This window comes from Rhodophyticola sp. SM2404 (genome assembly GCF_053570515.1).
In genome coordinates this window covers 508,982-564,395 of the sequence record NZ_JBSEDL010000001.1, presented here as the reverse complement: position 1 = coordinate 564,395, position 55,414 = coordinate 508,982, and the positions used below count along the sequence as shown (strand labels likewise).

The following is a 55,414-nucleotide window of genomic DNA, read 5'->3' as shown; positions in this document are numbered from 1 at the left end:
CACAATCTTGCCGTTTCTGCCGCCTTTTTCTTCTTCGTTGATAAATACATGCGGAGAACCGCAATGGGATTTGAGCAACGCAAACAAGAACGACAAGCTTTGGTGCAGCATCTTCTGGCAGAAGACTGGGATGTGTTTGGCACGCTCAAGTTTGTGAACGGCAGGACTATTGGCCGGCAATCCGCTCATAAGCTTCTGCGCAGCTATTGGAATAAGATGGACCGCGTAATGTTTGGCAAAGCTGCTGAGCGTCAGAACATGCGCGTCCCACGTTGGTGCTTTGCCCACGAAGGCGCTGACAGTGAGAACTTTCATGTTCACTTCGTTATCAACGCTACACTGCAAAACACAGAACACATGTGCTGTTTGCTCAACGCAGTCTGGGCGCAGCATCATGCTCAAACAGCGGCTCTGGTAAAGAACTGGATCATGCCAGTGCAAGACCGCACAGCTGTGGCCAACTATGTGACCCACGAGTATTGGCGCATGGGCAGCGACACCATTTTAGATGAATTGTGTTGGGACCAAACTTTGCCCAATACCATTGCACGGTTTACACATGAGCAGCAGGCACAACGAATTACACGGGCAGCCAGCCCAATCTGGCTTAGGCAGGCACGACAGGCATTACACACACAAAAGGCACGATATGAGGCAAGCGGTGATTTGCAGATCGTGGAGCGCGGCTAAGCCCCTTCGCACAGCAAACACTTGAGCAGTTTGAACATGACAGATGCCAAAGACGCAGGTCTTGGCACATCCTTGTTCACGAGCAGTTGTTCAAACAAACATCGTAAGACAAAGATGACAAGATAAAGATGTTCAAACACAGAACATCAACAAAAGCTCAAACGAAGATGATTAAACAAAGAGAGATAACAAACAAACACAGCGTCAGCGGAGCAAACCGTTAGACGCTTTTTTTATGGGCGTAGCTTTCGGTGTGTGTACGCTGCTTTCTATATGCCAATCATTGAGCACGAACACATGGGACCAATGCTGTACATATGAGGAAATAACCTCAATATCAAATATTTTCATATAAAATCAGTAACTTGACTGTCTTTTCGGTCGTCCAGTATCACATTTGAACATACGCTTTAGCTGTAACCAAACAGGTAGGAGCGTACATGACACATCTCGCAAAGCTTACATTCAAAACAGTTGATCGCAGCACCAAGCGCGATCCCATTATAGCGCGACGTGACAAACTCATAGCAGGGCTTAAAGAACAAAAGCTGGTTCACGCGGCAGCGCTCAAGAAAGAAGACCACCGCGTTGAACGACACAAGTGGATCAAAGATGAGTTTGGAGAAGCACAGCTGATCAAAACGCATCGCCGTGTACGTCCGTGGTTCTTTGAACAAGACGGTGGGTGGTATGTGCAGTGCAGATACGGGGCACGTGTGATCGCAGTGGATGGCACCAACAACGCAGTGTTTGTGAAGTCATTGGATGAGGTGGCAGCTGCGCTGGATGCTTTGCTCAATGCAGCAGCTGCAGGGGAGCTGGATGCGGCCATTACCCGAGTGGCAGAGCGCCAACCACGCCTCAAACCCGGTGCAGCCAAGGCAAGTGCCAATGGGTGAGGCTATGACAAATCCTCACGCTGCCAAAATAGCAGCACTTAATGATCGGGCGCGTCAGCGTCTCGATCCGTGTCGTTGGGTGATCACTCAGGGCGTGTTGGCCTGTGATCCACTCACAGTTGCACAGCTGTTGATCGCCGTTGAGGACTTCGATGCCTTTACACCAAACAACGACCCGCATGGCGAGCGTGACTTTGGGGTCATCAAGCTGAACGGCAACACGTTCTTTTGGAAGTTTGATTGTTATGACGTGGATCTGCTGATGCATTCACCTGACCCAAGCGATCCCACTGTGACCACGCGTGTGCTCACCGTCATGCTGGCGGACGAGTATTGAGCTGAATCAAAGCTGGCACAGCCATCATCGCCATGCCACTTATTCTGGATGATAGAGTTTCGGCAACTGCCTAATGATAATGCTGTGATGAAGCATTCGCCTTTGCTGCGAGCGGCACTGCTGACCCTGCAATACGCACAGGATCACGGCTCAATCCCCCTTACGCCCAGCAAAGCATTCAAGCGGATCTTCGTGCATTGGGCAGCAGAGCATTTTGATTGGCCCAATATGGGCTATGACGAGTTGTTCAGCGTGAACAAGGTGCTGAATGAATATGACTTTGCTCCGCTTGAGCTGCTTCATTTCCTGTTGATTGAGCTAAAACTCGGGCGGCACTACAAAGGGCAGTTCAAAATCACCAAGCAGGGCGCAGCGCTGTTGGCAAATCCAGCACAGCTACTGAACACCTTGGTGCCTTTTTACATCCTCAACATAGATCACAGTGGTTACAGTCGCAGTGGTGAGCAAGCTTTAGGTACATGGGATGTGTGGTTGAACGTGCTCAATGTCGAAGCAGAGAACGCAGCAACAGAACTTGAGCTGTACGAAGTGTTTTACGGTCCACTTAGTGATGAACCCATGGCATGGCGGGCAACGTCTGCGTTTTACAGCTGTGTGTTGCGCCCTCTGTGCTGGGCTGGGCTATTGCTTGAACACAAGGATCAAGGCTCTAAGAGGTCTGAAGCTGTGTACCTCAAGACGCTGTTGTGGGCGGCGTGGTTACAGTTGGACACAGACGACATCGTAAAGCCCGCCCAACGGCATTGATCGGTCACTGCAATAATCTTCGTGGTAGGCCCGGCAGGACTTGAACCCGCAACCAAAGCGTTATGAGCGCTCTGCTCTAACCAGTTGAGCTACAGGCCCACGCATGCCTTAAATAAAACGCCTAGGCCGCAGTGTCGACCGCGTTTGCGTGCTGCGCGTTATGGACCCAGTTTTCTACAGCGGCGGCTGCGCCATGGCCTAATCCTGCCACGCCAAGAAAGTTGATTTCAAATAGAACATTCTCAGTGACATCCGACCAATGTCCACCAGAAGCAAAAACCAAGCTGCGCAACTCACGCACAGGATCGTCTGCGTTCAAAACACGCGCAATGATACTTTGGAATTCGTTGTGATCAGACATGTGACTTACTCCTTTCTTTAGGCAGCACTAATTTAGAAACGCAGCGACGTTGTGCAAGTGCCAATGGGCTTCATCATCTACTATGGAAATAAATTGTTTATGACAGGCTGCTGGTCATAAAAAAGGCCAAGCATCCTGTTGGATAGCCCAGCCTAAAGCACTTGATAATATGGACAAGAAAGTTGGGGTAACTCATGAATGAGGTCTCAATAGTATACCTTTTGTATGCTTTGCAACCCGATACTGAATTGTGGTAAGAAGTTCAACACTACCAAGAAACCAACACATGGAGACGAAACCTGATATGAGTTCACTTCTTAAGAATATCGCAAAAATGCAGATCATGCTTGCCGATATGGAGGCTGAGTTTGGTATCAGAGATATTGGAGCTATCGAAAAGTCTGTTCTGAGTTCTGTCGCTGATTTAGCCGGTGACACACCTCTGGTGAGCACAAAGGACATTTTGCAGCATCCTTTGAACAACGTTTACTCGCGCCCATCACTGTTTCGAGCGCTGAAAAATCTTGAGAATTTGGGTAAAATTGCTAAAGGTGGCGAGAAGCGCGGCTTATATACTCTCGTAAGCTAAAGCGCATAAACGCACACCAGGACTCACCACACTTGAAAGAGCATATCCAGAACTTCGTGATCGTGAGTGTTGCCTACATCACTGCGTATTCACTTGTGATCGGCTTCGTTGCTCCTCTCCAGCAGATGCTTTTGAGTAATGTCATATTAGAGGTCAGTTTATTGTTCTTGCCTCATGGTATTAGGGTACTGTCTTTTTGGTTTTTTGGGTGGAGAGCAGCTATCTATTTGTTACCCGCAGCATATTTGATGATGGTGGTGAGTGAGCAGGCTGGTATTAGTCTAGACCTGTGGTCTCCGTTGGGTAACATCTTGGCATGCTTGTTAGGCTTTTTAATTGCGAAAGCAGTATTTCCTGATCTTGCCTCGAAACGCGGGATGCCGAATTGGAAATACTTTGGAATAATTGCTTTGTTTGGTTCGTTTTTTAATAGTGTCGGGATGACTGCGCTGCATGCGCACGAGTTAAACCTCTTAATTGCTTCTGGATACGTGATTGGTGACATGGCTGGCTTCTTCGTCTGCTTCTTAATCCTAATGTATGCATTCCGATTTGCCAGACTGCTGACCACAGTGAACGACGCCTAGGCTTTTGTAAGGCTCAAGTTGCTAATGATCTTTGCGATCCATCCCAGCACAAACACAGCAAATCTGCCCTACAAAAAGCCAGCATCGAGGGTCGTGAGACAGCAATACTCAGGTCAAACACGCTGTTTGAACTGACAGTGTTAACACGGCGTTTATTTGCAAATACCCAAACACTCCTGTTGCAAACAGCGTGTTTGACAAAAAACTCAAACATGGCGTTTCCAAACAGCGTGTTTGGATTATTATTCAATAAAATCAATGGTCTAATTTTTCTACTAAGTGTGCCTGCGAGCCAAGCCGAGCTGTAATCCGTCTATGCACATGATAAGATACGCGACTAGATCGGCCTAAACTACCATACGCATTGATGATTGCAGTACACGTCGCAGCCAAGACATCCCGCAATCACGGATCATCCCAACACAAACACAGCAAATCTGCCCTACAAAAAGTCAGCACAGTTCTCTGCGCCAGCAGCACAAATGCAACTCAAACACTGTGTTCGCGATCACAGTTCAAACACAGTGTTTCGATTTACTGCGTCAAACATACATGTTGCAAACACTGTGTTTGCCATTTTTGCCAAACATACTAAATCCAAACACAGTGTTTGCCTTATTACGCATTAATATCAATGCCTTAAATTTTACCGACGCAAGGCTTTTGGGAACTCTCCGCGCCCTACGTTGTCAATATACTGCTCTGCAGTGCGCAAATATCGGTTAGTTTGGTTCGCAATGCCTGTGCGAGCCCGCTTGTTATGAGCGTCCGTTTTGATTGCGGCGCGTGTGCGAGTTTCTCCATATTTGGGTGGGGCCAGAATGTTCGCCCTAAACCCAGCGAGCACGCCTAGATCATAGGCAGATGTGTCAGGGTGTGCGCAGCGTAAATCCCAAATAGTCAAAACCTTGTGCAGCGTGTGCGCAGAAACATTTGTGTAAATTGGATATTTTGCAGTTGAGGTTTGCTTGGGTGGAGCTGCGGGCATGATAGCATGTGCGTGCATGTGTAAGGCTTTAATTTCTTCCCGGATGTGGCTTAGCGGTCTATGAAGATCAATTTGATACAATAAGGTGGGGTTCAAACGGTGCGCCCCAGCCTGTTCAATCAGTGACGTCTTTTCTGCAAACAACCCTTGATGGCAACTCCACCAGGTCAAAAAATCACTTTCAAATACGTCCCCAAAGTCTTTGTAGAGCCGCGCAAGCATGCCGTTGCCTGAATTTGAACATGTCTGCTGATAGTCAGGATTGCGCTTTAAAAATGCCCACCACCAATAATAAATGGACGCTTTGTAGGGCTCAGCATCTCGATATGGCAAATTGCGCCCTCCTCGAAACCTTCGCCGCGAAACCATGTGGATAACAGGTGGCGCTGTCTTAAAGCTCAGTATGTGCCGCGTTGCGTTGGCCTTGTTTGTGACCATGACTCCATCTCCCTCCGGTGGAACATGGAGTCAAAATTAGCCAAATCTTTTTACTATAAAAGTCTCAATCTGATGTTTTTAATATCGGAACATTGTGCAGCACAGCCACTGGCTGCTCAATTTCCTCAAAACCCAGATGCAAACACATGAGCCCATACGGGCACAATTATTGATGAAGGGGACTACTATGTCTGTTCAAAACGATCTGAAAACTAATATCCACAAGCGCCTTGATGCCATGCATGCGGCACGGGCGACATGGGAAGAAGGCACATTGCGTGCAGCCAATGAAGAGCTCTATGCCATTCTTGAAGGTGTCTATGCGCTTTACGCTGAGCTGAAAGCAGAAGTTGGCAAACGCCGCGCCTTTACAGCACTGCTCACAGATTTGGATATCAAAACCCAAGCTAATACCAGCCTTGCATTAAAAGTAGTGCGCTACGTCTTTGCAGGGCAAGGTCGCCGTGAAGTTGCCTATTCAAGTGTCATATCAATCGCTCATGATATGAAGGGGCCAGATCAAAGCTTCACCAGCTATGTGCAGGAATGTGGTGGCATTGAAGAAGTACGCCGCGTGCCCAAATCCACAAAATCAACAACCATGTCCAAAGAGGATTTCAAGAAGCTGGCGCTTGAGGGTCTGCAGGAAGTGCAAGTGGGCGTGAGCACGTTTGACCTGCCAACGTTCATCCAGCCCAATACCGATTACGAAGAAGACTATGCAGTTGCGCTGGTGCGCTGCAATGACAACGGCACAGGCACGATTGTTTACGGGTGCAACGAAGCGGGCATCATTGACGCTGTGCTTGTGTCATCGGGCAAAGACTTGGATGAACGCGCTCAAGAAAGCCTCGCCAAGCTTGACGCAGGTGATCTCGCAACCAAGCGTGCACGTGATGTGCGTGAGTTTGCGTCCAAAATGATCCGCGTTGGATCAGGTGCACAAGTCAGCGTGTCTGGCGGTGGCGTGCGCACAAACGGCGCAGCAACCCATACCTATGGATAAATCTAACGGTGAGTGGGGCAGTCATATTTTGCCCCACTCCATCTACATGCATCCAAAGGAGCTGAGCATGTCATTTGATCTTAAACACCTACCGCGCAGCTTTGACGATTTGGTCATTGCGGACCCGCTCAATGCCAGTGTTATTCGCTCATATTGTGAGCTGCCACCCGCCAAGCCTTTGTTGCTCGCAGGCCCACCAGGTGCAGGCAAGACAGAAGCGGCACGTGTGATCGCTCACAGTCACTTTGAGCATCACAATATTCAGCACATACAATGGGAATATAATGCTGCCAGCCTTGGTAAAGACTATGAAGCCAAGATCATGTCTGAGGTAAACTATCAGATGTTTGGCAATCCGGACAAAGCTATGATCGTCATCAACGAGATCGATGAGATGGACCTACGCACAGTGCAGCCCAAGTTCCGCGAGTTTATGGACAGCAAACGTCATCTCATCCGCTTTGTGGCCACCACGAACCACAAGAGCCGCATCATGGGGGCCGTGCTCAGCAGGTTCCGCGTGATTGACCTAGACCCGCCCAGAAATCTTGATTGGGTCGATCGTGCCAAGGCTATCTTGGAAGCCGAGGGGCTAACCCCGGCAAGAGTTGACGTAGAGCAAATGCTGCAGAGCTTTCAAGGCAGCGCACGTGATCTGATCGATCTCGTTGAAGAGACGGTTATCGCCAGCAAGGCGCTAGCGCCATGACCAATGCTTTAGACACATACAACAAATGCATTGCAGCGCTTCATCTAACCTGTCAGATCGCCAACGAATACGATGTGCGGCTGTGGCATATTGTTGAAGAGGAAGTGCCAGCTTCACATGCTGATCTTGATAGTCGCGATTACGCCTGTGAGCTGGACAGCGCTGTTTCAAAGATACCTTTTGACAGCAAAATCATTTTAAGACCCCACAGCCTCATGCAAAAGATCGATGAAGAGGTTTATCTTGTAAAGCTGCAGTCGACGTTTCGCTTCGCTGATAATGTTCATGACTACTTTACCCTCAACGGCCGTTCAGACCTATTTGACGGTGCATTAGACGAACTGACAGCGACGTATACAGCGCCAGCTGTTGTCTTGGGCGCGTTGGACCATGCCCTCTATGTTTCGAACAAAGCTGAACTCAAAGACTTCGAATTAGCTGGCTTTTATGAAAGCCACCTTCGCGACCTTGCAGAAGGGCGCTTTGCTGAGTTCGCGGCGCTACTGCTTTGGCTTGAGCATTTTTGGACACGGCTGAGTGCGTTAAAGGCAGAACCTCAGTTTGCACATTTAGTAAAACAGCTGCAGGTGATCTTGCCCGCCATCGATCAAGTGCACTTATACGACTTCGCCAAATACAAAATACTGCTCAAGATGGCAGGCGATTTTGCTCCCTTGGTCAATCATCTGCAATTGGCAAAGCAGCAAGTCGCTATGAGCACGCCCTGAAGGCTTTAACTGCGCAGTTTTGCTTGAGCTGAACCGCACTGCTTAAAACCTCATAGAATGTGTATTGTATGAGGTTTTTGCTTAACTTATTGAATTCATTGACGGACCATTCACGGCCATTTCCGGTCGCCCAACCAATACCTCAGACTTTATACTCAAAGCACACAAAAGCTTAGGTTTTGAGGGGATCAGCACATGCGTCAAGCACAGACATTGAACGAGGCGCAGCTGCGCAGGGTTATACAGTACTGTCGCAGTCGTCGACATCCAACACGTGATGAAACGATTATACTGGTCAGCTTCTACGCAGGGCTGAGGGCCAAGGAGATTGCAGCGCTCACAGTCGGCAATGTGTTTGATGAGGCAGGCAACGTGCGTGAGCAGTTCATCCTCAGCGCAGCACAAAGCAAAGGCGGGCATACACGCACGGTGTATTTGAACCAGCGCTTGCGGAAGGCACTTGGAGACTATGGCGCGATTAAATACTTGGGCGATCCTCAGCGCCCGCTGTTTGAGAGCCAAAAGGGTGGGCACTTCTCAGCCAACACCATGTGTCAGCTGTTCTTGGACATTTACAAAGCTGTGGGTCTCAAGGATGCTTCAAGCCATTCGGGAAGACGCACTTACATCACGAGGTTGGCCAACAAAGGCGTGGGGGTGCGCTTGTTAGCAGAGCTGGCGGGGCATAGTCACATAAGCACTACCCAGAGATATATCGATGTGAATTCTGAGCAGCTTAGCGAGGCTGTGGAGCTGCTGTAGGCGCTTTCGGCCCTTAGCGGACGTTCGGTCCAAACCCGTCCAATGGCTTCTTTATCTCATAACCTATCTAAGGCGTGAAAACCGGCAAGTCCGACGGGGCGCGCATGCGCCCCGCCCTTTGGCATAGCAGGAAAATGCCGTTATTGCCCCGAGAGGGCCGCGTAGACCGCGCTCTCGAAATCCATATACCCTGGAAAGGAGACCCCATCTGCGAACGGCAGGATCTGCGTTGCCCAGTAGCCGCCGATCCCATTCTTTCGATCTATCCAATAGTAGCTGTTCGCCAGCCCGGCCCAGCCGATGGCGCCGGCCGGGCGCCCGGTGGACGCGTCTTCGGTGTTGACCATGAAGGTGTAGGACCAGTCCTTGGGTATGCCCGGAAAGAATTCTGCATCATTCGAAAGCGAGGGAATGACGCCGGGCAGCATGGTGACTTTCTGCGGTGGGACAAGTGCGCCCTGCACGGCCCATTCGACGGTTTCGGGTTTCAGGACCCGCCCGTTCGGACCGGCACCGTCGTTCAACCACATGCGGATAAACTTCATGTATTCCGGCACAGTCGCGTAGAGCCCGTGGCCGCCCATGTGGACCTCAGGGTCATCAGGTAGTGCGAAGTCGTCCATCGGGGTCAGCCCGCCATCCTCGCCCCGCGCGTGGATGGTCGCGGTCCGCTCCTTCATGTCGGGCGTCCGGGTAAAGGCGATATCCTGCATGCCGAGCTGGTCGAAGATCCTCTCTTTCATAACCTCGCCCAGGCGTTTGCCGCGGATGCCTTCGACGACCTGTCCGACCCAGTCGATGTTCGTGCCGTATTCCCACTTCGTGCCCGGATCGAATAGCAGCGGGGTTTCGATGCAGGCGCGGCTGCCGGTGACGACAGAGGGCTGGCCCTGCTCTTCGGCGAGGCGCTTATAGGTCTCGTTAAAGAAATCATAGCCAAAACCGGCCGTGTGCAGCATCAGTTGGCGGGTCGTGACATCACTTTTGGGGGCGCGCAGTCTGGGGGTGCCGTCCGCGTCGAACCCGTCGATCACCTTCAACTCACCGATGGCCGGGGCGTAGTTTTTCGCAGGCGCATCGAGGTCCAACAAACCCTCCTCGACACATTGCAGGGCTGTGGTGCCAGCGATTGCCTTGGTGGTCGAGAAGATGGCGAAGACCGTGTCCTCCGTCATTGCGTCGCCGTCCAGCCGCCGCTCTCCGGCCGCGCCGGCGTAGATATCGCCATTGCGGTCCGTTGCCATCGCGACAACCCCGGGCACACGCGACGGACCGGTGCCCAGTCCGTTCAGAACGGCGTCACACCGGATTTTCAGATCGTTTGGGTTGATGTCCTTCATTGGTTCCTCCCTTGAAGATGTGAAGAGAAGAATGCGGAACACTGATCGGCCGCGCTGTTCGCAACCGGTATGTTCTGTCCGATTTCGGAAACGAAGTCAGTGCGGGCGGACGCGTCGTGCGACCCGACCACGCGTCTGCGACGGCGTTTCTCCGAACCTTTCTCGATACCGGCCGGCCAGAGCGCCGAAGTTCGAAAAGCCCCAGTCTGCGGCGATCACGGTGACGGTCACATTGGCTGGCAAAGTTTCAAGATCCCGGCGAAAGCCGTCAAGCCGCCGCGCCACGAGGAATGCCCGAGGCGAAATACCTCGAAACTTCTGAAATCCGCCGGACAGTGTCCTTGCAGAAACGCCGACACGCTTGGCCACATCGCCGATTGAAGGTGCTTCGCGCGCTTCGGCTTCCATGATCTCCTCGGCCGCGCGAACGTAACCGGGGGCTGCACAGCGGGCCCCGGTCTCAAGGCTCAACCCAGCGGCCGATGCCCACTGTCGCAGAAGTTCGACGCAAAGCATCTCTTCGATATGCCGCACCAAGACTGCGTCGGATGAGACTTCGCCCGCGCGCGTTAAGGCACGGGTGGCATAATCGAGAAGCGCGGGCCAGGCTGAGTTGGGGCCGCCGATCTTGACACGGCTCGTCCACAGGCGGTCATCCGGCACGAAACCGAACCACCTCTCGGCCGTATCAACCATCGCCTGATGCGGGATCGTGAGGTTCAGCTGCATATGGTCGGGATCACCCTCAAGCCAATATTCGGCTCGGGAGCAATCTACGACAAAGCTTTCCCCGGCAGCGGTTGCAATAGAGCCACCATCGGTTTGATGATCCAATGCCCCGCGCAGGGTGTTAAGAACAAGGATGTTTCCGGCATCAGGATCGAAGCGGTCAAGGTGAATGCCGGTGCCGTAGGCAAACCGGGTCATGGTCACACAGCCCGCCTTCGCCGAAATCATGGTCGCATCCGGCAGGGACAAGCGATCCAAAGGCCGCACCCGATATCGCATATAGACCGACCGGCAGAAGTCCTCCACTTCGTCCCAATCAGCTGAATGGGTTTTCTGCCGGTGCCTGATCGGCGCCCCTAACGAATCCAGTACAAGTGCATGTTCCAGCAAAACCCCGCTCCTCCTCGTGATTCCATTGTCAATGTAACACGATATTGGCGAGGTAGACATCCGGCATTGGTCGTAAAGAAATGAACGTGTTGGTGGGGACGCGCCGACACGGTCGCGATCTGGCGTAGGTTCTGATCGAGCGCGTTGTCCCCCCGGCGTGTGAGGCTCTACAATGCCGACATTGGTTCAAGCCGCAGCGAATGACCGCTCCCCGCCCTTTACGTTGATCCTTATCAGTCATCCTCACTCTGGCGATCTTCAAAATCATCCCTGCTCAACTCATACCTCTTGCCCGTGAGCATGTCCTTCTTCAAGCGAGGCGTAAGATGACTGTAATGCCGCTCAATCATGCCAATGCTGGTGCCCATCTGAACAGAGAGTGCATGTATATCCATCCCATCGTTAAGCAGGGCAAAGGTCGCATAGGTGTGGCGTAGGCTGTAGAGGGTGCGGTTCTGCCCTGTGCGCGGACATGTGATCAGCCCTGTGTCTGTAAGGAACTTGCGGAACGTCTGGTGGATGTTCTTGCTGACAGTGCCATCGGGCAGTCTAAACACAGGCAGATCAACACGCTGCTTGAGCAGGTCTTCAAACGGGATGTGGCGTATGTCCTCTGACCGCTCGTGTATGCGCTTTAGGTAATTGATGGTACCACTGCGACAGATAATATCCCTGCGCCCAGTTTTGCCTGAGACGCTCATCTCCAAATACTGCAGATCCTTTTCTTCAAACAGCGTCACATGCTTCCACTTGAGGTTTAGCGCCTCCGTGCCGTGCCGCATGCCCGTATTGGCCATGATCAACACATAGTCCCGCATAAGGTGCCGCATGTCTGTGGGCTTGCCTGCTTTGCCTACATTGATCCAACTGGGCAGCTTGCGGATAAGTGTAGCGTACTCCTCACGGGTAAAGTCAGGACGGCGTTCGCTCTTCTCACCACGGTTTACCAGCAGTGGCACATTCTTGTGTGCTATAAAGCCCCGTGCCACTGCTTCTTCAAATACACGGTTCATTGCTGAGTTATGCGTGTTCAGCGTTGAAGCCTTTGGCTCACGACCCATCTTGGCCCGCCGCCACTCGTAGAACTGCTGCACCTTCTCATAATCGATGGTGGTCACATACTGTGCCCCAAAGAACGGGATCAGATAACGCTCAATGCACACGATGTAATCAGCAAACACTTTACGCCCTAAACCAGCATCCAGCTGCTTGCGCATATCCGCAATGGCCAGCTTAGCAACATCAGAGAACTTCTTGGTTACAATAGGGAGGTCGTTCTTGTGGCGGAACTTATATTCCAAATAAGTGTTGCGGGCATACTCCTTGGCCTCAGCCAGATCGCGCTTGCCGGTGCTGATGCGGATAGTGTGCCCATCGATCACAAAGGCTGCCTGCCAGCGCTTGCTGCGCTCACGTCGATACACCCGCACCTCGCCGTCCAGTATCAGATGTGTATCGTCACGCAGCTGCCGCATGTCCTGCTCCTCAACCCAACACTATGGCAGAGCGCACCAACAAGTCTACGAAAGTGTGTGTTTGGGGGTGTGAGAAAGCTTCGATCGTGCAATTTAGTCTCGGATTAAAACTTGCATCTTCAAGATATCGTTATTTCATTGTGCTTTGAAATAATAAAATGAACCAACAGGAAACCACGATGACGTTAACTCGCCGCTATCCGAGATTTGAAATCACTATAAATACTGATCACGGTAGCTTTACCCACATAAGCTCAGCCCCAAAGCAAGCTGATGCTGTTGAGCGTGTGGTGCGATCTTTCAGTAAGAAAAACCCTGTCGTCTCAAAAATTAAGCCTCTTGGTATAATACGCCAAAAGGCAAAATGATTCCTATGTTACTGGGGGATGCACAAGCTGTGTCCCTAACCATGTTGTCCCAAAACTCCACCAACACAGTGTTAGCAACACAGCCACACCCAACACAGTGTTCAACACAACGAATCCGCAGTCAAAATAGTCAGCAACACGGCAAAAAGTGTGTTTAAGGTGTGTTTTTGAATTACACAACTTTAGCGCGCATTGCGCTCAGATAAGACATTGATATTGTTGGTAAAAGTGGTGCCCAGGGGCGGAATCGAACCACCGACACGAGGATTTTCAATCCACTGCTCTACCCCTGAGCTACCCGGGCACGGGATACGGTGGCGAGATGCCCCGTTGGGTGTCGGCGTTCTAGGGCGTCTCGGCGGGGCTGTCCATAGCCATTCCGCGAAAAAATGCACTGCTTTGGAACAGCCGCTTAATGTGGTCGTAAACTATCTTCGCGCAGGGCGCGCTCGGCGGCATCAATGGCCTCTTCCACATCCTCGGGATCGCTTGAGGGCACGGCATAGGTGCCGTTCAGCCAACGCCCCAAATCAACATCCGCGCAGCGTTTGGAACAGAAGGGGCGGTATTTTGCATCGGTGTCTTTTTGGCAGATCGGACACGTCATCGGGGCCAAAGCTCCTTTAGCGGCCAGCGGTCACGTTTGCGCTGCAACTCGAACATCCCCAGCGGCGTCCAGCCAGCCAGAACCGTATCGGTCGCATCCGCCCGGAAGGCGCGCTTGAGGGCGTCTTCGAACTGGCGGCGGTCCTTCTTGGGCATTGGGGCCACATCCAGCGTAACCTGCCCCGCAAGCCCCCTGAGCCGCAATTGGCGAGGCAGGTCGCGGGCGAGGGCCAGATTGGCCTTGAGCCCCGCCGCAAGCGAGCTGTCGGGGCCTGTATTCACATCCACGGCCACCAAGGCCGATGTCGGCTCGATCATGGCGAAGGCGCCCGCGCTTAAGGGCATGGGCGGCGCCAGCACTGCGTCAATCGCCTCCAGCACACCAAGCTCCTCGAAGCTGCCGATCCGCTCGATCACCTCATCAGGATCAGGGGCGGACCAATCGCGCCACGCGGTTTCATGCGCATCAAGTGGTGCAAGCAGCAATTCTGGCGCGCCATCGGCATCGCCGAGAACCGCCTCAGCCAAACCGCGCATCGCGGCAATATCTTCAGCCAAGCTCTCTTCATCGACCTCTTCCGCTGCGGTGCGCAGGATCAGGCCAAAGCCCTCTGGGGCATCATGCATTCCTTCATGGGCAATCTCGAGCAAACGCTCACGTTCCGCCTCGTCGCGGATCGAGCGCGCAATATTGATGCCCGGCGCATCGGGGGTCACAATCGCATAGCGGCTTTTGAACAAAAGCCGCGTTGTAACCGGCGTAGCCTTGCCGCCCTCGCCCAGACCTGCGACTTGCACCAGCAACACATCGCCCGGCGCCAAGCCCTTGCCTTGCCGCAAAAAGCCTGTCTGCCCGTCCGGCAAACGCAGGATCATCCCGCCCTGCCCTTTCAGCGGACGCTCACATACCGCACGGAAAATAGCCCCGACAGCAGGCGGTGCATCCTCGGGCGGGTCGATGGCGATTTCCTCCAGCCGACCATCAACCATAAGAGCAGCAGCCTTGCGGCCCTCGATCTCATCAAGAACGACGATACGTCCCTTCATGATTGCCTCCAAACTGGCCAACCCGCTGTTGTCAGCAATTGCGCTGTCTCAACCAAAGGAAGCCCCATGATCGCGGCATGACTGCCTGATATCCATGGAATGAACGCACCAGCAGGGCCTTGGATGGAATAGCCACCCGCCTTGCCCTGCCAATCATTGGTGGCGAGATAGCCGTTCAATTCCTCATCGCTGAGGTTTTTCATCTGCACGCGGCTTTCAACGCAGCGTTCCCAAATCTGGTCACCCTTGCGCAGGACAATGGCCGTATAGACCCGATGCCGCCGCCCCGAGAGCGCCAGCAAAAACGAGGCCGCCTCGCCTGCATCTGCGGGCTTTCCCAGAATGCGCCGCCCCAAAGCCACCGTTGTATCTGCCGAGAGGATGATATCGCCGGCCTGAGCGGGCACGGCATGGGCTTTTTCGCGCGCCATGCGTTCCACATAAGGACGGGGTAATTCGCCCTTGCGCGGGTCTTCATCGATATCGGGGGGAAGAATGGCGTCTGGTATAACGCCAAGAACCGCCAGAAGCTCCTTCCGGCGGGGGCTGCCTGATCCAAGGATAAGGCGCATGTTTATTTGAAGCGGTAGTTGATGCGGCCCTTGGTCAAATCATAGGGCGTCATTTCAACTTGAACTTTATCTCCGGCCAGAACGCGGATGCGGTTCTTGCGCATCTTTCCTGCCGTATGTGCGATGATCTCATGGCCATTTTCAAGCTCGACCCGAAACGTCGCATTCGGCAGAAGTTCTTTCACGACACCGGGGAATTCGAGCATCTCTTCCTTGGCCATGGTCTCTCCTTGCACTAATCGCCGCCAATCTGCGGCATGGACGGCTATGTGCGCCCAAAGGTGTCGGTTTTCAAGGCAAATCTGCGCGAGATGTGATTTCCGCTGCGCGATTGGCACTTTCAGGCCAATGCGCATGGTTCAAAACACTGCCTTCGCATCGTACTTTGGCAATCGCATCGCGCTCGATATCGGCAAAAACCCATCCCGCTTGGTTCATCGCGCCTTCGGCAATGATGCCTGTTGCGGGAAACCCCAGATCGGGCGGGCCGTAAATGGCTGCAGCCCCGATATTCTCATCGACCGCGGGGCACCACGCCGCATCCCCAACCGTGGGGGCGTGCGCGACCACGCATTGCCCTTCCAGCGCGCGCGCCATCGCCCCGATCCGCACGCGGGAGTAACCCGCAAGGCTATCGGTGCAGGACGGCACCAGCAGAATCTCGGCCCCCGCCTCAATCAAGGCACGCCCCAGCAGCGGGAACTCGGCGTCATAGCAGATCAGCACCCCAATCCGCCCAAGAGACGTATCAAAGACCTGCAAAGGACCCCCTTGAACAACATCCCAAATCTCACGCTCGAAACGGGTCATGACTTGTTTGTCCTGATGCCCGATCAAGCCCTGCGGCCCAAAGAGAGAGGCGCGGTTTACTGGCCGCACAGCCTCGCCTTTGGCGGGGCCAGAGGGGGCCAGAATATGCACGCCGTATTGAACCGCCAAAGCCGCCATCGCCTCATTGGCCTGTTCGGTCCAAGTGATGGCAGCGCGCAGGCTTGCCTCCAGATCGGCTGCCGCCGCCATGCCCTCAAGGGCTGCCAATTCCATGCGGCCATATTCGGGAAAGACCAGCAAGTCAGCCCCAGCCGTTGCAGCCTCGGCGACCCAATCGTGCAGCTTCTGGGCATGGTCCTGCCAAGTCTCCAGCACAGATAAGGGGTAAGCGGCGGCGGCAATGCGCATCACAACTCCTTCAACCAGAATTGGAGCGGCTTTTCACTCGCCCCAGCCTCACCAATATCGCGCCATGAGAAGCGCGCGATTGCACCATCCAGCTTGGCATATCCGCGCTTTTGCCAAAACCCGTCCAGCGGCGCATAATTTGCAGGGCGTGCAGGATGGCTCTCCGGCCGCATGACTGCGCAAAAGGCACTGTGGTGAAACCCTTCTGCGCGGGCAAAGGCCTCGCGGCGGTCAAAAAACACATGCCCCGCCCCACGCCCGCGATAGGCGGGCAGCAAGACCGATTCCGCACAATAAAATACCTGATCCAGCGCCAGACCCGAGCCTTCAAAGGCCGATTGAAAATCATCTGCATGTTGGCCAAGCGGAAGGCCGGTTGAGGCCCCGACCATCTGGGCGCCGTCGAAGGCCCCCACCACAATCGCGCCTTGGCTGGCATAGCCCGCCAGATAGCCGCGCTCATATTCAAGATCACCCTCATAGAGATAAGGCCATTCCCGAAACACTTTGATGCGCAGCCCTGCCAGCCCTTCCACGACAGTGGCGAAGCTCTCGCCCGTGAAACTCTGGTAGCGCAGCGTCATGGCGCCGAGACCTGCCTGATCCAATCTTGCAGATTATAATAGGTCACCACACGGCTGATTTTCCCGTCCGCAATCGTGAAGAAGGTGCCCGCAGGCAGGCAATAGCTTTGCCCCTTTGCCTCGGGCAGCCCGTCATCGCTTTGCAGATAGGTGCCATTCACCGTGAATTCAGCGGCAGCACGGCGGCCATCTTGCGAGACCATCACGACGATATCGCTCAGATGCTCCTGATAGCAGCGGCTCATATGCGCGCAAAATTCGGTAAAAGCAGGCTTGCCGATGCGGATGCCACCCTCATTCACATGATGGGCGATGTCATCGCTCAGACAGGCCAGCATCCCATCCACATCCCCGTCATTAAAGGCCGCGTAATACCGAGTGACCACATCAAGGCTCATCTGCTTATCCCTCGCTGCTGGTTGGCTGGGGCGGGCCAAAGCGGGCCTTGATCCTGTCCATGATCTGGTCGCGGGCTTGGCGATAGGAGGCCAGTTTCTCTTCCCGCGTCTCGCCCAGACCTGTGGGGTCAAGGATCGGCCAATATTCCACATCCAGATGGTAATGCCGCGTCAGATCAAGCGCGCGGCGCTGGCTGGCGGGCGAAAGTGCTACGATCAAATCAAACCCCGAGAGGTCATCGCCCCATTGCTCCATCTCGTCAAAGCTGCGTACACGGTGCCGCTCCAACTCAACGCCCATCTCCGCCGAGACCGCCACGGCAAAGCCGTCAATCTCCAACTCATGCTTCACCCCTGCCGATTGGACATAGCATTGGTGACCATAGAACTTCTTCATCAACCCTTCCGCCATGGGCGATCGTGTTGCGTTGTGATCGCAACAAAAAAGCACCGACTGGGGTAAATTCTGTTCCAATATCTATCCGCCGAAATGTAGGACGCAGATCAAAGTGAACAGGCGTCTTGCGGTATCCGTATCAATATCGGCCTTGCCTTCGAGACGTTCCTGAACAACCCGCGCGCCTTCATTATGGATGCCCCGCCGCGCCATATCGATGGCCTCGATCTGCGATGCGGGAAGCTTTTTGACCGCCGAGAAATAGCTCTCGCAAATCTGCCAGTAGTCCTTGACCACCTGCCGGAACGGGCTGAGCGAGAGGTGGAATTCAGCTGCATCTACGCCTGCTTCGGTATCCACATCAAAGACCAGCCGTTTCTCCCTGATCGACAGGCTCAACCGATAGGGCCCTTCGGCGATGGCTTTGTCATCCTTGGCGGGCAGCTCGAAATGGTTCTCCTCCAACAGATCGAAAATCGCGACCTTGCGCTCCTGCTCGATCTCGGGGGTTGGCGCTGCCAGACCTGTGGTGTCGATTTCGATATGGCAAATATGCATGCTCATTCCTTGCCGCTCTCGTTCAGGCGGTCAAGCCGCGCCCTGACTGACAGGCCATGCGCCTCAAGGCTTTCCGAGATCGCCAGCGTTTCAGCCGCAGCACCGATGGCGCGCAGCGAGGCGGGCGTCATTTGCGCCAAAGTCGTGCGCTTCATGAAATCAAGCACCGACAACCCCGATGAGAACCGCGCCGAGCGTGCTGTGGGCAGCACATGGTTCGGCCCGCCGATATAATCGCCAATCGCCTCGGGCGTCCAAGCACCAAGGAAGATCGCGCCTGCATGGGTGATCTTGCTGCTCAGCGCTTCGGGGTCGGCCACGCAAAGCTCAAGATGCTCGGGCGCCGCTTGGTTCGACAACTCCGCCGCCTCATCGAGATCGCGCACCGTGACAACCGCGCCGAAATCGCGCCAGCTCGGGCCTGCGATATGGCGGCGTTCCAAGGTCTCGAGCCGCTTTTCAACAGCAGCGGCCACCTCGCGGCCAAGCTCCGCATCATCGGTGATCAGAATGGATTGCGCGCTTTCGTCATGTTCGGCTTGGCTCAGCAAATCAAGGGCGATCCAATCGGGGTCATTATCCCGATCCGAAATCACCAGAATTTCCGAAGGGCCGGCAATCATATCAATGCCAACCTTGCCAAAGACGCGGCGCTTGGCGGCGGCAACAAAAGCGTTTCCGGGACCTGTGATTTTATCGACAGGGGCGATCGTCTCGGTGCCATATGCCATCGCGGCAATCGCCTGCGCGCCACCGATCCTATAGATCGTCTCGACCCCTGATAATTTGGCCGCCAACAACACCAGCGGGTTCGCTTTGCCATCAGGTGTCGGCGCACAGATCGCAAGGCGTTCCACGCCTGCGACAACCGCAGGGATCGCATTCATCAGCACCGAGGAGGGATAAGAGGCCAAACCGCCTGGCACATAAAGCCCCGCCGCCGAAACAGGCGTCCAGCGCCACCCGAGAGTGGCGCCATCAGGGTCGGTCCAACGCGCATCTTGAGGCAATTGGCGAATGTGATAGGCGCGGATACGCTCGGCGGCCAGTTCAAGGGCGGCACGCTCATGCGCGGGCACTTGCGAAACGGCGGCCTCGATCTCCTCAGGGGTGAAGGCCAGCGTCTCGGGCGTAAGGGCCAAACGGTCATGTTTCTCGGTCAGATCAATCACGGCCTGATCGCCCCGTGCACGCACATCGGCAATGATTCCAGCAACGACATCATCCACATCGGGGCTGTCTTCGCGTTTCATCTCAAGCAGGGCTTTAAAGCGCGCGGTGAAATCGCGATCTGTACTGTCGAGGAATTGGGGCATATCCGTCTCCGTTAATCGGAACAGGACTTAGCGCGCGCACCGCTTGGCCTCAAGCGCGATTGCGCATTGCAATCACGCAGGATGCTCGGGCGTTTTGCGCGAGGGTGCGAGATAAGGGCGCGTGACATCCTTGAGGGTGACGCCGATGGCTTCGACATCTAGGGCCAAGGCCCCCTCGCCCGCCAGAACAAGCGTAAGACGGCCCGTGCCATCCTCGCCCGCGATCCATTCCATTGCCAGCAGCGACAGCACCAGATCGCTTTGCGTGCGATCAAAACCTTGACTGGCCACTTTCATCACATCTTCGATCACCAGAACCGATTGAACCCGCTCGGGCGGATCACGGCGCTGGCCGTCTTCCCAGCGGAAACGGTTTAGCAGGATCGCGAATTGGCGGCGCTTGGCGTCATGTTTGAGTTCGGTGATCGGAAAAACCGCATCCTGCACCAAGGCCGACATCACCTCGAGATCGCCCGCATCCATCGCACGCAAGGCCAGCGGGCGCTCTGCGCCATCCTCAAAGCGGGCGTCTTCAACCATCGGATTTAACCCGCTCAATCTGCGCCCCGCAGGCCGAAAGCTTTTCCTCAACCCGCTCATAGCCCCGATCAAGGTGATAGACACGATTGACCACCGTTTCACCTTCGGCAGCAAGCCCCGCGAGGATCAGGCTGACCGAGGCGCGCAAATCCGTGGCCATCACAGGCGCGCCTTTGAGGCGGTCCACACCCGTTACCGTCGCCGTGCCGCCATGGACATCAATCTGCGCGCCCATGCGGATCAATTCGGGCGCATGCATGAAGCGGTTCTCGAAGATGGTTTCTTCCAACACGCTGGTGCCGCTGGCCGTGCAAAGCAGCGCCATCATCTGCGCCTGCAAATCGGTAGGGAAGCCGGGGAAAGGCTCGGTGCGCACATCAACCGCGCGGATGCGCCCGTTCTTGCGCGCAACCGTGAGGCCTTTTTCGGTTTCCTCAACAGAAATACCAGCCGCGTCCAGCTTTTCGCAGAAGGCTTGCAGAAGGCTGATCTTGCCGCCCAACAACTCCACCTCACCACCCGTAAAGGCGGGGGCCAGCATATAGGTGCCAAGCTCGATACGATCAGTGACGACGGGATGCGTGGCACCCCCAAGGCGGTCAACACCCTGAATGGTGATGGTGCTTGTGCCTTCACCCTCGATTTGCGCGCCCATGCGGCGCAGACATTCGGCCAGATCGACGATCTCGGGCTCGCGGGCTGCGTTTTTCAAAACGGTTGTGCCTTTGGCCAAGGTTGCAGCCATCAGCGCATTTTCAGTGGCCCCGACCGAGACAAAGGGAAACTCATAGACAGCGCCTTTCAGCCCGCCTGCCGCCTTGGCATGCACATAGCCATCGCGCAGATCCAGCTCGGCCCCCATTGCTTCAAGCGCCTTGAGATGCAGATCAACTGGGCGCGCGCCAATCGCGCAGCCCCCGGGCAGCGATACAACCGCCTGCCCTTCGCGCGCCAGCATCGGCCCCAATACAAGGATCGATGCGCGCATTTTGCGCACGATGTCATAATCGGCATGAAGATTGTTCAAACCATGCGAAGACATGGTCAGCACTTTGCCGTCATTGAGCGCCGTCACTTCCGCGCCGAGCGATTGCAACAAGGCCGTCATGGTGCGGATATCGGACAGGCGCGGCGCATTGGTCAGCGTCAGCGGCTCCTCCGACAAAAGGGTCGCGGGCATCAGCGTGAGACATGCGTTCTTGGCCCCCGCAATCGGGATCTGTCCACGCAGCTCGCCGCCGCCTTTTACGATGATACTATCCACTGGCTCTGCCCTCTTTCTCGGCTTGGGCGCTAGCCCTCTGCCTCATTTGTTTTTTGGTCCCCGTCACTGCGTTTGCGGGCCTGCGCTTTGCGGCGCGATAGATTGGCCTTCAGCGCGGCTTTCAACCGATCCTCGCGGGTATTGCCACCCTTTGCAGGTCGTGCCTTCGCATTTGGTTTGTCAGGGTTCACTGTCATAGCCATTCTCTTAACCCGAAGGAGAAAAACCGTCCAGCACAACACAAGCGTGCAAAGACCCCGAGAGGGTGGTTTTTCGCAACATGGGGGCGATTAGCGGGACGCTGTCAAAAAACACCCAAATTACGCTTGCGTCAGTTGGCGATTGCGTCTAGTTCACCGCCGATAACCGAGCGCCGCAGTAGCTCAGTGGTAGAGCGCGTCATTGGTAATGACGAGGTCGGGAGTTCAATCCTCCCCTGCGGCACCAGTTCCCCCCTTCCAGACTTAGAGACACCCGTGACAGCGCCCCATTGGCTTTGCTTTGGCTTGTGCAATCAGCCCTCGGCATTGCTTCATATCAAGGGACCTAAAAGAAACGGGCCCGTGAAATCTTCACGAGCCCGAGTTGTTCATGTCAGTTGCGATAGACCTCAGCGCTGGCGCTTGGGCGTTGCATCCCCGCCTGTGCGGCGCTTGGGGCCGCCTGCGGGCTTGCCCGAGCGTGGCTTGGCACCGGGTGGCACAAAGCGCTTGGAGCTGTCACGCGCATCGCCTGAGGGCGCGGCGGCAGGTTTTCCAGCGGGCTTGCCCGAAGGTTTGCCGGCGGGTTTGCCACCAGATTTCCCAAAGGGCTTACCCTCAGGCTTTCCGCCTTTGCCAGCAGGTTTGCCAAAGGATTTGCCCGCAGGCTTATCACCGAATTTCGAGGCAGGCCGCCCCTTGGACGCGCCATCCTTGCCCTTGGGCTTCCAGCCCTTGGTCGAAACCGCACCATCGCGGGTCGGATCAATCGGGGCGGGCTTTTCGCGCGGTTTGCGCGGGGCCTTGTCATAGGCGGGCTTGCCGCCACCGCGCGGGCCATCTTCGCGTGGTCTGCGGGGGCCATCCTCGCGCGGCTTGCGCGGGCCACGATCCTCACGGCTACCGCGCTCAGACCTGTCAGGGCGTGGCCCCGATTTTGGCAGGTTCGGCGGGCTGTCCAATTGGCGCAGCTTGATGCCGTCTTCCAAAGCGCCCTCGGCACCGATGGCTTTCATCATGCCATCCGCGCTGCCTTTGGAAATCTCAACAAAGGTCTCGGAATCTTGGACACGGATCGCGCCAATCGCGGTTTTGTCGATATTGCCCGCACGGCAGAGCAGCGGCAAAAGCCAGCGCGCCTCGGCACGGTCATTGCGCCCGACCGAGAGAGAGAACCAAGTGCTGGGACCAAAGGCCTTATGCTCGCGCGCAGGCGGTGGTGTATCGGCATCCAGAAGCTCTTCTGGCGCGGAACGGCGCGATTGATAGAGCCGCAGATAGGCGGCCGCAATCACCTCGGGCGACTGCTTTTCCAGCAATTGCGCGGCAAATACCGCTTCAGCCTCGGTGACGGGTTCTTCCCAGACGGGATCATTGATCAAACGCTCTTCATCAAGCTTGCGAATGTCATCGGCCGAAGGCGGTGTGGTCCATTCTGCATTGATCTTGGCCCATTTGAGCAAACGCTCGGCCTTTTTGACCACCTTGGGCGGCACAATCAGCGCAGATATGCCCTTGCGCCCTGCCCGCCCCGTACGGCCCGAGCGGTGCAGCAGGCTTTCGGTATTGGTGGGCAGATCGGCATGGATCACGAGGGTGAGGTTCGGAAGGTCAATGCCGCGCGCCGCGACATCGGTGGCCACACAAACCCGCGCACGACCATCGCGCATGGCTTGCAGCGCATTGGTCCGCTCACCTTGGCTCAACTCACCCGACAGGCTGACCACCGAGAAACCGCGATTGGTCAGGCGGGCCATCAAATGGTTCACTGCCGCGCGCGTATTGGCAAAGACCAGCGCGCTCTCGGCATCATGATAGCGCAGCAGATTGAAAATCGCGTTCTCGCTATCTTGCTGCGCGACCCGCACGGCTTGGTATTCGATATCGCTATGCTGCTTGGCGCCACCGATTGTGTTGATCCGCTCGGCATTATTCTGGAATTGCTGCGCCATCTTGGCGATGGTTGGCGGCACTGTGGCCGAGAACAGCAATGTGCGGCGGTCTTCAGGGGCTTCGCCCAACATAAACTCAAGGTCTTCGCGAAAGCCTAGATCAAGCATTTCATCCGCTTCATCCAGCACGATCGCGCGCAGACCTGTCATATCAAGTGAACCGCGCGTGATATGATCACGCAAACGACCAGGGGTGCCGACAACGATATGCGCACCGCGATCCAGCGTGCGCCGTTCGTCGCGCATATCCATGCCGCCTACGCAGCTTGCAATCCGCGCGCCCGTCTTGCCGTAAAGCCAGCGCAGCTCCTGCATGACCTGAAAGGCCAATTCACGGGTGGGAGCAACGACCAGCGCCAAAGGTGTACCAGCAGGGCCAAAAGCCGCTTCATCGCCCAGAAGCGTCGGCGCAATCGCAAGGCCGAAGCCAACCGTTTTACCAGAACCAGTTTGCGCCGAGACCAGAAGGTCCTTTGAGGCAAGCGCAGGGTCAGACACGGCCTCCTGAACGGGGGTCAGTGTGTCATAGCCACGCTCAGCGAGCGCCTCAGTCAGAGAAGAATTCATTATGGGAGTGATCCGTAGGGTTGCAGCGGAGATCCGCCAGATACGCCATTACCGCGTCAAAGGCGCTGCATAGCGGGGAATAGAGGCAAAGTATATGACGAATTGCGCATAGCGGCTGCCGCCTTGCGTCATGCAAGATAAAGGCCGGCACCCCGTGACAGGGCACCGGCCTATTCATGGCATCGCATCAATGGCTTGGCAGGTGGCCGAGCCGTGGGTTAGCCGATGATGGCGTTTAAAGCCGCTGAGGGCCGCATAACAGCCGCGGTTTTGGCCGCATCGCTGTGGTAATAGCCACCCAGATCAGCCGCAGATCCATTGCCAGCCGACAGTTCAGCCAGAATGGTGGCCTCCTGATCGGCCAAGGCTTTGGCCATTGGCGCGAAATGGGCGGCCAACTCGGCATCCTCGGTTTGCGCGGCCAAGGCTTCGGCCCAATAGCGCGCGAACCAGTAGTGGCTATGGCGGTTGTCAGGCTGGCCGACTTTACGGCCCGGACCACGGTCATTGTCCAGAACGCCTTGGGTGGCTGCATCAACCGCATCGCCCAAGATACCCGCTTTGGCATTGCCCTTGGCATCGGCCAAGAACTTGAAGCTTTCGCCAAGCGCGCAGAACTCGCCCAAGCTGTCCCAACGCAGGTGGTTGGCTTCCATCAATTGCTGAACATGCTTGGGGGCAGAACCACCCGCGCCTGTCTCAAACAAGCCGCCGCCCTGCATCAGTTTCACGATCGACAACATCTTGGCCGAGGTCGCCAATTCGAGGATCGGGAAGAGGTCGGTCAGGTAATCGCGCAACACATTGCCCGTCACCGCGATCGAGGTTTTGCCCGCACGGATCGTTTCAAGCGAGGCCCGCGTGGCCGCGCGAGGCGCAAGGATCTGGAACTTGTCGGCCACGCCCTTGGCCTCAAGGATCGGCTTCACATAAGCGATCAATTCGGCATCATGGGCGCGCGAAGCGTCCAGCCAGAAGATTGCTTCACAATTTTCTGCCTTCTGACGGTCAATTGCCAAAGCGACCCAATCCTCGATCGGGGCTTTGCGCGTGCTGGCGGAACGCCAGATATCGCCCGCCTCAACGGCATGTTCATGCAGGACCGACCCGTCTTCGAGGATCATTTTGACGACACCATCCGAGACAATCTCGAATGTGGTGGGGTGGCTGCCGTATTCTTCGGCCTTTTGCGCCATCAGACCGATATTCTGCACCGTGCCAGAGGTGGCGGGGTCCAGCTTGCCTGTCTCTTTGAAATACTTGATCGTCTCGTCATAGACGGGCGCATAGGAGTTATCGGGGATCACGCAATTGGCGTCATGCTCGGCCCCGTCAGGGCCCCAGCCTTTGCCGCCGGCACGGATCAAGGCAGGCATGGAGGCGTCGATGATCACATCAGAGGGCACATGCAGGTTGGTGATGCCACGGTCGCTATCAACCATGTAAAGCGGTGGACGCTCGGCCATGCAGGTCTCGATGGCCGACATGATCGCGGGGCTGTCTTTGACGCGGGCCAGCAGATCACCAAGGCCCGAATTCGGGTTCACGCCAAGGGCTGCCATCTCATCGGCATAGGTTTCAAAGACAGGTGCCAGATAGGCTTTCACGGCATGGCCAAAGATGATCGGGTCCGAGACCTTCATCATCGTGGCTTTCATATGCAGCGAGAACAGCGTGCCTTCGGCTTTGGTCGCCTCGATCTCTTGGGCAAGGAAAGCGTCAAGCGCCTTACCCGACATGAAGGTTGCATCCACCACGGTGCCAGCAGGATAGCTGATGCCGTCCTTCAGAACCGTCTCGGTGCCGTCCTTGGCGATATGCACGATTTTGGCAACAGAGGCCGCAGGCAAGGTCGCAGAGACCTCGTTCGAGAAGAAATCACCACCCGACATGGAGGCAACGCGGGTTTTGCTATCGGCAACCCATTCGCCCATGCGATGTGGGTTGGCCTGTGCAAATGCTTTTACCGCTTTGGCGGCGCGGCGGTCGGAATTGCCTTCACGCAGAACAGGGTTCACGGCCGAGCCCTTGATCGCATCATATTTCGCGCGCGCTGCTTTCTCGGCATCGCTCGACGGGGTCTCGGGATAATCGGGGATCGCATAGCCTTGGCCCTGAAGCTCTTGAACCGCAGCGACAAGCTGCGGCACCGAGGCCGAGATATTGGGCAGCTTGATCACATTGGCCTCAGGTGTTTTGACCAGATCACCCAACTCGGCCAGATCATCGGATTGGCGCTGCTCAGGCGTCAGGCTATCGGCAAAGGCTGCAAGGATACGGCCCGCAAGCGAGATGTCCTTGGTGCCGATGCTAACGCCTGCCGCTTTGGCAAAGCTTTGAATGATCGGCAAAAGGGAAGCAGAGGCCAGTTCGGGGGCCTCGTCTACTTTTGTGTAGATGATGTCGGGAATGTTCTTGGAGTTCATGATATCCACGCCTTGGTCAATTTCTGCATGCCATAGTACACAATGGAAAAGATTGCCACGCTTTTCCGAATTTTAAAGGTGCGACGAAGCGCCAGCACCCATAGCCGAGAAGCCTGCCCGCCTTTTACACAAAGCCGCCGTCAAAGGAACTCCCCCCTAGATGAAACTCCGATGACGTTTAGGCCTCCAGCGCGCTGTCAGCTTCCCAAAGCTCAATCGGGTTTCCCTCGGGGTCGTGAAGACGCGAGAAGCGCCCGACACCTTGCATGGCTTGCACGTCACTACAGGCGATACCTTCGGCGCTCAGCTCTGCAATCGCCGCGTCCAGATCGGCGACGCGAAAATTCAGCATGAAGCTGCGATCTTGCGGGAAGTAATCCGTATCCCCCGCAAAGGGGGAAAAGACGGTAAACCCTTCCTGCGTTCTCCAAGGGGTTTGCGTGGCATCCGAGGGGACAGGATCAATCCCCAAATGCTGGTGATACCATTGGGCGAGACCGCTCGGGTCTTTCGACCTGAAAAACACCCCGCCAATTCCAAGAACTTTGACCATAGCGATCCCCAATGCAGATTGAGTCGTTCAAGCATGATCAGTTGAAGGCAGAAGCCCCAGCCTGTCAAATTAACGCATGATTATGTGGTCAGTTCCCGCTCAAAGCGGATCAATTGGAAGGAGCGCAGCCATCAGCCAGAGAGCATAACCTGTTAATCGCCACGTGCCTCAAGAATGATCGCATCCAACAGGGCTTCCACCTCTTGCATGGGACCATCGGGATAGGTGCGGTGGCCGAGGCGGACCTCACCGTCAACCGTGGTGACGAAAATGCCATAAGGGCAATGGGCGATATTTAAGGGATCGGCTTCCATCACGCGGCGAGAGATTGCGGCCGAGCAGAACAGGAAGATATCCGCCTGATCAAAAATCATAACATCGCTATCCATATCCGCTGCCGTGCGGTTGAGCATGTCACCCACATGGCTGGTGTAATCAATCACCAAACCACGGTCGATAATCGCGCTTTCAACGGCGAAGGTCGCATCATCAAAGCTTCCCTCAAACGGGTAAGTGACAGCATCTTGGGCGATGGCGGGGGCCGCGCATACCATTGTGCAAAGAAGAGCGAGTACCGTTTTCATAGCGTTATCCTTAATTGGGAAAGAGGCGGCGGCATGATAACCGCCGCCTCCTGTCCGATTAGCCGAACATGTCCTCCGTGATCGCGTCGTACCAGCCGAGGCTCTCACGATAGGTTTCTTCACGAACCTCAGCGGTCTCGTCCACTTGGCTGACAAAGCCGCCCGTGCTGACGATGCCCTCATCCGAGGCTTCATAAGTGGCACCGACTTTGATGCCATCATTGGTTTCGATCAGCGACCAGCATGTGTTCGAGAACCGTGCTGGGAAGGCTGTGCTGCCTGTCAGGGCCGCGACAATCGCATTGGCCGCAACCTTGGCTTGGCTATTGGCCGAGAAGCCCGATTTTGGCATCGCGCCCTGTGCTGCCGCATCACCCAGAACATGGATATTCTCATCCATGGTGCTGGACAGGTCATAGGCCGAAACAGGGGCCCAGTTGCCATCGGTGATGCCTGCTGCAAAGGCGATATTGCCCGCACGCTGCGCAGGAATAACGTTACACACGTCAACCGTTTCAACCTGACCATCGATATCAACAGTCATCGCATTCGGGTCGACCGACACATTGCCAGCACCGAAATCAGGGCCGATCCGCTCGATCATGCCCGAATAGTGACGCTCCCAACCATCCTCGAAAAGACCCTGCTTGGAGAAGCCTTCCTTTGGATCAACGATTAGGATTTTCGCGGTCGGGTTCACCTCTTTGAGCGTATGCGCAACCATCGATACCCGCTCATAGGGGCCAGGAGGGCAGCGATAAGGGTTGGGTGGTGCGATCATCGCAAAGGTGCCACCTTCGCGCATATTCATGACCTGCGCCTTGAGCAATTCAGTCTGGCTGCCGCCCTTATAGGCATGCGGCATGACGTTTTGCGACGCCGTGGACCAGCCAGGAACGCTGTCTTCGATGAAGTCGATACCAGGGCTGAGGACGAGACGGTCATAAGGCACCGCGCCACCACCTGCGAGCGATACGGTCTTGGCATCGCGGTCCACGGCCGTCGCCCAGTCATGGACAACATTGATCCCGTAATCCGAGGCCAGTTTGCCATAGGTATGGCCAAGGCTGTCGAATTCACGGAAACCGCCGAGATACAGGTTCGAGAAGAAGCAGGTGTAATAGGCCCGCGACGGCTCGATCAGGGTGACATTGATGGCGCCATTGCTGGCCTGTGCGATATAGCGCGCTGCGGTTGCACCGCCCGCACCGCCGCCAACAACCACGACATTCGCACTTGCTTGGGCACGCACCACCATCGGTGCGGCAAGCGTGGCAGAAACCGCCGCAGCGCTTCCTAGAAATACACGTCTGTTAATACTCATAATTTCCTCCCATTTTGCATCGGTTTCCCGAGCCGTGTTTCGGGACCTATCTCCTCCGATCGGACCCATCTAAATTCCGGTGGCGCTGTTATTCAACACCTTCGAAATAAACTGCGAGCGCTGCGATCTCCTCATCGCCTAGACGCGCAGCAATTGTATTCATCACCCCATGCTCACGACTGCCATTACGGTAGGCAACAATGCCGTGAATAAAGGAAGATGGCGCAAGACCTGCGATCGAGGGGATATCATCGCCCCCTGACGCGCGGTGGCAGGCTGTGCATTCTGATGACAGATATTGGCCATAGGCAGGATCACCCGCAATCTCGAGGATCGCTGCAATCTCGGGGTCAACCTCGCCCTCGCTTGCCTCGGCAATCGCGCCCTCAAACTGGCCGCCTGCCGCACTCATATAGGCAATCAGATCAAGCCGTTCCTGAGCATCGCGCACACCCCGAAAGGCCATGCGGGTTCCCGGGAAGTAATCACGCGGGCTTTCAAGGAAACGCTCCAGTACCGCCTCATCCCAGACCGCGCCTTCCGCACCTGCTTCTTCCAAGACGGATGAATAGCGATAATCGGGCAAAGCCCCGACAGGCCGCCCGATCAATTCATTCAGATGTGGGCCGACGCGGCTGACCGCGCCATCCCCAATCATGTGACAGGCTGCACAAGGACGAAACAGTGTTTCGCCTTGTGCAGCATCGCCCTGTGACAACGCGGGGGAGGATGCGAGTGTCACAGCGGCGAAGCTATGTACAACAATGCTTCGCCACATCATTTGTTATTCGCCCCCCTCGGACCGCAGATAAGCAATCAAGCCAGGGATATCGGCTTCATCCCGCACACCACGGAAGGCCATCCGGTTGCCCGAAATATAGCCGCGTGGGTCCAGCAGGAAGGCAGTCAGGGTTTCGTCTGTCCAGACGGTGCCGCCTTCGCCCGCTTCAACCAATGCTGGCGAATAACGGAAACCTTCGCGGGTGCCTGCCTGAGCGTTATAGATGCCGTTCAGCGCGGGGCCTGCCGCATTGCGCGCGCCGTCACCAACTTGGTGGCAGGAGCGGCACTGACGGAACGTGCTTTCGCCCGCCTCGATCAGGGCTGGGTCAAGAGCGGCCTCAACCACTTCTTCTACAACAGCTTCTTCAACCACTTCCTCGACGGCGGCCTCTTCGACAACAGCCGCTTCTTCGACAACGGCCTCATCCGTTCCCTCATCAGGGGTCACATCGAGAACAGCGGCGCGCATCGTGATCTCGATGCTCTCGGCGCAGTTTTCCATGCAAGGCTCTTGCGTGAAGATGGGGAATTCTACCTCGATGCGGTCATCCATGAAGAAATTCTCTTCATTCTCCAGACGGACATCAAGGAAGTTGTCACTCGACAGGGTGAAATCATCATCCACCAGATTATTTACATACATTAGATATGCAACGATGGCGTAGACATCATCATCCGACAGGCTCTGTGCCGCGCCATATGGCATTGCGCGGTGGACATAATCCCACACGGTCGACAGATAGGGCCAATAGGAGCCGATGGTTTTCACAGGATCTTCGCCGTCCAGCGTGCCGAACCCACCTGCCAGAACAGGCCAGCGGCCAACGGCTTCACCAAAGTCACCATGGCAGGCCGAGCATTGTGCGATCCACAGCTCTTCGCCCGTCCAGACATCGCCCGAGCCCGCAGGCAGGCCCATGCCATCAGGGCGAATATCGATATCCCATGCGGCGACTTCTTCGGGCGCTGCCGCCCGACCAAGACCATAACCACCATCCCGCGAGGGGGCTGCGGCTTCCTGAGCGAATGCAAGGCTTGCGCTACCCGCCAAAAGGATTGCGGAAAGAGTAAGTACTTTTTTCATCTTATCCGATCTCCACGTTTTCGGCTGCACCACTTTCGTCCACGGCCCAAGTCTGGATGCCGTTATTGTGGTAAATCGAGTTCTCGCCACGGATTTCGCGCAGCGCGTCCTTGGTTGGCTGGACATAGCCAGTTGAATCATGCGCCCGTGATTGCAGCAGCATCGGCGAGCCGTCCCAATCGAATTCAAAGTAGAAACGGTGCATCGATTTGTCGAAAGATGGGCCAGACATGCGGGCCTGATGCCAGTTGATGCCACCATCAATTGTGACATCCACCCGTGGGATCGTGCCGCGGCCAGACCATGCCACACCCGTCAAAACGGTCGGACCAGGACCGTGGGTGATAGGAGCTTGCGGGCTCGGATTGGTGATAACCGATTTGGCGTCCATCTCCCATGTGAAGCGGCGGGCTTCGCCATGCTCCAGCAGGTCGGTATACTTCGAGGTCTCCTCGCGGTGATGCCAAGGCGCATCGCCCACTTCGAGACGGCGGAGCCATTTGACCCACATATTGCCTTCCCAACCCGGAACCACGAGGCGCACGGGATACCCCTGCTCGGGGCGCAAACGCTCGCCGTTCATGGCAAAGGCGACAAGGCAGTCATCCATCGCTTTTTCCATCGGGATGGAGCGTGACATGCCCGAGGCATCCGCACCTTCGGCCAGAAGCCATGTGCCTTCGGTCCTGACGCCCGCCTCTTCCAGAAGCAGACGCAGAGGAACGCCCGTATACATGACATTATGGATCATCCCATGCGTGAACTGGCAGCCATTGAGCTGAGAGCCGCGCCATTCCATGCCCGAATTGGCCGCACATTCGAGGAAATAGGTCCGGTTCTCACGCGGGAAGCGCAGGATATCTTCAAGGGTGAAGACCATCTGGTTATCGACCAGACCGTTGATCATCAGCCGGAAATTCGCAGGTGCGATATCGGCAACACCGCCATGATGGCGCTCGAAGCACAGCCCGTTTGGCGTGATGATGCCGTCCATCTCGTGCAAAGGCGTGAAATTGACCGACGAGACGCTATCTGCGGTCAGCCAAGGCACATTGCGGCGCACCACATGGGCCTCATGGCGCGATGGCATGCCGTAAGGCGCTGCATCAACACCGTCGCCCAGATATTGCGACCAAGGCTGTTCACCCAGATCGGTGATCAGCGGATCAGCCGCTTGTGCATGTGCCAACTGCCCAGTGGCGGCTGCGCCGCCTGCAACGGCTGCCCCTTGCAGGAACCGACGACGTGTCGGGGTGAATTTCGGATCATCTACCATGTTCAATCCTTCTCTTTCAGTGGTGGGCCGGATCAGCCAGCAACCACATCAACGCTGTTATTAGGTTCTACATTTACGGTGCCTTGCGCACGGATATGGTTCTCGACCACATCCCAGATCGCAGGCCCTTCGGTGCCTTCATTGACGCTGGCCCAACCGGCCACGACATAGCTTTGCGCGGGGTCAATCCGCTCGCCTGTCTCAAGCAGGGTCATCTCGGAGATACGCTCGCCCGCGGGTGCGTTCACATCTACGCGGTAGCCCATGCCACCAACGCGGACCATGTCTCCGCCCTGTTGGTAATAGGGGTCGGGGTTGAAGATGTTATCGGCCACATCTTCCATGACCACCTTGAGGAACTCGCCCGTCATCTCGGTACGATAGGCCTCAGGATAGCTCATGGAGGTGGCGTTGAAGATATCTTCACGCGTGATCGCCTGCCCCGGAATGACAGATGCGCCCCAACGGAAGCCAGGGCTAAGTGCGATTTGCGCGTCCCGCTCCGAGATCAGAGCGTTACAGATCACATCATCCCAAGTGCCGTTGAAATTGCCACGACGATACAGCAGCGATCCTGCCTCACCGATCACTTCGGACATCTCGTCGATGAAGGGGGCGCGGGTCTCATCCACCAGAGCGGTCATTTCCGCATCAGGCGTAATCACATCCGAGAAGATCGGGATCAGACGGTGATTGATGCCCTGCATACGGCCATCGCGCACATCCAGATCAACGCGGCTCACGAATTTACCATGGCTCCCCGATGCGATCAGGAAGGTATTGCCGACCTGTACAGGCTCGGGCAGCGCATCATGGGTGTGGCCCGTCAGGATCACATCAATGCCTTCGATATCGCGGGCAAACTGGCGGTCGGTGTCAAAGCCGTTATGAGACAGCAGCACCACAACCTGCGCGCCCGCGGCACGCACTTCTTGTACAACTTCTGCAATGCGCTCGCGGCGCAGACCAAAGCTGTATTCAGGGAACATCCAGCCCGGATTGGCGATTGGCATATAGGGGAAAGCCTGCCCGATCACGGCAATCGAGGTGCCGCCACGTTCAAACATTTTATAATCGTCGAAAACAGGTTCATCCCATTCAGCATCAAAGATATTCGCGCCAAGGAAGGCAGGGTTGAGCGAGGTCTCGATAATCTCGTTCACGCGGGCCGAGCCAAGGGTGAATTCCCAATGCGAGGTCATCGCCTCAACGCCGAGCGCGTTGAACAGATCAACCATATCCTGACCATCGGTGCGCAAAGCAGGAAGCGAGCCCTGCCAAGTATCGCCACCATCCAGAATGATCGCCTCAGGGCGATCTGCGCGGATCGCTTTGACCACGGTCGAGATACGATCAAGCCCGCCCATCTTGCCATAGCTCTGCGCGAGGGAGGAGAAATCGGAATAGGTCAGCGCGTAATCCATGGCCGAGCCCTGCTCGATCCCATAGGCGCTGCGGAAATCCGCGCCTGTCAAATGTGGCACCAGCCCCTCTTGCGCGCCAACACCAAGGTTGAACTCGGGCTCGCGGAAATAGAGCGGCTGCGTTTGCGCGTGGATGTCGGTGATATGGACCAAGGTGACATTGCCCGTGCCGCTCCCGCCAATCAGATCATCTTGGGTCAGCCGCTGCTGCGCGGAGAGCTTGGCCCAGTTGCCAAAGCCGGAAGCGCCATAAAGCGCGGTTGTGGCAAGAGCTGCCTGAAGAAAGTGACGGCGCGCGATCATGTGAGATCCTTACATTCTATTTTTTGCATATGTTAATGCAGAAACCCGCCCCGGCTGAACCGGAGCGGGCAAATTGATTAGTTGCGGACCGAAGGGCCTTCGACGGTCAGACCATTGCCGCGCGAGGCGACATAGAGTTCCAAAGCGGTGAACTCGGGGCTGCCAATGGCAAAGGTTTCGGCACGTGTGTCACGTACACACCCACGGAAGCGGTTCTGAACGCCGTTCAAGCGTGCATTCTTGAGACGGTATGTCGGGAAACCGTTGATCTGGCCTTGGCTCAGATGGTCTGCACGAATGTAGTTGCCATAGTTTTCTTCATGGCAATTCGCACAGCTCAGCTCAAGCTGACCAAAACGGGTGTAATAGATATCACGACCCAATTCCCAAGTTTCCTGAGCAGGACCGTCAATCGCAACATTGACGACATTGCCACGGGCAACAGAGGCCAGAAGCGCTGTGACATTCAGCATTTCACCGCTATTGATGCCCCAAGGCTCTTCCATGCCCATCTGCTCGGTTTGGCATTCGATGACCTGCATTTCGACAGTCTGGACTGTGCCATGCTCCTCATCCCACTGGGGATAGGTGGCGCGCACATTGGACAGCGACTCAGCGTTCTCGTGGCAGGATGCGCAGCTTTCGCCATTTGCACCCATTTCCGTGTCGAACAATTGCTGTCCCTGCTCGGCAAAGAGCATACCAGGGTTCTCGAAGTCATCGGTCTGCATGGCCTGCGTGCCATCCGAGCGGAAAATCCAACCCGAATAGACCGTGTTCAAGGCACCATCGAGATGCGCGGGCGCATCAGCGCGCACGATCATCTCCATATCGCCATTGATCACAAGTTCCGCGTCTTCATCAGCCCAAAGAGCTGCCGCAGAAACGCTGAGTGCCATTGCAGCCATGCCGCCAACTGTAAGTAGCTTAAAGTTCATGATCTTTCGCCTCCTCCCTTGCGATGACCAAAGTCATCAAGCCACAGTGATGTCGGCTGAGTCCTCATAGACCGAACCGTCGTCGTCATACCAAGTGAACGCAAAAGTGCCGGATTCAGGTACGACTGCTTCAAACTGGAAATACGGGTTTGTGGAGATCGAAGGCTCCATGGTCACGTCGACCACCGATTCACCGTTAAAGGTGCAGGTAAAGCGGTTGATGATCGAACGCGGGATCGTGTTGCCATCGCCGTCGCGACGTACGCCACTTTCCATCGGGTGAGAGATCAGCGTGCGGATCGAAACGGCGTCCCCGGCCGATGCTTCACGAGGAACGCGTACGCGTGGTGTTACATTATCTGCCATTTTTCTGGTCCTTCCCTATCAGCCGCCGCAGCCGCCGATGGTGACTTTCACGTTCGCAACAGCGCGACGGAAGCTACCATCCGCCATACGTGCGATCGCAACGACATCCTGCTCGCCGGCAAGACGGATCCGTGTGGATGCGGCTTGGTTCGCGGAGAGCGGGCCGAAATTGAATGTTGCAACATTCGGGTTCGGGTTCCCTGTTGCGAGGACAAAGATTGCCTCGGCGCCAGGTGCACTGACCTCGATCGGCACTGTATTGCCGTTTTCGGCAATCTCAGGTGCGATCAGGGTGATGCCCTCATCCGAAAGATCGGCTCCGCTTGTGAAGCCTGCGATGGCTTCATCTACAAGGTTGGCCGAGGCGATGCCGGGGAACAGAGCCGCAGCCGCTGCTGCCGAAAGGCCCAACCCAACAAATTGCCTACGATTAACTGACATGTGTATTTTCTCCTTTTCGCTGGTGCCGGATTAGTCGGTCAGCGTTTGTAGATAGGCGACAACGTCTTCCACATCCTGCGCTGTCAGCAGTGGGCTCAACTCACCCTCTGCAGCGCGCCCAGTGAAAGCGTTACCTGGCCGTGTAAATCCGGTTGTTCTGTAGAATGCGGGCATGACCGACTCTGGGAAAACACCTTTGGCGTTCACGACAATGCCGCGAAGGCCAGCCGCGTCCCAACGCGATCCGACACCGTCAAGCATTGGGCCGACTTCACCATGGAAATCGTATTCATCAAGTGCAGAGACCTGATGGCACGCAATGCAATTACCCAAACCGCGGCTTGTCATGACCTCTTCCCCACGCACGGGATCACCCGCAACGCCTGTCAAAGACTCCATCACTTCACCGTATTCAGTCACCACGACGTCCGAGGGTGCGATCCCTTCGGCGGTCACGGCGGTTGCGGCCACTCCGAAGAGTGCCGCCAAGACTAGTTGGCGCTTCAATGCAATTCCTCCCTAAGGTGAACTGTCCACCTCTGTATACAGCGTAACCAGCCTCGATACGTCATTGCAACAACATATTTGTATTTTTGAATACAAATATATGCAGTTCAGCGGAACGTATTAATTTCCTTGAGAAATTTGATCACTCAAAAGCCGTGCGTGATAGGCTTGGAAGGGCTCACCGCTGTCATAACCTTCCTCCAGAACCCAATTGAGCATGTTGAAAGTGGTCCATCTTCCAAAGGCTCCAGGCACCATAGCGACAGCGGCTTGCGGCACCGTCAGCCCCTCTTCTACCTGCTCGGGCAAAAAGAAGGTTGTCGGTGTAAACATGGTGCTCCAGCGCCGTACAATCTCGGATTCGGACATGGTTTCGCCGTCGAGGTCGGTCACTTCCGTTTGGCCATACATATTGATTCTCACCACGAAGAAGGCCTCACTCAGAAGCTCCTCGATTTCGGGAATCACATAGACCTCCTCATGCATCTGGGTGCAGTAGATGCAGCCGCGCTGTTCGATCATCACAACAAAGCGCTGACCATTCGCGGTGGCTTCCTCGAGATCTTCGCGCAGATCACGGAAGGTCTCGTTTATCCATGGCGCGACATGTAATCCGTCATCTCCCAATTCCACGGCAGGCAAGGAACTGGGTAGCAAAGCCACCAATGCCGCGGCGCATAAATTCCTGATCATCTGTGTTTCCTCCCCCTTTGGTACCCGTCAGCCGATCTGACGGAAAATCTCGAAATTCTCGATCATCCACTGGCCGATATAATTGAGCGCATTTGTGGCAATCAGAATGCCAAAGACGATCAACATCACACCCATGATCTTCTCGACCGCACCCAAATACGGACGAAACCGCGCCATGAGGCGCATGAAGGGCCCCACAAAAGCGGCGGCAAGAATAAAGGGCAATGTCATGCCCATGCCATAGCCTGTCAAAAGGATCGCGCCCTGCCCTGCCGTATCCGTGCCCGCCGCCGTGAACAGGATCGCGGCCAATACGGGGCCAACGCAGGGCGTCCAGCCAAAGGCAAAGGCAAGCCCGATCACATAGGCCCCGCCAAGCGACATATTCGAAACATCGCCTGGCTCGGCACGGAACTGGCGATAAAGAATCCCAATCCGCAGCACGCCCAGAAAATGCAGGCCCATTGCGATAATCAGGGCCGCAGCAACCCAACGCAAAACATCGAACCACTCGCGCAGCATCTGACCAAAGACCGAAGCCGACGCGCCCAAAGCCACGAATACCGTCAGGATGCCCGCCGCGAAGAGTGTGGCCGCCAAAATCGCCCGCAGACGCACAGCGCGCGTCACCCCTTCGCCGCCCGTCACCTGATTTACACTTACACCAGCAAGGTAACTCAGGTAGAAAGGCACCATAGGAAGGATGCAGGGCGACAAAAATGACAGGAGCCCCGCAACAAAAGCACCGCCAAATGTAACGTCAAACATGAAGAGCCCAATGCTAAAATATTCACATATTCATATTGGATGGATATTTTTCACCAAGTCAATCGCGGCGCGCATGCTTGCAGGAGCAATCATGGTTTTGACGATTGGAACGCAGGCCTCCGCCTCGGAGCTTGAACTGGTGATGGTCGAAGAACAGGGCTGTGTGTGGTGCGCACGCTGGATGGAAGAAGTTGGGCCCGAATACCCTTTGACCCCTGAAGGGCTCACTGCACCGCTTAGACGCATAGATATTAGGCAAGCCGTGCCGGATGATCTGAGTTTTGCCACGCGAGCCGTTTACACGCCCACATTCATATTGGTATCAGATGGGCAAGAAATCGGCCGGATCGAAGGATATCCGGGCGAAGATTTTTTTTGGGGCCTTCTGGGACGGCTCATCGAGCAAGCGGATGTAGAATGAGCGTTAGGGCACAGATATTGCCCGAACCCGCCCATGACAGAGCCGCCAATGGGAAGAATTTATGATGCGAAATAGCGATCTTGCGCCAACCATATTGCCTGATCCCGATCAGCAGATGGACGCGGACACATGGGAGCGCTTGCGCTGCAATGCACAAACCGCCTCGGACTTTCTCAAAGCGATCAGCCATGAAGGCCGCCTGATGATCCTATGCTCGCTGGCCAATGGCGAGAAATCGGTCACCGAAATCGAAGAAATGCTGAGCCAACGCCAAGCTGCCGTCTCCCAGCAGCTGTCACGTTTGCGGCTGGAAGGTCTCGTGACCGCTCGCCGCGAGGGCAAACAGATTTTTTACAGTTTGACAGATGACCGCGCACGCAAGATCATCGAACAGGTCTACGACCTATTTTGTAAATAGCATCAAGCGCCCCGTCAGACAGGGCGCTGCTTTAAATACCCAGAGCGTGAAGGGAGAGAGCATGCTCGAATGGATCGGCGAACCGGCGGCGATCATTCTTATCGGTTTGGTCGGAGGAGTTGTGCTTGGCCTTGCTGCAAGGGTCAAAGGCTTCTGCACGCTCGGCATGATCGAGGATGTGCATTACGGCCATACCAGCGCGCGGCTTTGGCTATGGGTTGGCGCATTGGGTGTGGCAATTCTTTCAAACTTTGCACTCTCAGCGGCAGGTGTCTTGAACCTTGCAGCAGTCATCTATCTACAGAATTCATTCTCGATCGCAGGTGCGATTTTGGGGGGGTTGCTCTTTGGCTACGGGATGGCCCAAACGGGCAATTGCGGCTTCACGGCCCTTGCCCGCGTGGGCGGAGGAGACCTGCGCGCCTTCATGATTGCGATGGTGATGGGCGTGACCGCCATGATCGCGCTGTCAGGCATGCTGGCTATGTGGCGGCTGAATGTTTTTCCTGTCACGCCACAAACTCAAGGCGCAAGCGGCCTTGCTCATGTATTGGGTGACGCACTCAACCTCTCGCCAAACGCCATCGGAATGGCCATCGGCGCAATCATGATCATCGCGGCAATAGCATTTGCCCCGCGCAAAGGGGCGACTTCTCGGATCATCTGGAGCCTTGCAATCGGCGGCACCATTTCCTTCGGCTTTTTGGGAACCCACTGGGTCTCCATTAATGGCTGGGAGGCTTGGCCCGTTGTCTCCCATACCTTCACAGCGCCCATTGGCGAGACGATCCATTACGCGATGTTCTCGACAGGTCTGGCCCCGAAATTCGGCATGGGGTCGGTGCTGGGGGTTGTGCTTGGTGGCTTTATTGGCAGCTTGATCAAAGGCGGGTTCAGGTGGGAAGCCTGCGAAGACCCGCGCGAATTGCGCCGCCAGATTGTGGGCGCAGCGGTGATGGGACTTGGCGCTGTTCTGGCGGCAGGGTGTAGCATCGGTCAGGGCTTGTCGGCCTTCTCGGTGCTTTCGGCAACCGCCCCCCTCGTGGCCGCCTCTATCTGGATCGGGGCGTGGTTCGGTTTGCGGCAATTGCTGCTCGGGCTTGCACCTGAGGTTTAGGCCGCCGCGCGCAACCAGCCATTGCACAGCACCACGCGATCCAGCTCGGAAAACCGCGCCGCGCGGTCCAACTCGGCCTCAAGCCGCGCCAAGCGCGCCTTTCCCATCGTGATCCCCACCTCGGGCCAGAACCCCGTGACGTTCAAAACCCCCTCGGTCCGATCCGCTTTCATATCAATCCGCCCGATCATGCGGTCCCCCTCCATGACGGGGAAGACATAATAGCCGTATTTGCGCTGCGCTTCAGGCACGAAAATCTCGATCCGGTAGTGAAAGCCGAACAGGCGCTCGGCGCGTTTTCTGTCACGTAAGGCGGGATCAAAGGGGCTGAGGATGCGCAACCGCTTCGGGATGGGCGCGAGGGCGTCAACGCTTGCCAAAACCTCGGGCCATAGAACGACACGGCGCAATTTGCCGTCACAGCCTTGGATATTGGCCTCGGCCAATCGGCGTGAGGCAAGCGCCTGCGCAACCCAAGTCTTCGCCTCGGCGGGGGTGATCAGCGCAAAAAACGCCGCCAGTTCCCCTGATGTCGCGAACCCCAACCGATCAAGGGCAGCGGCACAGGCCCAATCAATGATGGTATCGGTCTCAAAGCGCGCGTTCAGATGTTCAGGCGGGATCACACGCTCGGACAGATCATAAAACTTGCGAAACCCGTCACGCCGTGTGATCGCCAAATCGCCTGAGCGCCAGAGATATTCCAACGCCGCCTTGCCAGGGTGCCAATCCCACCAGCCTGTTGATTTCTCGACCCGCTTCTCGCTCATTTCAGATGAGCAGACCGCCCCATGCTCGCGGATATGGCGCAGCACGCCATCAATCTCCGAATGGAACTCGCCGCCATGCCATGTCTTCCAGCGGCTATGCAGTTTTGCACGATCCCGTTCGAATTTCAGCCGCCAATAGGGAAAGAAGGACACGGGGATAACCGAGGCGTCATGCGTCCAATGCTCGAACACGCCGCGCGCACGGTCATTCAGCCAGCGCAACGAGGCGGGTTTGTAGCTTTGCCTGCGTGACCACAGAATATGGTCATGCGCACGTGCAAAGGTATTGACGCTATCGACCTGAACAAAGCCCAAATTTTCTATAAGATCACTCAGCGCCTGCCCCTTGGCAGGGCCAGATGGCAGCGTGCCCAATCCGTGATGCTGTAGAAACAGCGCGCGCGCGGCACCAATCTCGATCAAGGGGACCGCGCGTAAAGACATGCTCAGGCGATGCTCATGCCGCGTTGCGCCATTGCCACGGCCGCGTGAACTCACCCAAGACATGGGCCAGCTTCTCTTCATCCACCTCGCCCGAGCGCTCAAGACAGGCGACCAAACCCAGTTTCTTGTCTTCCAGCACCTCGGTCACTTCTGCCGCGATCCCTGCATCCTGAAGGGCGGCATTATAGATACGCGTGATGGCACGGCGGCGCAGGTCAGGCTTGAACACTTTGCCCACGGCGGTCTTGGGCAATTCATCCATGATCTCGAGATATTTCGGAATTGCGGCGCGCTCAGCCACTTTGGCCGCGGCATAATCCATCAATTCAGCCTCGGTCACCTCGGCTTCTGCGACCAGTTCAACATAGACGCAGGGCAATTCGCCTGCAAAAGCATCGGGCTGGCCAATGGCACCTGCAAAGGCCACCGCCTCATGGCCCGCCAACGCTTCTTCGATCTCAGCTGGGTCGATATTATGGCCGCCGCGAATGATCAGATCCTTGGCGCGGCCCGTGATCCAGAGGTAACCATCGGGATCAATCCGCCCCAGATCGCCCGTGCGCAGATAGGTATCATTGTAGAAGAGATCGCGGTTTTTGTCGGCTTCGGTATAGGTATTGCCCGCAAGAACACCTGGGTTAGAGACACAAATTTCGCCCACCACATCGGCCGCACATTCAACGGGGCCATCTGCGGTTCCTGTGATGATTTTCACATCGCAATGCGGGAAGGGAAATCCGACCGAGCCGATCTTTTTCTCGCCAAGCAACGGGTTGCAGGAGACAAGGCAGGTCGCCTCCGTCAGGCCATAACCTTCAACCAGCGTCACGCCTGTGGCTTTCTCAAAACGCTTGAACAACTCCACCGGCAAGGGCGATGAACCCGAAAAGGCCGTTTTCACCGACGAAATATCAGCATCGACAGGCCGCTGCATCATGGCGGAAATTGCGGTTGGAACCGTGATGATAAAGGTGATCTGCCAGCGTTCGATCAGCTTCCAGAAATTGTCGAACACGCCATCACCGCGATAGCCTTGCGGCGTGGGGAAAACCACATGCGCCCCCGATGACAGCATCGCCATCAAGATCACATGGCAGGCAAAAACATGGAATAAGGGCAAAGGACAGATGACGTTGTCTTCCTCGGAAAACAGCAATGTATGCCCCAGCCATCCATTATAGATCATGCCGCTATAGGTATGCTGCGCGACTTTCGGCATGCCCGTTGTGCCGCCCGTGTGGAAATAGGCCGCGACACGGTCACTGGCGCTATCGTCGAACTCCAGACGGGTTGCATCATGCTTGGCCAACTCCTCGTTGAAGGAGGCCACCCGCGCTTCATGCGCCACGGGGTTCTTGGGCCGGATCAAGGGAACGATCAGCTTTTTGGCCCCTGTCAAATACCGGTGCAGATCAACCTCAAGTACGGTTTGGACATCAGGTGCAAGCCGAACGGCTTCCGAAACTTTCTGGGCCACATCGGTTTTCGGGAAGGCCCTTAGCGTGACCACAACCTTGGCCTTGGTTTCCCGCAAGATCGCGGCGATTTGTTCGGGGTCCAGCAGCGGGTTGATCGGCGCCACAATGCCCGCGACCATGCCGCCCAAAAGGGTTACAACCGTTTCATTACAATTGGGCAGGATGTAGGCGACGGTATCACCTTCTTGTACGCCAAGCGCGCGGAACATATTTGCAGCTTGGGTAACCTTGCCGTGCAGATCGTCCCAAATCAGGGTTTCTGCGGGCGATGTCGGCCCTGAAAACAGCTGGAAGCTAACCGCATCATACGTCCCGAATTTACGCGCGGTACTGCCAAGCAGCTCATAGACCGTTGTCGCAGCTTGGGAGGCGGGCCAAGGCTTCTCGCGCTCCACAAGTTTCAAATCCTCTGAATCGGCAAAGCGATACATCTTCAGTTCCTCCCCGAAAGTGCGCCCCACTCCTCCTGAGGCGAACCGATGCAAAATCATGGCGTCACAATTCAGATCACGCAAGAATGACCCGACGAAAGCCTTATTCGGCAGCAAGGCCTTCGGTAAATTGCAAACGTGCCAGACGGGCATAAAGACCGCCCTGCGAGACCAAGGCATCATGGGTGCCTTCCGCCACGATCTGGCCATCCTCAAAGACAAGAATTCGGTCAGCCTGTTTCACCGTCGCCAGACGATGCGCCACGATCAGCGTGGTGCGGCCCGCGCTCATCTCGGCCACTGCATTCTGCACCGCCCGCTCGCTTTCGGCATCAAGCGCGCTTGTCGCCTCATCCAGCAGCAAGATCGGCGCGTCGCGCAAAATGGCGCGTGCGATGGCGATCCGCTGTTTCTGCCCGCCCGAGAGCATTATGCCGCGCTCGCCCACATAGGTCTCATAGCCTTCGGGCAATGCGCTCAGGAAATCATGCGCGGCGGCGGCCTTGGCGGCCTCCTCCACCTCGGCATCTGTCGCATCGGGCCTGCCAAAGCGGATATTTTCGCGCGCAGAAGCGGCGAAGATCACTGGGTCTTGCGGGACAAGCGCCATAGCGGCGCGGAAGGTCTCGCGATCCATCTCGCGCAGGTTAAGACCGTCGAGTTTGATCACACCCGTGGCTGGATCGTAAAAGCGCAGAAGCAATTGGAAAATCGTTGATTTACCCGCCCCTGACGGCCCAACAAGCGCCACCGTTTCGCCAGGCTCGACCCTCAGGCTCACCCCGTCCAAAGCGGCCGTATTGGGGCGTGTTGGATAGAAAAAGCGCACATCCTCAAACTCGATCGCGCCGCGCCCTGCTTGCGCCAAAGGCTTGCCCTCGGCGGGGTCCGCGACGCTGTCATCACTATTGAGCAATTCCACCAAACGTTCGGTCGCACCCGAGGCGCGTTGCAACTCGCCCCAGATTTCCGACAAGGCCCCGACGCCACCTGCCACCATGATCGCATAGATCAGGAACTGGATCAGGGCACCGATGCTCATGGCATCCGCACGCACATCGCGCGCGCCAATCCACAGCACGCCAACAACGCCAGCAAAGACCAAGGAGATCACAATCACCGTCATGACTGCGCGCGTTGCGATACGACGTTTGGCGCTAAAAAAGCTCTTCTCGGTGACGTGGCCAAAGCTGGCCGCAGTTGGCCGCTCATGGGTGAAGGCCTGCACGGTCTGGACCGACAAAAGCGCCTCAGAGGCAGAGCCCGAGCTTTGCGCGATCCAATCCTGATTTTCACGGCTGAGCACCCGCAAGCGGCGGCCCAAAACCACAATTGGCACGATGATCGCAGGCACGATAAGCAAAACAAGCCCCGTCAGCTTGGGCGAGGTCACCATCATCATCGCCAATCCCCCGATCAGGATCAGCAGGTTGCGCATCGCAACCGAAACCGAAGAAGAAATTACGCTCAGCAGCAGCGTTGTGTCAGTGGTGATCCGGCTCAGGACTTCGCCAGTCATGATCTTTTCATAAAAGGCGGGGCTCATCCCGACCATACGATCAAAAACCGCTTTACGGATATCGGCGACCACTCGCTCGCCCAAGCGCGTCACGAGGTAATAGCGCAGCCCCGTTCCAAAGGCCAAAAGCACTGCAATTCCAAGCGCTGCAAGGAAATAGCTGTCCAGCAGCGCGGTGCTTTCGGTGCCGAAACCATCAATCACACGGCGCACGGCAAGTGGCATGACCAGAGTGACCGCAGCCGTGGTGATCAGCGCGGCAAAAGCAGCCAATACCATCAAGCGATAGGGCGCCATAAAGGGCACAAGCGCCTTGAGAGACCCGATGCGGCGCGATTTCTCGCGCTCTTCATTCATCGTCGATACGCTCTTGGCAGCGGGTGTATTCGCGTCGGTCGTCATGCGTCCCCTTCCCTTATCCTCAAGACGGAATACTGGTGTGAGGCCGATGGCACAAGCATCACTTGGCCAAACCGTTCATATAGACGCAGCTGCTTGAAGGGATTGGAGCGGGCGGCGGGAATCGAACCCGCGTCATCAGCTTGGAAGGCTGAGGTCTTACCATTACACAACGCCCGCGCAATGACAGGTTAGCTAGGCGAAGCAGATTGGCCCGTCAAGGCAGATATCGGGGAAACCCGTTCAATTTTCATGCGATAAGTCACGCCGTAAATTGCGCAGCAGTACGGGCACCAAGACCGTCAAGATCAACAAGCGCAAGACGTGATGGGCGGCAACGAAGGCAGGCTCAACCCCGATTTGCACAGCCATGGCCGCCATGATCTCAACTCCACCAGGCGCAAAGGCGATAAGCAACATTGCAGGCGGCAGGTCCAATAAATATGCAGCGCCCCCCGCAGCCATTGCCGCAACTGCGCAAGCCAAAAGGGTCACCATACATCCCGCCCAAATACCTCGGCGTAGCTCGGCCATACTAACACCTCGAAACCTTGTGCCAATCAACGCCCCCATTATCACGAAGGCCGCGATGGTCAATTCCACTGGCACAGAACCAGGCATCCAATCCGTCGCATGGCCAATGGCCGACACGAGCATGCCCCCCAACAAAAACGCTGCGGGAACGTTCAACCACTTGAGCAGCAATCCGCAGATCACAGCAAGGCAAGCGGTTCCCACCATCGCCCATAACTCCATGCCATGCGGTGCGGCGGGTACCGCGGTGACAGGACCGCTCCACAGGGTTAGGATGACAGGCACCAGCAAGGTCAACAAAAGCACGCGAATAGACTGTACAATCGCGACCCTTGAAAGATCGGCCTTCATATCCACCGTAAGACCCAGCACGTAACTCAGATGGCCGGGTGTTGCAGCAAGCAAGGCGGTCAATCGATCGAAACCGAAGCCACGCTCAAGCATACGGCGGCACAGCCACATCATCACATAAAGCGCTGCCGCCAGAACGAGCAAGCTCAACGGCCAAGTGATCGCCGTGCGCACAACCTCAGGCGTGACCGAGGCGCCGATGCTGATGCCGATTACAAAGAAACAGATATCGCGGAGGCGGGGGCCGATGCGGGTAGGCGCCCCCAAAAGACTGGCCAGAGTGACGAGTGTTGCAGGCCCTGTCAGAAAGGGGGCCGGGAACCCAACCGCCCAAAATGCCAGCGCCCCGAGGCAACCAAGCACGAGCGTCCCCGCCGTTTGTCCAAGCTCGCTCGGCATCCCCTCACGCGCCATCATAGGTCCAGCGATAAGCAGGCGGCGTCGGCCCTTTATTGCGTCCACCCTGCTCGATCTGTTCCCACGCATGGGCCAAAATCCCGACCGAGCGGGACAAACAGAAAAACCCGCGCGCCAAAGGCGCAGGACAGCCAAGCTCGGCATAAATCACCGCCGTCGCACCATCGATATTCATTGGCACGGGGCTACCTTTCTCGGATGAAATATGCGCCTCGATCGCCTGCGCGATTTGCGCATAAGCCCCAGAAACAGCCCCCTCAGTCGCCGCCTCTTCGACCAGCGCCATCAGGCGCGGGGCGCGCGGGTCTTTCGGTTTGTGAAACCGATGCCCAAACCCCGGAAGGAACGGGCCGTTTTCACTGCGCCATGCAGCAAGACTCTCGTCCATGGGTTCGGGCCCTGCTTGCGCGATCTTATGATAGAGTTCTACCGCTTGCTCGCCTGCGCCACCATGCACATCGCCAAGCATGTTCACCCCTGTAGCCAGCGCGTTATTCAACCCGACACCGCAGGTCACAGCCATACGCGCGGCCGCAATCGAGGGCGCTTGCGGGCCATGATCAACAGCCGAGACCAAAGCAGCCTCGAACAGGCGCGCGCGGGCACCTTCAAGCGGGCTGCCCATGACCATGAACCAGATCATCTGCGCAAATCCCATCGTTCCAATCAATTGCTCGATCGGTTGACCGCGCAAAGAAATCCGGCCCGGTTCCATATCGATAATAGAACTGCGCCACCAATCAGAAACATCGCTCATATCACGCCCTCGGCCCTCAATTTGGCGATATCTTCAGGGGATATCCCCAAACCGCCCAAAATCTCATCCGTATCCGCCCCTAGTACAGGTGGTGGCCTGTCCACTTTGGGCCGTTCTCCGTCAATCGAAAAGCCCGTTCTCAAAAGCGAGATATCGCGCCCCACTCCGTCGGGTGATTTAAACTGCGCAATCATACCGCGCCCGAGCAATTGGGGGTGGGCCAGAATTTGTGGCACAGTCAGGACGGGGCCCGCAGGGACGCCGATCTTGGTCAATTCCTGCGCCCAAACATCGGCAGGTTTCGTGGTCAGGACGGTTTCCAACTCGGCTTTGAGGCGTAGGCGATTGGCCTTGCGATCCTCGCGGGTGGCGAATTCCGAACACGCCAGCAAATCCATGCGGCCAAGATGGCGGGCCAAAGCCTCCCATTGCTCATCCTTATTTGCAGCAATATTGAGCAAACCGTCACTGGCCTGAAACGCCCCCGACGGCGCGCTTGTAGGGTTTTCATTGCCATGGCGTGCGGGCTCAACACCTCCGACCAGATAATTCGAGACGACCCAGCCCATGGTGGCCAAAGTCGCCTCCAGCATAGAGACGTCAATGAAACATCCGCGCGGGTTTGCATTAAGCGCCGAAGCAATTGCCATGGCAGCGGTCAAACCACCGATTGTATCAGACAGCGGAAACCCCGCGCGAAGCGGGGTATCCTCACCTGTGATGGACATCACGCCCGAGGCCCCTTGAACGATTTGGTCATAGGCAGGGTTGCCCGCCCATGGGCCATCCTGCCCGAAGCCCGAAATCGCGCAATAGATCAGCCGCGGATTGCCATGTTTCAGACTGTCATAGCCAAGCCCGAGCCGCTCCATCACACCGGGGCGGAAATTCTCGACCAGCACATCGGCATCCCGCACCAATTGGCGCAGGATATCCTTGCCACGCGGGTCCTTAAGGTTCAGCGTAAGCGACGTTTTTCCAGCATTTTGTGCCAGAAAGCTGATCCCCATGCTTTTTGCAGAAAGCGCAGCGTCAGCCCCCAGATTGCGTGCCAGATCACCCCGTCCCACCGCCTCGATCTTGATGATCTCGGCCCCCAGATGGACCAGTTGGTGGCAGGCAAACGGCCCTGCCAGCACATTGGTCAGGTCAAGAACCTTTATGCCGGCAAGAGGGGCCTCAGTCGCCATCCGCCACACCTTGAGCCCGCTTGCGCGCACGATAGGCACGGAAGCTGGGGAGCAGAACAAGGATCGCAGCAAGAACCAGCAGGCCTAGTGTCATCGGCCGCTCGAGGATGAAACCGAAGCCACGATAAAGCTGCATCGCGCGGGCGAAATTATCCTCAAGCATTGTGCCCAGAATAAAGCCGATCAGAAGCGGCGCGAGCGGGTAATCCGCAAAACGCAAGATCGTAGCGATCACCCCAAAGCCCACAAGGATTAGCAATTCAGTCGAATTGTTCTGCCCGATATAAGACCCCATTAAGGTAAAGAACAAAATGAAGGGGATGAGATAGGTCCGCGGAATGGTCAGGATTTTCGCGATATAGGGGATCAGCGGCAAGTTCAGGATCAGCAGAACCAGATTGCCGATATACATCGAGATGATAACGGCCCAGAAGACATCAGGCTGATCGGTCATCAAGCGCGGACCCGGCTGGACATTGAGCGCGATCAAGGCCCCCAAGAGGATCGCAGTGGTGCCCGAGCCCGGAATACCGAGCGTCAGCAAAGGCACGAAGGATCCCGTGCAAGCGGCGTTATTGGCAGCCTCTGGCGCGGCCAAACCTTTGATCGAGCCTTTGCCGAATTCCTTCTGATCCTCGCCCTTGGCGATATTGCGCTCCACCGCGTAGCCAAGGAAGGAGGCGATGGTTGCCCCTGCCCCGGGAAGAACACCGATGAAAAAGCCCTGCAGTGATTGCCGCCCGACGACAGGCGCGATTGTACGCGCCTCGCCGCGCGTGATGCGCAAATTCGTGATCTTGCCGCCATCCCCGCCTTGCGTGGAACGTGCAGGGTTCATGACGAGGAAGAGGGCCTCAGGCAGGGCGAACATCGCCATCGCCAATGTGATGAAGGAAAAGCCCGATTGCAGATCGAGAATACCAAAGGTGAAGCGCGGCATATTGGACAATGCACCCTCACCCACAGTGCCCATCATCAAGCCCAAGATGGTCATCATCAAGGCCTTGCCGACTTGGCCCGTGCCCGCAAAAGCCGCAATCGCAGATAGGCCCACGACCATCAGCGCGAAATACTCCGCCGAATGAAACAGCAACGCGACCGAGGATAATGCGGGGGCAAAGATCATCAGCAAGATCGCACCAATCGTCCCGCCTGCAAAGGAGGCGATGGCCGCAATAGTGAGCGCCTTGCCCGCTTGGCCTTTGCGCGCCAAAGGATAGCCATCAAAGGAGGTGGCCACCGTCCCCGCGACCCCCGGCGCATTAAGCAAGATGGAGGAGGTCGAGCCCCCGAAGATCGCGCCGTAATACACACCTGACAGCAGGATGAGGGCCGAAGTTGGGTCCCCCATGCCAATGGCAACGGGGATCATGATGGCGATGATCGACATCGGCCCAAGGCCTGGCAACATGCCAATCAAGGTGCCGATGACACAGCCGAACACGACCATCATCAGGTTGAAAGGTGTGACGGCGGCCGCAAGGCCAATAAGAATTCCCTCTAGCATCGTCCCTGCTCCTTACATGAATTGCGGCAGCGGGCTGAGGAAGATGCCAAGCACCTCCTGCACCAGATACCAGATCACGCCAGTGGCGATCAAAGCCACAGAGATCATGATGTGAAATTTGCGCTCGCCCAAAAGGGCACCACCTACCACGAGGAATGCGACCGTCGCGAACCAGAAGCCCATGGGCCTCAGGATCAGGGCATAAGCCACCATGGCGGACAAAAGAGCGACCGCCTGCCAGACATTGTAATCCCCCAAGCGCTTGAGATCGATCACAGCATCATCGGCTGCGTCATCCTTGGGCGAGGGGTCTTGGCCGCGCGCCTTGGCCGCGGCGTCCGTCTTGGGCGGTTTTGGCCCGAACAGAACAATCAGCCCGACGATCACGCCGCAGATCGAAAGGATTTTAGGAAGTGTCGAGGGCCAGATTGGATTGCGTTGCAAAATCGGGGGCAGCAAATGGTCCATCGTAAAAAAAGCTGCGTAGCCATAGGCACAACACAGTGCCACGAATACCAGCGCGATCCAGCGATCAAGCGCCATGATCTATCCCTTCTATACCAGAATTCTTTCGCGCCCCATATCCACAGCTGAGCGCCCGAGCGGGCCTATGGGGTGGGCGTTTTATAGGCCGTGTCTTTCAAGGTCTGATTTGGGCGGCGGACTATAACTGGCCGCCGCCCAAAATAGCTTGAGGCAATGCCCGCTTAGAGGAAGCCCAACTCACGCATCAGATCACCGATCTGCTGCTCTTGGTTTGTCAGGAACGTCTCGAACTCGGCACCAGGCATGTGGATGTTCACCCAACCATTGCGCGCACGTACTTCTTCCCATTCGGGCGTGTCATACATAGCAGCGATTGTCGCCTGATAAGCGGCAAGCTTCTCGGCATCCAAACCTGGAGCTGCGAAGAAGCCGCGCCAGTTTACGAAATTGGTGTCGATGCCTTGCTCAACAAAGGTCGGAGCATCGGCGAAGGCGTCAACACGCGCGTCCGATGTCACACCCAGAATGCGCACTTCGCCTTGGCTGGCCAAGGCAACTGCCTCAGAGAAACCAGTGGACAGAGCCGCGATCTCGCCTGACAGAAGGCCTGCCATCGCTTCACCACCAGCGTCATAGCCGATATAGTTGAAAGCTGTGGGGTCTTCGCCTGCACCTTGCATCACCATGGCCGCAACCAAGTGATCCATGCCGCCTGGAACAGAACCACCACCGATCGCGAAATCGGCTGGCGCTTCACGATAGGCCGCAAGCAAATCGTCCATCGAAGCCAGTGGGCTATCCGAAGAAACAACCAGCGCTGCATAGTCACCGATTGTGCCCGACACGAGGGTCAGATCACGGAAGCTTTGCGAAATTTCACCCGTCAAAGCGCGGATCACGATGGGGGTCGAATTGACCATCAACGTGCCCTCATTGCTCTGTGCATTTTCGATCAGATGACCGATTGCGACACCACCGCCGCCTCCGGACATATTCTCGAAAGTCGCGCCGCCAATCAGGCCCGAATTTACAAGCGCCTCGCCTGTGCCGCGTGCGGTTCCATCCCAACCGCCACCAGCACCGCCGGGGATAAGAAAGTGGATGTCATCAAGCATTTGGTGACCATCGGCATGCACCGCGCCAGCAAAAGCAAACGAAGCCGCAGCAGCAGCCACCATGACCCGGCGGGTCAAGTTAAAAGTCGTCATTGGTATCCTCCCATTTGACAGGCGAACGAAGCCCGCCCATGGTCAGCAACTGAGCATAAAAAGCTGACATCGACCTGACACGCACAAAAAAAGAGCGGAAAAGAAATGCGCTTCCTTCTGGTGGAGGATAATCTCGAACTCGCAGAAGCCGTGGTCAAACGCCTCGGACTGGATGGTCATGCCGTTGATCATGCAGGAAATCTGGCCATGGCCGAGGATTGTCTAGCAACGGCTGAATATGACCTGATCTTGCTGGATGTGATGCTGCCCGATGGCGATGGACGCGCATTTCTGGCCAGCAAACGGGCCGATCTCGAGACACCCGTAATTGTCCTGACCGCGCGCAGCCAGATTTCCGACCGAGTCGGGGCGCTCGATCAAGGCGCGGATGACTACATCACCAAGCCCTTCGATTTCACCGAGCTTGAGGCGCGATGCCGTGCCGTCCTGCGCCGTCGCAACGGATCGGCGCGCAATGAGTTCAAATTGGGCGAGGCTGTGTTTGACCCCAATTCGGGCACCATCCAGCATGCCAACGAGAGCATCGACCTGCGCAATCGCGAAATCCGTCTCTTGGAGGTCTTTGTTCGCAATCCCGGACAAATTTTGTCCAAAAGCCAATTGCTGGACCGCCTGTTTTCATATGATGCCGAGGTGACCGAGAACGCCATCGAGGTCTATGTCGGCCGCTTGCGCAAAAAACTCGACAGCGTTGGTGTGAGGATCGAAACCGTGCGCGGTTTGGGTTACCGGCTATGCATATGATCCGTCCCGCAGCCTCGATCGGGCGGCGGCTGACGCTGCTCTTGGCGGCCATTGCGGCGCTTTTGTCACTTTTGTCATGGGGGATGGTCTCAAGCTTTTCGGGCCAAGCAGCCGCGCGCACCCAAGACAATGTCTTGGCAGCCTCTGTTGCGACCATCGCAGAGACGCTGCGCAGCGAACAAGGAACCGTTCGGCTGGAATTGCCCTATTCCGCCTTTGCCATGTTGGGGGCGATCAGTCAGGATCGCGTCTTCTACCGTGTGTCTGTGAATGGCGAGACACTCACCGGATATGATGATCTGAGAGGTGGACGCATCCCCGAGGTTCCGGGCGAGGTTCTGTTCGACACGCTGGACTATCGAGGCGAAACGGTGCGTATGGCGAGCATCTCACGCGCAGTTTCGGCAGGCCGCGAGGCCGTGCCCGTCACTGTCTCAGTGGCCCAAACCGGAAATGGTATTGCGCAAGTCACCTCGGGGTTGTCGCGCACGGCAGCCATGCTTTCGGTTGCTTTTTTCATCTTGGCCGTCGCGCTCTCTGCCATCGCGGCCCGCGCTTCGCTTCGGCCTTTGAATGAAATCGCACAGGCCGTTTCGCGGCGCGGGCCGTCCGATCTGCGCCCAATCCGACGGACCGCTCCGCGCGAATTGGCCCCTTTGATGAGCGCGTTAAATCGTTTGATGGATCGTTTGGGACAATCCATTCGTCGCTCTGAGGACTTCATCACCGAGGCCGCGCACCGCGTGCGCACGCCCTTGGCGACAGTGAGGGCACAAGCAGAGATTGCGCTACACACCGTGACAGGCGAAGAAGAAAAGAAATCCCTGCGCCGCGTGATCCGCGCCGTTGATGAAAGCTCACGTTCAACAGGGCAATTACTGGACCACGCCACCGTTGCCTTCCGCGCCGAAGATCTGGACCGTCGCAAGGTCGATCTGTCCGAGATTACGCGATCGGTCGTTGAAAGCCTTAGCCCAACAGCTGAAATGAAGGATATCACCTTTGATTTAAGCAGTAAGCCAAGCCCTGTGCGGGGGGATGCGATCTTGCTTCAGACCGCATTGCGCAATGTGCTTGATAACGCCGTTAAATATTCACCACCTGAAACCAGCGTCCGCATTGATGTGCGCTGTGAAGGCAAGCTGGCTGAGGTGGAGATATGCGATCAGGGAACGGGGCTTGGCGCAGGGCCGGTCGAGCACCTGACCCAGCGCTTTCGACGCGGCGACAATGTTGCGGGCGTTGTCGGCTCGGGCCTTGGCCTGACTATTGCCGATGAGGTTATGCGCGCCCATGGTGGATCACTGAGATTGCGCAACCTTGACGAGGAAGGAACAGGGACATGCGTCTTACTTGTATTGCCCTTGGCCTGAGTCTTCTGGCCCAGTTCGGCTTGGCCCAGATCAGCTTGGCCCAAGACATAGAGATCGAAGCGCAACGCAGCTATCCGGGCAGTACTGATCGGGTCGTCCGCGTCATCTCAACAGCTGATTTGGAGGTGTTTGAACCCTTCCTGCTGAGGTTCCAAACCACACGTCCCGATATCGGGATCGATTACATCGTGACCTCTAGCACCGAATTACACCGCGCCATTACCCAGAACCTCGCCTTCGATCTGGCAATTTCCTCGGCCATGGATTTGCAATTCAAACTGGCCAATGACGGATTGGCGCAAAGCTATCAGTCCTCGGTAACTGAAGAGCTTCCCGTTTGGGCAAGCTGGCGTGATCTTATTTTTGCCTTCACCTCCGAGCCAGCTGTCGTCGTGATCTATCGCGCCGATTTTGAAGGCGGTCCACCGCCTGCCACGCGTCAGGATTTGATCGCACTGTTGCGTGAGAATACGGATCAATTTCAGGGGCGCGTTGGAACCTATGACGTCCGCGACAGCGGGCTTGGCTATCTCTTTGCCACCCAAGAGGCGCGCTCGACAGATGCCTATTGGCGTATGACCGAGGTGATGGGGCGGCTCGATCCGCAGCTTTATTGCTGCTCTGCGCAAATGATTGACGATGTCGCATCAGGCCGGCTGGCAATGGCCTATAACGTCTTGGGCAGCTATGCGGCACAGCGGATCGAGGAAGATGACCGGCTTGCGATTTTGGAGTTGGAAGATTTCGCCAATGTGATGCTGCGCACCGCCCTGATCCCAGCCGCTGCCCAAAACACCCAAGATGCAGGCGCGCTGCTGGACGCCCTGCTCCGCGAGGGAATGCGTGAAGACGCGGATGCTTGGGTGTTGCCCCCCCTAAGCGATACCCGCGATCCCGAACCCGCAGCATTCGGACCGATCCGCTTGGGCCCGGGCCTGATGGTCAATCTTGATCAACTGAACCGTCGCACCTTTCTAGACGCTTGGGAAAGCGCCATGGAACAACCTTAAGCCTGCATATTACCCCATAATCGTTTCAAACCCGCCCCATTTACGCCCCGTTTAAAGGTGATTGTCGTTGTTAAGGAAACGCAGCCCCCAAGATACGCGTTTCCCCAGAAACGGAGCCCCCAACCTTTTCCGTTTCATTCCTCCCTCGTACTATCCGAGGCGCGTCCCAATCACGCGCCTCGGATTTTTTTTGGGCAGGGCAGGTTTCACCCGATCAAGGATCAATCTCTTCGATCAGTTCAGGCCCGCTGGCGCGGTTCGAATTGACATTGGTGCTGACGCGATGATGGGCAAAGCTGCCATCAGGTGCAGGTTTCATCAATAAAGCAGCGCCTTTCCCCTCTTCTCCCAACCATTTGGCCCAATCACTAGGCGCAAGCGTGACAGGTTCACGATGATGGATTTGCGCCATCTGGGGGCCAGCCGCGCAGGTCACAATCGCGCAGGTGGTACAGTTCTGCTCATCTGCCTGCCAATCCTGCCAGATGCCTGCAAAGACAGCGGGCGATTTATCTGCAGGTTCGAAATACCAAGGCAGGCGATTGCCCGCCTCGTCTTTTGTCCATTCGTAAAACCCCGAGGCGGGGATCAGGCAGCGCTGGCTTCGGCAGGCAGCCGCAAAGGCAGGCTTTTGGGCAATCGTCTCAGATCGGGCATTGATCAGCAAAGGCCCACCCGTGGGCGTTTTGTACCAATGCGGAAGAAAGCCCCAACGCATCGGCCTAAGGCGGCGTTGCCCCTGCTCGGAGGTGACAACCGCCACATCTTGGGTCGGGCAGATATTATAGCGCGGAACAGGCGGCAGATCATTGGAGGGCGCCGCCTCAAACAGCCGCGCCATCGCGTCATTGGGATGTGTCATCGTCATGCGTCCGCACATGGGGCAAGACTAACCCAGCCCCTCGCAGACGCAATGAAGATCAGTATCCGTAAACCGCATGCCGCGCGATCAGCGCCGCGTCATCCTTGCAGATATTCAGGTCTTCAATGGCCAGATCACGCGGC

At 56.5% G+C, this 55,414-nt stretch carries 60 protein-coding genes and 4 tRNA genes (2 of these 64 cut by a window edge); 17 read left to right on the top strand and 47 right to left on the bottom strand.

The genetic code is table 11. The annotated features are described in order from the left end of the window. The 4 genes from ACTYEO_RS02870 to ACTYEO_RS02855 all read left to right on the top strand — a co-directional run. Positions 1-690 carry the 3' portion of a hypothetical protein gene (locus tag ACTYEO_RS02870; protein ID WP_449322188.1) on the top strand. Its footprint begins 48 nt before the window's first position, so only the last 690 of its 738 coding nucleotides appear in the window; its start codon lies beyond the left edge, outside the window; the stop codon is at positions 688-690. 440 nt (positions 691-1,130) lie between these two features. Then, a complete protein-coding gene (locus tag ACTYEO_RS02865; RefSeq protein WP_449322187.1) occupies positions 1,131-1,589 on the top strand; it encodes a hypothetical protein in 459 nt (152 codons plus the stop codon). 4 nt (positions 1,590-1,593) lie between these two features. Beyond that, positions 1,594-1,926, top strand: a complete 333-nt coding sequence (locus ACTYEO_RS02860) for a DUF3768 domain-containing protein (RefSeq protein ID WP_449322186.1) — start codon at positions 1,594-1,596, stop codon at positions 1,924-1,926. A gap of 87 nt (positions 1,927-2,013) precedes the next feature. Further along, positions 2,014-2,694 carry a hypothetical protein gene (locus tag ACTYEO_RS02855; protein WP_449322185.1) on the top strand — a complete coding sequence of 227 codons (681 nt, stop codon included), beginning with the start codon at positions 2,014-2,016 and terminating at the stop codon, positions 2,692-2,694. Between the two features lie 22 nt (positions 2,695-2,716). On the opposite strand, the gene ACTYEO_RS02850 is transcribed toward ACTYEO_RS02855, so the two are convergent. Both ACTYEO_RS02850 and ACTYEO_RS02845 read right to left on the bottom strand, forming a co-directional pair. Next, a tRNA-Ile gene (locus ACTYEO_RS02850) sits at positions 2,717-2,793 on the bottom strand. 22 nt (positions 2,794-2,815) lie between these two features. Then, complete coding sequence (locus tag ACTYEO_RS02845; protein ID WP_449322184.1) at positions 2,816-3,055, bottom strand: hypothetical protein; 240 nt, start codon at positions 3,053-3,055, stop codon at positions 2,816-2,818. Between the two features lie 286 nt (positions 3,056-3,341). Between ACTYEO_RS02845 and ACTYEO_RS02840 the strand changes: the two genes are divergently transcribed. Both ACTYEO_RS02840 and ACTYEO_RS02835 read left to right on the top strand, forming a co-directional pair. Next, entirely contained in the window at positions 3,342-3,644 is a 303-nt protein-coding gene (locus ACTYEO_RS02840; RefSeq protein ID WP_449322183.1) for a hypothetical protein, read from the top strand. A 32-nt stretch (positions 3,645-3,676) separates the two neighbouring features. Beyond that, a complete protein-coding gene (locus ACTYEO_RS02835) occupies positions 3,677-4,231 on the top strand; it encodes a hypothetical protein (RefSeq protein WP_449322182.1) in 555 nt (184 codons plus the stop codon). Between the two features lie 646 nt (positions 4,232-4,877). Here the strand turns inward: ACTYEO_RS02835 and ACTYEO_RS02830 are convergent. After that, on the bottom strand, positions 4,878-5,657 hold the full coding sequence (locus tag ACTYEO_RS02830; protein ID WP_449322181.1) for a hypothetical protein: 780 nt from the start codon (positions 5,655-5,657) through the stop codon (positions 4,878-4,880). Between the two features lie 187 nt (positions 5,658-5,844). Between ACTYEO_RS02830 and ACTYEO_RS02825 the strand changes: the two genes are divergently transcribed. From ACTYEO_RS02825 to ACTYEO_RS02810, 4 genes are all read left to right on the top strand, one after another. Next, a complete protein-coding gene (locus ACTYEO_RS02825) occupies positions 5,845-6,663 on the top strand; it encodes a hypothetical protein (RefSeq protein WP_449322180.1) in 819 nt (272 codons plus the stop codon). 67 nt (positions 6,664-6,730) lie between these two features. Further along, complete coding sequence (locus ACTYEO_RS02820) at positions 6,731-7,372, top strand: ATP-binding protein (RefSeq protein ID WP_449322179.1); 642 nt, start codon at positions 6,731-6,733, stop codon at positions 7,370-7,372. Then, entirely contained in the window at positions 7,369-8,100 is a 732-nt protein-coding gene (locus ACTYEO_RS02815; RefSeq protein WP_089889120.1) for a hypothetical protein, read from the top strand. The genes ACTYEO_RS02820 and ACTYEO_RS02815 overlap by 4 nt, the downstream gene beginning before the upstream one ends. A gap of 195 nt (positions 8,101-8,295) precedes the next feature. Next, positions 8,296-8,862, top strand: coding sequence for a tyrosine-type recombinase/integrase (locus ACTYEO_RS02810; protein ID WP_449322178.1), 567 nt, complete (start codon positions 8,296-8,298; stop codon positions 8,860-8,862). Between the two features lie 140 nt (positions 8,863-9,002). Here ACTYEO_RS02810 and ACTYEO_RS02805 read toward each other — a convergent pair whose 3' ends face one another. The 17 genes from ACTYEO_RS02805 to ACTYEO_RS02725 all read right to left on the bottom strand — a co-directional run bounded on the left by ACTYEO_RS02805 (position 9,003) and on the right by ACTYEO_RS02725 (position 21,822). Continuing rightward, positions 9,003-10,202, bottom strand: a complete 1,200-nt coding sequence (locus tag ACTYEO_RS02805) for a serine hydrolase domain-containing protein (protein WP_009807932.1) — start codon at positions 10,200-10,202, stop codon at positions 9,003-9,005. 96 nt (positions 10,203-10,298) lie between these two features. Next, the gene (locus ACTYEO_RS02800) at positions 10,299-11,321 is read right to left on the bottom strand and encodes an AraC family transcriptional regulator (protein WP_009807931.1); all 1,023 of its coding nucleotides are present in this window, start codon (positions 11,319-11,321) and stop codon (positions 10,299-10,301) included. 233 nt (positions 11,322-11,554) lie between these two features. After that, positions 11,555-12,796, bottom strand: coding sequence for a tyrosine-type recombinase/integrase (locus ACTYEO_RS02795; RefSeq protein ID WP_449322177.1), 1,242 nt, complete (start codon positions 12,794-12,796; stop codon positions 11,555-11,557). 597 nt (positions 12,797-13,393) lie between these two features. Next, positions 13,394-13,468, bottom strand: a tRNA-Phe gene (locus ACTYEO_RS02790). Positions 13,469-13,576: 108 nt separating this feature from the next. After that, positions 13,577-13,771: a DNA gyrase inhibitor YacG gene (locus ACTYEO_RS02785; protein ID WP_449322176.1), complete on the bottom strand. Its 195-nt coding sequence runs from the start codon at positions 13,769-13,771 to the stop codon at positions 13,577-13,579. Further along, the gene (locus tag ACTYEO_RS02780; protein WP_449322175.1) at positions 13,768-14,817 is read right to left on the bottom strand and encodes a ribonuclease E/G; all 1,050 of its coding nucleotides are present in this window, start codon (positions 14,815-14,817) and stop codon (positions 13,768-13,770) included. The genes ACTYEO_RS02785 and ACTYEO_RS02780 overlap by 4 nt, the downstream gene beginning before the upstream one ends. Next, positions 14,814-15,389 carry a Maf family protein gene (locus ACTYEO_RS02775; protein WP_449322174.1) on the bottom strand — a complete coding sequence of 192 codons (576 nt, stop codon included), beginning with the start codon at positions 15,387-15,389 and terminating at the stop codon, positions 14,814-14,816. The genes ACTYEO_RS02780 and ACTYEO_RS02775 overlap by 4 nt, the downstream gene beginning before the upstream one ends. 2 nt (positions 15,390-15,391) lie before the next feature. Then, the gene (gene infA / locus ACTYEO_RS02770; protein ID WP_011455993.1) at positions 15,392-15,610 is read right to left on the bottom strand and encodes a translation initiation factor IF-1; all 219 of its coding nucleotides are present in this window, start codon (positions 15,608-15,610) and stop codon (positions 15,392-15,394) included. Between the two features lie 70 nt (positions 15,611-15,680). Further along, positions 15,681-16,568 carry a carbon-nitrogen hydrolase family protein gene (locus tag ACTYEO_RS02765; RefSeq protein WP_449322173.1) on the bottom strand — a complete coding sequence of 296 codons (888 nt, stop codon included), beginning with the start codon at positions 16,566-16,568 and terminating at the stop codon, positions 15,681-15,683. Next, positions 16,568-17,152 (bottom strand): GNAT family N-acetyltransferase, encoded by a 585-nt coding sequence (locus ACTYEO_RS02760; protein WP_449322172.1) that lies wholly within the window; start codon positions 17,150-17,152, stop codon positions 16,568-16,570. Before ACTYEO_RS02760 ends, ACTYEO_RS02765 begins: the two co-directional genes overlap by 1 nt. Continuing rightward, positions 17,149-17,550, bottom strand: coding sequence for a ketosteroid isomerase-related protein (locus tag ACTYEO_RS02755; protein ID WP_449322171.1), 402 nt, complete (start codon positions 17,548-17,550; stop codon positions 17,149-17,151). Before ACTYEO_RS02755 ends, ACTYEO_RS02760 begins: the two co-directional genes overlap by 4 nt. A 4-nt stretch (positions 17,551-17,554) precedes the next feature. Further along, the gene (locus ACTYEO_RS02750; RefSeq protein ID WP_449322170.1) at positions 17,555-18,025 is read right to left on the bottom strand and encodes an arsenate-mycothiol transferase ArsC; all 471 of its coding nucleotides are present in this window, start codon (positions 18,023-18,025) and stop codon (positions 17,555-17,557) included. A gap of 3 nt (positions 18,026-18,028) precedes the next feature. Further along, complete coding sequence (locus ACTYEO_RS02745) at positions 18,029-18,505, bottom strand: UPF0262 family protein (RefSeq protein WP_449322227.1); 477 nt, start codon at positions 18,503-18,505, stop codon at positions 18,029-18,031. 2 nt (positions 18,506-18,507) lie between these two features. Continuing rightward, positions 18,508-19,821 (bottom strand): histidinol dehydrogenase, encoded by a 1,314-nt coding sequence (hisD, locus tag ACTYEO_RS02740; RefSeq protein WP_449322169.1) that lies wholly within the window; start codon positions 19,819-19,821, stop codon positions 18,508-18,510. Between the two features lie 72 nt (positions 19,822-19,893). After that, on the bottom strand, positions 19,894-20,361 hold the full coding sequence (locus ACTYEO_RS02735; protein ID WP_449322168.1) for a DUF2948 family protein: 468 nt from the start codon (positions 20,359-20,361) through the stop codon (positions 19,894-19,896). Then, a complete protein-coding gene (gene murA / locus ACTYEO_RS02730; protein ID WP_449322167.1) occupies positions 20,354-21,625 on the bottom strand; it encodes a UDP-N-acetylglucosamine 1-carboxyvinyltransferase in 1,272 nt (423 codons plus the stop codon). The genes ACTYEO_RS02735 and murA overlap by 8 nt, the downstream gene beginning before the upstream one ends. A gap of 29 nt (positions 21,626-21,654) precedes the next feature. Beyond that, the gene (locus ACTYEO_RS02725) at positions 21,655-21,822 is read right to left on the bottom strand and encodes a hypothetical protein (RefSeq protein ID WP_449322166.1); all 168 of its coding nucleotides are present in this window, start codon (positions 21,820-21,822) and stop codon (positions 21,655-21,657) included. 175 nt (positions 21,823-21,997) lie between these two features. Between ACTYEO_RS02725 and ACTYEO_RS02720 the strand changes: the two genes are divergently transcribed. Beyond that, positions 21,998-22,072 (top strand) — tRNA-Thr (locus ACTYEO_RS02720). A gap of 163 nt (positions 22,073-22,235) precedes the next feature. Here the strand turns inward: ACTYEO_RS02720 and ACTYEO_RS02715 are convergent. The 15 genes from ACTYEO_RS02715 to ACTYEO_RS02645 form a co-directional block, all read right to left on the bottom strand. Next, a complete protein-coding gene (locus ACTYEO_RS02715; RefSeq protein WP_449322165.1) occupies positions 22,236-24,344 on the bottom strand; it encodes a DEAD/DEAH box helicase in 2,109 nt (702 codons plus the stop codon). A gap of 218 nt (positions 24,345-24,562) precedes the next feature. Next, positions 24,563-26,770 carry an NADP-dependent isocitrate dehydrogenase gene (locus ACTYEO_RS02710; protein ID WP_449322164.1) on the bottom strand — a complete coding sequence of 736 codons (2,208 nt, stop codon included), beginning with the start codon at positions 26,768-26,770 and terminating at the stop codon, positions 24,563-24,565. Positions 26,771-26,948: 178 nt separating this feature from the next. Continuing rightward, entirely contained in the window at positions 26,949-27,323 is a 375-nt protein-coding gene (locus tag ACTYEO_RS02705) for a VOC family protein (RefSeq protein ID WP_449322163.1), read from the bottom strand. 152 nt (positions 27,324-27,475) lie between these two features. After that, positions 27,476-27,907, bottom strand: coding sequence for a DUF302 domain-containing protein (locus tag ACTYEO_RS02700; RefSeq protein WP_449322162.1), 432 nt, complete (start codon positions 27,905-27,907; stop codon positions 27,476-27,478). A 58-nt stretch (positions 27,908-27,965) separates the two neighbouring features. After that, a complete protein-coding gene (locus tag ACTYEO_RS02695) occupies positions 27,966-29,231 on the bottom strand; it encodes an FCSD flavin-binding domain-containing protein (protein WP_449322161.1) in 1,266 nt (421 codons plus the stop codon). A gap of 88 nt (positions 29,232-29,319) precedes the next feature. Next, positions 29,320-30,012, bottom strand: coding sequence for a c-type cytochrome (locus ACTYEO_RS02690; RefSeq protein ID WP_449322160.1), 693 nt, complete (start codon positions 30,010-30,012; stop codon positions 29,320-29,322). Positions 30,013-30,015: 3 nt separating this feature from the next. Next, entirely contained in the window at positions 30,016-31,098 is a 1,083-nt protein-coding gene (locus ACTYEO_RS02685; RefSeq protein ID WP_449322159.1) for a c-type cytochrome, read from the bottom strand. A gap of 1 nt (position 31,099) precedes the next feature. Continuing rightward, positions 31,100-32,374, bottom strand: a complete 1,275-nt coding sequence (gene soxC / locus ACTYEO_RS02680; protein ID WP_449322158.1) for a sulfite dehydrogenase — start codon at positions 32,372-32,374, stop codon at positions 31,100-31,102. Between the two features lie 32 nt (positions 32,375-32,406). Beyond that, a complete protein-coding gene (soxB, locus tag ACTYEO_RS02675; RefSeq protein WP_449322157.1) occupies positions 32,407-34,101 on the bottom strand; it encodes a thiosulfohydrolase SoxB in 1,695 nt (564 codons plus the stop codon). 77 nt (positions 34,102-34,178) lie between these two features. Next, positions 34,179-35,039, bottom strand: a complete 861-nt coding sequence (gene soxA, locus ACTYEO_RS02670) for a sulfur oxidation c-type cytochrome SoxA (RefSeq protein ID WP_449322156.1) — start codon at positions 35,037-35,039, stop codon at positions 34,179-34,181. Positions 35,040-35,075: 36 nt separating this feature from the next. Then, positions 35,076-35,405, bottom strand: coding sequence for a thiosulfate oxidation carrier complex protein SoxZ (gene soxZ, locus ACTYEO_RS02665; RefSeq protein WP_449322155.1), 330 nt, complete (start codon positions 35,403-35,405; stop codon positions 35,076-35,078). A gap of 18 nt (positions 35,406-35,423) precedes the next feature. Further along, the gene (gene soxY, locus ACTYEO_RS02660; RefSeq protein WP_449322154.1) at positions 35,424-35,846 is read right to left on the bottom strand and encodes a thiosulfate oxidation carrier protein SoxY; all 423 of its coding nucleotides are present in this window, start codon (positions 35,844-35,846) and stop codon (positions 35,424-35,426) included. Between the two features lie 30 nt (positions 35,847-35,876). Beyond that, a complete protein-coding gene (gene soxX / locus ACTYEO_RS02655) occupies positions 35,877-36,353 on the bottom strand; it encodes a sulfur oxidation c-type cytochrome SoxX (protein ID WP_449322153.1) in 477 nt (158 codons plus the stop codon). Positions 36,354-36,473: 120 nt separating this feature from the next. Further along, positions 36,474-37,046 carry a thioredoxin family protein gene (locus tag ACTYEO_RS02650; RefSeq protein WP_449322152.1) on the bottom strand — a complete coding sequence of 191 codons (573 nt, stop codon included), beginning with the start codon at positions 37,044-37,046 and terminating at the stop codon, positions 36,474-36,476. A 27-nt stretch (positions 37,047-37,073) separates the two neighbouring features. Further along, a complete protein-coding gene (locus ACTYEO_RS02645; protein ID WP_449322151.1) occupies positions 37,074-37,814 on the bottom strand; it encodes a cytochrome c biogenesis CcdA family protein in 741 nt (246 codons plus the stop codon). Positions 37,815-37,824: 10 nt separating this feature from the next. Between ACTYEO_RS02645 and ACTYEO_RS02640 the strand changes: the two genes are divergently transcribed. From ACTYEO_RS02640 to ACTYEO_RS02630, 3 genes are all read left to right on the top strand, one after another. After that, on the top strand, positions 37,825-38,235 hold the full coding sequence (locus ACTYEO_RS02640) for a hypothetical protein (RefSeq protein WP_449322150.1): 411 nt from the start codon (positions 37,825-37,827) through the stop codon (positions 38,233-38,235). 115 nt (positions 38,236-38,350) lie between these two features. Continuing rightward, complete coding sequence (locus tag ACTYEO_RS02635; RefSeq protein ID WP_449322226.1) at positions 38,351-38,653, top strand: ArsR/SmtB family transcription factor; 303 nt, start codon at positions 38,351-38,353, stop codon at positions 38,651-38,653. A gap of 61 nt (positions 38,654-38,714) precedes the next feature. Next, positions 38,715-39,770, top strand: a complete 1,056-nt coding sequence (locus ACTYEO_RS02630; RefSeq protein WP_449322149.1) for a YeeE/YedE family protein — start codon at positions 38,715-38,717, stop codon at positions 39,768-39,770. On the opposite strand, the gene ACTYEO_RS02625 is transcribed toward ACTYEO_RS02630, so the two are convergent. From ACTYEO_RS02625 to ACTYEO_RS02580, 10 genes are all read right to left on the bottom strand, one after another. After that, on the bottom strand, positions 39,767-40,984 hold the full coding sequence (locus tag ACTYEO_RS02625; protein WP_449322148.1) for a winged helix-turn-helix domain-containing protein: 1,218 nt from the start codon (positions 40,982-40,984) through the stop codon (positions 39,767-39,769). The genes ACTYEO_RS02630 and ACTYEO_RS02625 overlap by 4 nt on opposite strands. A 13-nt stretch (positions 40,985-40,997) precedes the next feature. Next, positions 40,998-42,893: an acyl-CoA synthetase gene (locus ACTYEO_RS02620; RefSeq protein WP_449322147.1), complete on the bottom strand. Its 1,896-nt coding sequence runs from the start codon at positions 42,891-42,893 to the stop codon at positions 40,998-41,000. 103 nt (positions 42,894-42,996) lie between these two features. Next, positions 42,997-44,814 carry an ABC transporter transmembrane domain-containing protein gene (locus ACTYEO_RS02615; protein ID WP_449322146.1) on the bottom strand — a complete coding sequence of 606 codons (1,818 nt, stop codon included), beginning with the start codon at positions 44,812-44,814 and terminating at the stop codon, positions 42,997-42,999. Between the two features lie 103 nt (positions 44,815-44,917). Next, positions 44,918-44,991: transfer RNA gene (locus ACTYEO_RS02610), tRNA-Gly, on the bottom strand. Between the two features lie 63 nt (positions 44,992-45,054). Then, complete coding sequence (locus ACTYEO_RS02605) at positions 45,055-46,113, bottom strand: AbrB family transcriptional regulator (protein ID WP_449322145.1); 1,059 nt, start codon at positions 46,111-46,113, stop codon at positions 45,055-45,057. Then, complete coding sequence (locus tag ACTYEO_RS02600) at positions 46,100-46,870, bottom strand: citryl-CoA lyase (protein WP_449322144.1); 771 nt, start codon at positions 46,868-46,870, stop codon at positions 46,100-46,102. Before ACTYEO_RS02600 ends, ACTYEO_RS02605 begins: the two co-directional genes overlap by 14 nt. Beyond that, complete coding sequence (locus tag ACTYEO_RS02595; RefSeq protein ID WP_449322143.1) at positions 46,867-48,060, bottom strand: CaiB/BaiF CoA transferase family protein; 1,194 nt, start codon at positions 48,058-48,060, stop codon at positions 46,867-46,869. Before ACTYEO_RS02595 ends, ACTYEO_RS02600 begins: the two co-directional genes overlap by 4 nt. Next, entirely contained in the window at positions 48,050-49,567 is a 1,518-nt protein-coding gene (locus ACTYEO_RS02590; protein WP_449322142.1) for a tripartite tricarboxylate transporter permease, read from the bottom strand. Before ACTYEO_RS02590 ends, ACTYEO_RS02595 begins: the two co-directional genes overlap by 11 nt. Before the next feature lie 12 nt (positions 49,568-49,579). Next, the gene (locus ACTYEO_RS02585) at positions 49,580-50,110 is read right to left on the bottom strand and encodes a tripartite tricarboxylate transporter TctB family protein (RefSeq protein WP_449322141.1); all 531 of its coding nucleotides are present in this window, start codon (positions 50,108-50,110) and stop codon (positions 49,580-49,582) included. Positions 50,111-50,274: 164 nt separating this feature from the next. Continuing rightward, entirely contained in the window at positions 50,275-51,261 is a 987-nt protein-coding gene (locus ACTYEO_RS02580; RefSeq protein WP_449322140.1) for a tripartite tricarboxylate transporter substrate binding protein, read from the bottom strand. A 105-nt stretch (positions 51,262-51,366) separates the two neighbouring features. Between ACTYEO_RS02580 and ACTYEO_RS02575 the strand changes: the two genes are divergently transcribed. From ACTYEO_RS02575 to ACTYEO_RS02565, 3 genes are read left to right on the top strand one after another with little or no spacing between them, the layout of a single operon-like run. Next, on the top strand, positions 51,367-52,026 hold the full coding sequence (locus ACTYEO_RS02575) for a response regulator transcription factor (RefSeq protein WP_449322139.1): 660 nt from the start codon (positions 51,367-51,369) through the stop codon (positions 52,024-52,026). Continuing rightward, positions 52,023-53,399, top strand: a complete 1,377-nt coding sequence (locus ACTYEO_RS02570; protein ID WP_449322138.1) for a sensor histidine kinase — start codon at positions 52,023-52,025, stop codon at positions 53,397-53,399. Before ACTYEO_RS02575 ends, ACTYEO_RS02570 begins: the two co-directional genes overlap by 4 nt. Beyond that, positions 53,369-54,409 (top strand): ABC transporter substrate-binding protein, encoded by a 1,041-nt coding sequence (locus tag ACTYEO_RS02565; protein ID WP_449322137.1) that lies wholly within the window; start codon positions 53,369-53,371, stop codon positions 54,407-54,409. The genes ACTYEO_RS02570 and ACTYEO_RS02565 overlap by 31 nt, the downstream gene beginning before the upstream one ends. Before the next feature lie 214 nt (positions 54,410-54,623). On the opposite strand, the gene ACTYEO_RS02560 is transcribed toward ACTYEO_RS02565, so the two are convergent. Both ACTYEO_RS02560 and ACTYEO_RS02555 read right to left on the bottom strand, forming a co-directional pair. Next, complete coding sequence (locus ACTYEO_RS02560) at positions 54,624-55,289, bottom strand: SOS response-associated peptidase (RefSeq protein ID WP_449322136.1); 666 nt, start codon at positions 55,287-55,289, stop codon at positions 54,624-54,626. Positions 55,290-55,329: 40 nt separating this feature from the next. Next, positions 55,330-55,414, bottom strand: partial view of a hypothetical protein gene (locus tag ACTYEO_RS02555; protein WP_449322135.1) — the 3' portion only. It continues 83 nt past the right edge of the window; 85 of the gene's 168 nt are visible here — the last part of the coding sequence; the start codon falls outside the window, past its right edge — the gene reads right to left on this strand; its stop codon occupies positions 55,330-55,332.

Bases quoted from the DNA above. Each gene is read 5' to 3' on its own strand.
- ACTYEO_RS02685 (WP_449322159.1), bottom strand. From the start codon at position 31,098: ATGAAAAAAGTACTTACTCTTTCCGCAATCCTTTTGGCGGGTAGCGCA.
- ACTYEO_RS02865 (WP_449322187.1), top strand. From the start codon at position 1,131: ATGACACATCTCGCAAAGCTTACATTCAAAACAGTTGATCGCAGCACC.
- ACTYEO_RS02830 (WP_449322181.1), bottom strand. From the start codon at position 5,657: ATGGTCACAAACAAGGCCAACGCAACGCGGCACATACTGAGCTTTAAG.
- ACTYEO_RS02855 (WP_449322185.1), top strand. From the start codon at position 2,014: ATGAAGCATTCGCCTTTGCTGCGAGCGGCACTGCTGACCCTGCAATAC.
- ACTYEO_RS02635 (WP_449322226.1), top strand. From the start codon at position 38,351: ATGGACGCGGACACATGGGAGCGCTTGCGCTGCAATGCACAAACCGCC.
- ACTYEO_RS02605 (WP_449322145.1), bottom strand. From the start codon at position 46,113: ATGATGGCGCGTGAGGGGATGCCGAGCGAGCTTGGACAAACGGCGGGG.
- ACTYEO_RS02690 (WP_449322160.1), bottom strand. From the start codon at position 30,012: ATGATGTGGCGAAGCATTGTTGTACATAGCTTCGCCGCTGTGACACTC.
- soxY (WP_449322154.1), bottom strand. From the start codon at position 35,846: ATGTCAGTTAATCGTAGGCAATTTGTTGGGTTGGGCCTTTCGGCAGCA.
- ACTYEO_RS02765 (WP_449322173.1), bottom strand. From the start codon at position 16,568: ATGCGCATTGCCGCCGCCGCTTACCCCTTATCTGTGCTGGAGACTTGG.
- ACTYEO_RS02785 (WP_449322176.1), bottom strand. From the start codon at position 13,771: ATGACGTGTCCGATCTGCCAAAAAGACACCGATGCAAAATACCGCCCC.
- soxB (WP_449322157.1), bottom strand. From the start codon at position 34,101: ATGATCGCGCGCCGTCACTTTCTTCAGGCAGCTCTTGCCACAACCGCG.
- ACTYEO_RS02755 (WP_449322171.1), bottom strand. From the start codon at position 17,550: ATGAGCCTTGATGTGGTCACTCGGTATTACGCGGCCTTTAATGACGGG.
- ACTYEO_RS02715 (WP_449322165.1), bottom strand. From the start codon at position 24,344: ATGAATTCTTCTCTGACTGAGGCGCTCGCTGAGCGTGGCTATGACACA.
- ACTYEO_RS02695 (WP_449322161.1), bottom strand. From the start codon at position 29,231: ATGAGTATTAACAGACGTGTATTTCTAGGAAGCGCTGCGGCGGTTTCT.
- ACTYEO_RS02590 (WP_449322142.1), bottom strand. From the start codon at position 49,567: ATGCTAGAGGGAATTCTTATTGGCCTTGCGGCCGCCGTCACACCTTTC.
- ACTYEO_RS02630 (WP_449322149.1), top strand. From the start codon at position 38,715: ATGCTCGAATGGATCGGCGAACCGGCGGCGATCATTCTTATCGGTTTG.
- ACTYEO_RS02805 (WP_009807932.1), bottom strand. From the start codon at position 10,202: ATGAAGGACATCAACCCAAACGATCTGAAAATCCGGTGTGACGCCGTT.
- ACTYEO_RS02615 (WP_449322146.1), bottom strand. From the start codon at position 44,814: ATGACGACCGACGCGAATACACCCGCTGCCAAGAGCGTATCGACGATG.
- ACTYEO_RS02640 (WP_449322150.1), top strand. From the start codon at position 37,825: ATGCTAAAATATTCACATATTCATATTGGATGGATATTTTTCACCAAG.
- ACTYEO_RS02810 (WP_449322178.1), top strand. From the start codon at position 8,296: ATGCGTCAAGCACAGACATTGAACGAGGCGCAGCTGCGCAGGGTTATA.
- ACTYEO_RS02710 (WP_449322164.1), bottom strand. From the start codon at position 26,770: ATGAACTCCAAGAACATTCCCGACATCATCTACACAAAAGTAGACGAG.
- ACTYEO_RS02570 (WP_449322138.1), top strand. From the start codon at position 52,023: ATGATCCGTCCCGCAGCCTCGATCGGGCGGCGGCTGACGCTGCTCTTG.
- ACTYEO_RS02845 (WP_449322184.1), bottom strand. From the start codon at position 3,055: ATGTCTGATCACAACGAATTCCAAAGTATCATTGCGCGTGTTTTGAAC.
- ACTYEO_RS02595 (WP_449322143.1), bottom strand. From the start codon at position 48,060: ATGGCGACTGAGGCCCCTCTTGCCGGCATAAAGGTTCTTGACCTGACC.
- ACTYEO_RS02585 (WP_449322141.1), bottom strand. From the start codon at position 50,110: ATGGCGCTTGATCGCTGGATCGCGCTGGTATTCGTGGCACTGTGTTGT.
- ACTYEO_RS02840 (WP_449322183.1), top strand. From the start codon at position 3,342: ATGGAGACGAAACCTGATATGAGTTCACTTCTTAAGAATATCGCAAAA.
- ACTYEO_RS02705 (WP_449322163.1), bottom strand. From the start codon at position 27,323: ATGGTCAAAGTTCTTGGAATTGGCGGGGTGTTTTTCAGGTCGAAAGAC.
- ACTYEO_RS02580 (WP_449322140.1), bottom strand. From the start codon at position 51,261: ATGACGACTTTTAACTTGACCCGCCGGGTCATGGTGGCTGCTGCTGCG.
- ACTYEO_RS02645 (WP_449322151.1), bottom strand. From the start codon at position 37,814: ATGTTTGACGTTACATTTGGCGGTGCTTTTGTTGCGGGGCTCCTGTCA.
- ACTYEO_RS02760 (WP_449322172.1), bottom strand. From the start codon at position 17,152: ATGACGCTGCGCTACCAGAGTTTCACGGGCGAGAGCTTCGCCACTGTC.
- ACTYEO_RS02575 (WP_449322139.1), top strand. From the start codon at position 51,367: ATGCGCTTCCTTCTGGTGGAGGATAATCTCGAACTCGCAGAAGCCGTG.
- ACTYEO_RS02820 (WP_449322179.1), top strand. From the start codon at position 6,731: ATGTCATTTGATCTTAAACACCTACCGCGCAGCTTTGACGATTTGGTC.
- ACTYEO_RS02700 (WP_449322162.1), bottom strand. From the start codon at position 27,907: ATGAAAACGGTACTCGCTCTTCTTTGCACAATGGTATGCGCGGCCCCC.
- ACTYEO_RS02725 (WP_449322166.1), bottom strand. From the start codon at position 21,822: ATGACAGTGAACCCTGACAAACCAAATGCGAAGGCACGACCTGCAAAG.
- ACTYEO_RS02565 (WP_449322137.1), top strand. From the start codon at position 53,369: ATGCGTCTTACTTGTATTGCCCTTGGCCTGAGTCTTCTGGCCCAGTTC.
- ACTYEO_RS02620 (WP_449322147.1), bottom strand. From the start codon at position 42,893: ATGTATCGCTTTGCCGATTCAGAGGATTTGAAACTTGTGGAGCGCGAG.
- ACTYEO_RS02650 (WP_449322152.1), bottom strand. From the start codon at position 37,046: ATGATCAGGAATTTATGCGCCGCGGCATTGGTGGCTTTGCTACCCAGT.
- hisD (WP_449322169.1), bottom strand. From the start codon at position 19,821: ATGCCCCAATTCCTCGACAGTACAGATCGCGATTTCACCGCGCGCTTT.
- ACTYEO_RS02860 (WP_449322186.1), top strand. From the start codon at position 1,594: ATGACAAATCCTCACGCTGCCAAAATAGCAGCACTTAATGATCGGGCG.
- ACTYEO_RS02825 (WP_449322180.1), top strand. From the start codon at position 5,845: ATGTCTGTTCAAAACGATCTGAAAACTAATATCCACAAGCGCCTTGAT.
- soxC (WP_449322158.1), bottom strand. From the start codon at position 32,374: ATGGTAGATGATCCGAAATTCACCCCGACACGTCGTCGGTTCCTGCAA.
- ACTYEO_RS02780 (WP_449322175.1), bottom strand. From the start codon at position 14,817: ATGAAGGGACGTATCGTCGTTCTTGATGAGATCGAGGGCCGCAAGGCT.
- ACTYEO_RS02560 (WP_449322136.1), bottom strand. From the start codon at position 55,289: ATGTGCGGACGCATGACGATGACACATCCCAATGACGCGATGGCGCGG.
- infA (WP_011455993.1), bottom strand. From the start codon at position 15,610: ATGGCCAAGGAAGAGATGCTCGAATTCCCCGGTGTCGTGAAAGAACTT.
- soxA (WP_449322156.1), bottom strand. From the start codon at position 35,039: ATGAACTTTAAGCTACTTACAGTTGGCGGCATGGCTGCAATGGCACTC.
- ACTYEO_RS02600 (WP_449322144.1), bottom strand. From the start codon at position 46,870: ATGAGCGATGTTTCTGATTGGTGGCGCAGTTCTATTATCGATATGGAA.
- soxZ (WP_449322155.1), bottom strand. From the start codon at position 35,405: ATGGCAGATAATGTAACACCACGCGTACGCGTTCCTCGTGAAGCATCG.
- ACTYEO_RS02625 (WP_449322148.1), bottom strand. From the start codon at position 40,984: ATGTCTTTACGCGCGGTCCCCTTGATCGAGATTGGTGCCGCGCGCGCG.
- ACTYEO_RS02795 (WP_449322177.1), bottom strand. From the start codon at position 12,796: ATGCGGCAGCTGCGTGACGATACACATCTGATACTGGACGGCGAGGTG.
- ACTYEO_RS02735 (WP_449322168.1), bottom strand. From the start codon at position 20,361: ATGGTTGAAGACGCCCGCTTTGAGGATGGCGCAGAGCGCCCGCTGGCC.
- ACTYEO_RS02775 (WP_449322174.1), bottom strand. From the start codon at position 15,389: ATGCGCCTTATCCTTGGATCAGGCAGCCCCCGCCGGAAGGAGCTTCTG.
- ACTYEO_RS02815 (WP_089889120.1), top strand. From the start codon at position 7,369: ATGACCAATGCTTTAGACACATACAACAAATGCATTGCAGCGCTTCAT.
- ACTYEO_RS02745 (WP_449322227.1), bottom strand. From the start codon at position 18,505: ATGCATATTTGCCATATCGAAATCGACACCACAGGTCTGGCAGCGCCA.